At 63.4% G+C, this 57,671-nt stretch carries 45 protein-coding genes, 1 tRNA gene, 2 pseudogenes and 2 riboswitches (1 of these 50 running past the window's edge); of the genes and pseudogenes, 31 read left to right on the top strand and 17 right to left on the bottom strand.

All coding sequences use genetic code 11. The features are described 5' to 3' along the window. The 3 genes from hemE to AABE10_RS21730 form a co-directional block, all read left to right on the top strand. Nucleotides 1-182: the 3' portion of a uroporphyrinogen decarboxylase gene (gene hemE / locus AABE10_RS21740; RefSeq protein WP_342935322.1), read on the top strand. Its footprint begins 922 nt before the window's first position; 182 of the gene's 1,104 nt are visible here — the last part of the coding sequence; its start codon lies off the left edge, out of view; its stop codon occupies nucleotides 180-182. A 443-nt stretch (nucleotides 183-625) separates the two neighbouring features. Then, nucleotides 626-2,884, top strand: a complete 2,259-nt coding sequence (locus AABE10_RS21735; RefSeq protein ID WP_342935321.1) for a primosomal protein N' — start codon at nucleotides 626-628, stop codon at nucleotides 2,882-2,884. A gap of 164 nt (nucleotides 2,885-3,048) precedes the next feature. After that, nucleotides 3,049-3,291, top strand: a complete 243-nt coding sequence (locus tag AABE10_RS21730; protein ID WP_342935320.1) for a hypothetical protein — start codon at nucleotides 3,049-3,051, stop codon at nucleotides 3,289-3,291. A gap of 82 nt (nucleotides 3,292-3,373) precedes the next feature. On the opposite strand, the gene AABE10_RS21725 is transcribed toward AABE10_RS21730, so the two are convergent. Beyond that, entirely contained in the window at nucleotides 3,374-3,535 is a 162-nt protein-coding gene (locus tag AABE10_RS21725) for a hypothetical protein (RefSeq protein WP_342935319.1), read from the bottom strand. 309 nt (nucleotides 3,536-3,844) lie between these two features. Here AABE10_RS21725 and putA point away from each other — a divergent pair, with 309 nt between their 5' ends. Beyond that, entirely contained in the window at nucleotides 3,845-7,807 is a 3,963-nt protein-coding gene (gene putA / locus AABE10_RS21720) for a trifunctional transcriptional regulator/proline dehydrogenase/L-glutamate gamma-semialdehyde dehydrogenase (RefSeq protein ID WP_342935318.1), read from the top strand. An 88-nt stretch (nucleotides 7,808-7,895) separates the two neighbouring features. Then, the gene (locus tag AABE10_RS21715; protein ID WP_342935317.1) at nucleotides 7,896-9,044 is read left to right on the top strand and encodes a branched-chain amino acid ABC transporter substrate-binding protein; all 1,149 of its coding nucleotides are present in this window, start codon (nucleotides 7,896-7,898) and stop codon (nucleotides 9,042-9,044) included. Between the two features lie 178 nt (nucleotides 9,045-9,222). Here AABE10_RS21715 and AABE10_RS21710 read toward each other — a convergent pair whose 3' ends face one another. The 6 genes from AABE10_RS21710 to gcvT all read right to left on the bottom strand — a co-directional run bounded on the left by AABE10_RS21710 (nucleotide 9,223) and on the right by gcvT (nucleotide 18,389). Further along, complete coding sequence (locus AABE10_RS21710) at nucleotides 9,223-10,923, bottom strand: thiamine pyrophosphate-binding protein (protein WP_342935316.1); 1,701 nt, start codon at nucleotides 10,921-10,923, stop codon at nucleotides 9,223-9,225. Nucleotides 10,924-11,015: 92 nt separating this feature from the next. Beyond that, complete coding sequence (locus AABE10_RS21705; RefSeq protein WP_342935315.1) at nucleotides 11,016-12,404, bottom strand: L-serine ammonia-lyase; 1,389 nt, start codon at nucleotides 12,402-12,404, stop codon at nucleotides 11,016-11,018. 97 nt (nucleotides 12,405-12,501) lie between these two features. Continuing rightward, nucleotides 12,502-13,545 (bottom strand): alginate lyase family protein, encoded by a 1,044-nt coding sequence (locus AABE10_RS21700; protein WP_428983373.1) that lies wholly within the window; start codon nucleotides 13,543-13,545, stop codon nucleotides 12,502-12,504. A 237-nt stretch (nucleotides 13,546-13,782) separates the two neighbouring features. Next, nucleotides 13,783-16,713 carry an aminomethyl-transferring glycine dehydrogenase gene (gcvP, locus tag AABE10_RS21695; RefSeq protein ID WP_342935313.1) on the bottom strand — a complete coding sequence of 977 codons (2,931 nt, stop codon included), beginning with the start codon at nucleotides 16,711-16,713 and terminating at the stop codon, nucleotides 13,783-13,785. A 64-nt stretch (nucleotides 16,714-16,777) separates the two neighbouring features. Further along, the gene (gene gcvH, locus AABE10_RS21690) at nucleotides 16,778-17,158 is read right to left on the bottom strand and encodes a glycine cleavage system protein GcvH (RefSeq protein WP_342935312.1); all 381 of its coding nucleotides are present in this window, start codon (nucleotides 17,156-17,158) and stop codon (nucleotides 16,778-16,780) included. Between the two features lie 112 nt (nucleotides 17,159-17,270). Further along, a complete protein-coding gene (gene gcvT, locus AABE10_RS21685; protein WP_342935311.1) occupies nucleotides 17,271-18,389 on the bottom strand; it encodes a glycine cleavage system aminomethyltransferase GcvT in 1,119 nt (372 codons plus the stop codon). Between the two features lie 87 nt (nucleotides 18,390-18,476). Further along, nucleotides 18,477-18,619: riboswitch (glycine riboswitch) on the bottom strand. A gap of 51 nt (nucleotides 18,620-18,670) precedes the next feature. Next, nucleotides 18,671-18,780, bottom strand: a riboswitch (glycine riboswitch). Between the two features lie 220 nt (nucleotides 18,781-19,000). On the opposite strand from gcvT, the gene AABE10_RS21680 reads away from it, so the two are divergent. Then, nucleotides 19,001-19,810, top strand: a complete 810-nt coding sequence (locus AABE10_RS21680; protein ID WP_342935310.1) for a hypothetical protein — start codon at nucleotides 19,001-19,003, stop codon at nucleotides 19,808-19,810. Between the two features lie 102 nt (nucleotides 19,811-19,912). Here the strand turns inward: AABE10_RS21680 and AABE10_RS21675 are convergent, their stop codons facing one another. Continuing rightward, nucleotides 19,913-20,962, bottom strand: coding sequence for an oxidoreductase (locus AABE10_RS21675; protein ID WP_342935309.1), 1,050 nt, complete (start codon nucleotides 20,960-20,962; stop codon nucleotides 19,913-19,915). Between the two features lie 378 nt (nucleotides 20,963-21,340). Here AABE10_RS21675 and AABE10_RS21670 point away from each other — a divergent pair, with 378 nt between their 5' ends. Continuing rightward, the gene (locus AABE10_RS21670) at nucleotides 21,341-23,428 is read left to right on the top strand and encodes a UvrD-helicase domain-containing protein (protein ID WP_342935308.1); all 2,088 of its coding nucleotides are present in this window, start codon (nucleotides 21,341-21,343) and stop codon (nucleotides 23,426-23,428) included. Between the two features lie 91 nt (nucleotides 23,429-23,519). Here the strand turns inward: AABE10_RS21670 and AABE10_RS21665 are convergent, their stop codons facing one another. Continuing rightward, nucleotides 23,520-24,452 carry a c-type cytochrome gene (locus AABE10_RS21665; protein WP_342935307.1) on the bottom strand — a complete coding sequence of 311 codons (933 nt, stop codon included), beginning with the start codon at nucleotides 24,450-24,452 and terminating at the stop codon, nucleotides 23,520-23,522. A 332-nt stretch (nucleotides 24,453-24,784) separates the two neighbouring features. Here AABE10_RS21665 and AABE10_RS21660 point away from each other — a divergent pair. Continuing rightward, a tRNA-Arg gene (locus AABE10_RS21660) sits at nucleotides 24,785-24,860 on the top strand. A 268-nt stretch (nucleotides 24,861-25,128) separates the two neighbouring features. On the opposite strand, the gene AABE10_RS21655 is transcribed toward AABE10_RS21660, so the two are convergent. Next, nucleotides 25,129-25,602 carry a hypothetical protein gene (locus tag AABE10_RS21655; protein ID WP_342935306.1) on the bottom strand — a complete coding sequence of 158 codons (474 nt, stop codon included), beginning with the start codon at nucleotides 25,600-25,602 and terminating at the stop codon, nucleotides 25,129-25,131. 434 nt (nucleotides 25,603-26,036) lie between these two features. Here AABE10_RS21655 and AABE10_RS21650 point away from each other — a divergent pair, with 434 nt between their 5' ends. The 5 genes from AABE10_RS21650 to AABE10_RS21630 all read left to right on the top strand — a co-directional run bounded on the left by AABE10_RS21650 (nucleotide 26,037) and on the right by AABE10_RS21630 (nucleotide 32,539). Beyond that, nucleotides 26,037-26,258, top strand: a complete 222-nt coding sequence (locus tag AABE10_RS21650) for a hypothetical protein (protein ID WP_342935305.1) — start codon at nucleotides 26,037-26,039, stop codon at nucleotides 26,256-26,258. Nucleotides 26,259-26,297: 39 nt separating this feature from the next. After that, on the top strand, nucleotides 26,298-26,996 hold the full coding sequence (locus tag AABE10_RS21645) for a class I SAM-dependent methyltransferase (RefSeq protein ID WP_342935304.1): 699 nt from the start codon (nucleotides 26,298-26,300) through the stop codon (nucleotides 26,994-26,996). A gap of 199 nt (nucleotides 26,997-27,195) precedes the next feature. Further along, nucleotides 27,196-28,014: a hypothetical protein gene (locus tag AABE10_RS21640; RefSeq protein ID WP_342935303.1), complete on the top strand. Its 819-nt coding sequence runs from the start codon at nucleotides 27,196-27,198 to the stop codon at nucleotides 28,012-28,014. A 206-nt stretch (nucleotides 28,015-28,220) separates the two neighbouring features. Continuing rightward, nucleotides 28,221-30,041, top strand: a complete 1,821-nt coding sequence (locus AABE10_RS21635) for a tetratricopeptide repeat protein (protein ID WP_342935302.1) — start codon at nucleotides 28,221-28,223, stop codon at nucleotides 30,039-30,041. 2 nt (nucleotides 30,042-30,043) lie between these two features. After that, nucleotides 30,044-32,539 (top strand): tetratricopeptide repeat protein, encoded by a 2,496-nt coding sequence (locus AABE10_RS21630; RefSeq protein WP_342935301.1) that lies wholly within the window; start codon nucleotides 30,044-30,046, stop codon nucleotides 32,537-32,539. Between the two features lie 91 nt (nucleotides 32,540-32,630). Here AABE10_RS21630 and fliD read toward each other — a convergent pair whose 3' ends face one another. From fliD to fliT, 3 genes are all read right to left on the bottom strand, one after another. Further along, complete coding sequence (fliD, locus tag AABE10_RS21625) at nucleotides 32,631-34,064, bottom strand: flagellar filament capping protein FliD (RefSeq protein ID WP_342935300.1); 1,434 nt, start codon at nucleotides 34,062-34,064, stop codon at nucleotides 32,631-32,633. Between the two features lie 136 nt (nucleotides 34,065-34,200). Then, a complete protein-coding gene (locus AABE10_RS21620) occupies nucleotides 34,201-35,019 on the bottom strand; it encodes a flagellin domain-containing protein (protein ID WP_342935299.1) in 819 nt (272 codons plus the stop codon). A gap of 642 nt (nucleotides 35,020-35,661) precedes the next feature. Beyond that, entirely contained in the window at nucleotides 35,662-35,958 is a 297-nt protein-coding gene (gene fliT / locus AABE10_RS21615; RefSeq protein ID WP_342935298.1) for a flagellar protein FliT, read from the bottom strand. Nucleotides 35,959-36,603: 645 nt separating this feature from the next. Here fliT and rpsU point away from each other — a divergent pair. Beyond that, nucleotides 36,604-36,816 (top strand): 30S ribosomal protein S21, encoded by a 213-nt coding sequence (gene rpsU / locus AABE10_RS21610; RefSeq protein ID WP_006050883.1) that lies wholly within the window; start codon nucleotides 36,604-36,606, stop codon nucleotides 36,814-36,816. Nucleotides 36,817-37,043: 227 nt separating this feature from the next. Here the strand turns inward: rpsU and AABE10_RS21605 are convergent, their stop codons facing one another. Beyond that, complete coding sequence (locus tag AABE10_RS21605) at nucleotides 37,044-37,643, bottom strand: DNA-3-methyladenine glycosylase I (protein ID WP_342935297.1); 600 nt, start codon at nucleotides 37,641-37,643, stop codon at nucleotides 37,044-37,046. A gap of 162 nt (nucleotides 37,644-37,805) precedes the next feature. On the opposite strand from AABE10_RS21605, the gene AABE10_RS21600 reads away from it, so the two are divergent. Further along, complete coding sequence (locus AABE10_RS21600; protein WP_342935296.1) at nucleotides 37,806-38,690, top strand: BadF/BadG/BcrA/BcrD ATPase family protein; 885 nt, start codon at nucleotides 37,806-37,808, stop codon at nucleotides 38,688-38,690. A gap of 102 nt (nucleotides 38,691-38,792) precedes the next feature. Continuing rightward, nucleotides 38,793-39,614, top strand: a complete 822-nt coding sequence (locus tag AABE10_RS21595) for a Cof-type HAD-IIB family hydrolase (protein ID WP_342935295.1) — start codon at nucleotides 38,793-38,795, stop codon at nucleotides 39,612-39,614. 151 nt (nucleotides 39,615-39,765) lie between these two features. Here AABE10_RS21595 and AABE10_RS21590 read toward each other — a convergent pair whose 3' ends face one another. Beyond that, on the bottom strand, nucleotides 39,766-40,086 hold the full coding sequence (locus AABE10_RS21590) for a hypothetical protein (protein WP_342935294.1): 321 nt from the start codon (nucleotides 40,084-40,086) through the stop codon (nucleotides 39,766-39,768). A gap of 356 nt (nucleotides 40,087-40,442) precedes the next feature. Next, complete coding sequence (gene aqpZ / locus AABE10_RS21585; RefSeq protein WP_342935293.1) at nucleotides 40,443-41,192, bottom strand: aquaporin Z; 750 nt, start codon at nucleotides 41,190-41,192, stop codon at nucleotides 40,443-40,445. 287 nt (nucleotides 41,193-41,479) lie between these two features. On the opposite strand from aqpZ, the gene AABE10_RS21580 reads away from it, so the two are divergent. Continuing rightward, entirely contained in the window at nucleotides 41,480-41,782 is a 303-nt protein-coding gene (locus AABE10_RS21580; protein WP_090870554.1) for an H-NS family nucleoid-associated regulatory protein, read from the top strand. 234 nt (nucleotides 41,783-42,016) lie between these two features. On the opposite strand, the gene AABE10_RS21575 is transcribed toward AABE10_RS21580, so the two are convergent. Next, nucleotides 42,017-43,081, bottom strand: a complete 1,065-nt coding sequence (locus AABE10_RS21575) for a glycosyltransferase family 4 protein (protein ID WP_342935292.1) — start codon at nucleotides 43,079-43,081, stop codon at nucleotides 42,017-42,019. Between the two features lie 663 nt (nucleotides 43,082-43,744). Here AABE10_RS21575 and flhD point away from each other — a divergent pair. The 14 genes and pseudogenes from flhD to AABE10_RS21505 all read left to right on the top strand — a co-directional run. After that, entirely contained in the window at nucleotides 43,745-44,065 is a 321-nt protein-coding gene (flhD, locus tag AABE10_RS21570; protein ID WP_087736326.1) for a flagellar transcriptional regulator FlhD, read from the top strand. Nucleotides 44,066-44,211: 146 nt separating this feature from the next. Then, nucleotides 44,212-44,823, top strand: coding sequence for a flagellar transcriptional regulator FlhC (flhC, locus tag AABE10_RS21565; protein WP_342935291.1), 612 nt, complete (start codon nucleotides 44,212-44,214; stop codon nucleotides 44,821-44,823). Nucleotides 44,824-44,991: 168 nt separating this feature from the next. After that, nucleotides 44,992-45,852 carry a flagellar motor stator protein MotA gene (gene motA, locus AABE10_RS21560; protein WP_342935290.1) on the top strand — a complete coding sequence of 287 codons (861 nt, stop codon included), beginning with the start codon at nucleotides 44,992-44,994 and terminating at the stop codon, nucleotides 45,850-45,852. Nucleotides 45,853-45,879: 27 nt separating this feature from the next. Continuing rightward, a pseudogene (gene motB / locus AABE10_RS21555) lies at nucleotides 45,880-46,881 on the top strand (flagellar motor protein MotB); the annotation flags it as partial. Nucleotides 46,882-47,118: 237 nt separating this feature from the next. After that, nucleotides 47,119-47,481 (top strand): response regulator, encoded by a 363-nt coding sequence (locus AABE10_RS21550; protein WP_342935288.1) that lies wholly within the window; start codon nucleotides 47,119-47,121, stop codon nucleotides 47,479-47,481. 78 nt (nucleotides 47,482-47,559) lie between these two features. Next, nucleotides 47,560-49,860, top strand: a complete 2,301-nt coding sequence (gene cheA, locus AABE10_RS21545) for a chemotaxis protein CheA (protein WP_342935287.1) — start codon at nucleotides 47,560-47,562, stop codon at nucleotides 49,858-49,860. Between the two features lie 36 nt (nucleotides 49,861-49,896). After that, the gene (locus AABE10_RS21540) at nucleotides 49,897-50,421 is read left to right on the top strand and encodes a chemotaxis protein CheW (RefSeq protein WP_342935286.1); all 525 of its coding nucleotides are present in this window, start codon (nucleotides 49,897-49,899) and stop codon (nucleotides 50,419-50,421) included. Nucleotides 50,422-50,538: 117 nt separating this feature from the next. Beyond that, nucleotides 50,539-52,335 (top strand): methyl-accepting chemotaxis protein, encoded by a 1,797-nt coding sequence (locus AABE10_RS21535; protein WP_342935285.1) that lies wholly within the window; start codon nucleotides 50,539-50,541, stop codon nucleotides 52,333-52,335. A gap of 136 nt (nucleotides 52,336-52,471) precedes the next feature. After that, nucleotides 52,472-53,413, top strand: a complete 942-nt coding sequence (locus AABE10_RS21530; protein WP_342935284.1) for a CheR family methyltransferase — start codon at nucleotides 52,472-52,474, stop codon at nucleotides 53,411-53,413. Further along, a complete protein-coding gene (gene cheD / locus AABE10_RS21525; RefSeq protein ID WP_342935283.1) occupies nucleotides 53,410-54,228 on the top strand; it encodes a chemoreceptor glutamine deamidase CheD in 819 nt (272 codons plus the stop codon). Before AABE10_RS21530 ends, cheD begins: the two co-directional genes overlap by 4 nt. Nucleotides 54,229-54,233: 5 nt before the next feature. Further along, nucleotides 54,234-55,328: a chemotaxis response regulator protein-glutamate methylesterase gene (locus AABE10_RS21520; RefSeq protein WP_342935603.1), complete on the top strand. Its 1,095-nt coding sequence runs from the start codon at nucleotides 54,234-54,236 to the stop codon at nucleotides 55,326-55,328. 69 nt (nucleotides 55,329-55,397) lie between these two features. Continuing rightward, nucleotides 55,398-55,793, top strand: coding sequence for a chemotaxis response regulator CheY (gene cheY / locus AABE10_RS21515; protein ID WP_342935282.1), 396 nt, complete (start codon nucleotides 55,398-55,400; stop codon nucleotides 55,791-55,793). Between the two features lies 1 nt (nucleotide 55,794). Then, on the top strand, nucleotides 55,795-56,514 hold the full coding sequence (gene cheZ / locus AABE10_RS21510; protein WP_342935281.1) for a protein phosphatase CheZ: 720 nt from the start codon (nucleotides 55,795-55,797) through the stop codon (nucleotides 56,512-56,514). A 486-nt stretch (nucleotides 56,515-57,000) separates the two neighbouring features. Further along, nucleotides 57,001-57,549: pseudogene (locus tag AABE10_RS21505) on the top strand (DUF2844 domain-containing protein); the annotation flags it as partial. Nucleotides 57,550-57,671: the final 122 nt, after the last annotated feature.

Below are 57,671 nucleotides of genomic sequence, written 5' to 3'. Positions count from 1 at the left end.
CGACGATCCGCATCGAGGCGCGCGCAATCCTCGACAGTTTCGGCAATCACCCCGGTCACATCTTCAATCTGGGGCACGGCATTTCGCAGTTCACGCCGCCGGAACACGTCGCCGAACTGGTCGACGAAGTGCATCGCCACAGTCTCGCCATCCGTGCTGCGGGCGGCAAACAGCCGGCATAACGCGGGCTCATCGCAATATGACGGTTTTGTTGCAGTGCAACGATCCCGCCTCTCGGCGAAAGGGGAAATTAGCGTTCCAAAGGCCGCCCAATGGCGCTCTCGACGTTGTCAAGACTTGACTTATGCACATTTGTCACGTTGCGCCGCAGTAGAGGGATTGATTGTCGCCCTCGGCTCGAAAGATCCGCGGATTTTTGATCAATCCCTTGAGTGACAAGGCTTTGCGGATCTTAAGACAAATGTGCGCTATCCCACACAGAGGCCCGCGTGGCGCGGTCTTCGGCGCATTCGGGCCGAGTTCTCAACAAAGTTATCCACAGGCAGGACTGGCGAATCGCAATTGTCGATGCAAATTCAAAACTTAGCGCCGAAATTGAAGTTTTACTTTAAGTGTGAGCTTGGGGGCTCCAGCCTGTGAATAACCGTCCCGATCAACGGCGGATATGCGGATCGACGATTTGACGGGCACCTACGTCCGCGTTGCGCTCGATCATCCGCTGCCGACGCTCTTTGACTACCGCTGTGACGCCGCGCTGTCGCCGGCGCCGGGGATGTTCGTCAGCGTGCCGTTCGGAAAGCGCCACGTGATCGGGCTTATCGCAGAAGTGACCGCTCACAGTGAAGTGCCGCACGATCGTCTGAAGTCGGTGGCCGGCGTGTGCGCCGCATGTCCGCCGCTTTCTCCGCACTGGCTGCAACTCGCGCAATTCGCCGCCGATTACTACCAGCGCGGCATCGGCGAAGTCGCTTTGCCGGCGCTGCCACAGGCATTGCGCGATGCGGCGCGCTGGGCGCGGCTGCTCGCGCCCGAAGAGCACTACCGTCTGCTGCCCGCTGGCCGCGCCGCGTTGCCGGACGCGCTGCCCGCCCGCGCGAGCGCGCTGCGCCGTCTCGCGGCCGCATTGGCGGAAGCAGAGTCGTTGTCTGCCGCCGATGCCCGCGCGCTGCATCCCAAGGCCACCGCGACGCTCGAAGCCTGGCGAGCCGAAGGCTGGGTTGCGCTCGACGTGATCGATCCCGCCGCGCCGCTTCCGTCACAGCATCACGCCCCGCAGAGCTCGACGCTGCCGACGCTCACCGACGAACAAACGGCCGCCGTCGAAGCCATCCGCGACGCGCAAGGCTTCGCGCCGTTTCTGCTGCACGGCGTGACGGGCAGCGGCAAGACGGAGGTGTATCTGCGCGCGCTGGCGGCGCTGTTGGCGGCGAATCCGCAGGCACAGGCGCTCGTGCTCGTGCCGGAGATCAACCTGACGCCGCAGTTCGAAGCTGCGTTCCGCGCGCGCTTCGCGTCGATGGACGATACCGCGATCGTCACCTTGCACAGCGGCCTGGCCGAAGGCGAGCGCGCCCGCAACTGGTTCGCGGCACACACAGGCCGCGCGCGCATCGTGCTCGGCACGCGGCTGGCGGTGCTGGCGTCGCTGCCGCATCTGTCGATCATCGTCGTCGACGAAGAGCACGACCCCGCGTACAAGCAGCAGGAAGGCTTGCGCTATTCGGCGCGCGATCTCGCCGTCTGGCGCGCAAAGCAGCTCGATGTGCCCGTCGTGCTGGGATCGGCGACGCCGTCGCTGGAAAGCTGGTGGCAGGTCGAGCAGGGGCGCTACAAGCGGCTGACGTTGTCACGCCGCGCTGTCGCAGAAGCGGTGCTGCCGAGCGTCCGGCTCATCGACCTCGAGGACGAACGGCGGCGCGGACGCGCATTCGTCGAAGGGCTTTCCGGGCCGCTGATCGCGGCGCTGAAAACGCGGCTCGAACGCGGCGAGCAAAGCCTCGTGTTCCTGAACCGTCGCGGCTATGCGCCGCAGCTCGCCTGCGACGCGTGCGGCTGGGTCGCGGGCTGTCCGCGCTGCAGCGCCTACGTCGTGCTGCATAAGCCCGAACGCGCGCTGCGCTGCCATCATTGCGGCTGGGAATCGCGTATTCCGCGCTCGTGCCCGGAATGCGGGAACGTGGATATCGCGCCGCTCGGGCGCGGCACGCAGCGCGTCGAGGAGGCGCTGGCGAGCGCCGTGCCGGGCGCGCGCGTGCTGCGTATCGACGCCGACAGCACACGTCGCAAAGGCAGCGCTCAGGCGCTTTTCTCCGATGTCCATGCCGGCGAGGTCGATATCCTGGTCGGCACGCAGATGATCGCGAAGGGGCATGATTTCCGGCGCGTGTCGCTGGTCGGTGTGCTGAACGCCGACACCGCGCTTTTCTCGCACGATTTCCGCGCGAGCGAACGGCTTTTCGCGCAGCTGATGCAGGTGAGCGGACGCGCGGGCCGCGCCGGCCTGCCGGGCGAAGTGCTGGTGCAGACGCGCTATGCGCGGCACGCGCTGTATCACGCGCTGTCACGCCACGATTACATCGGCTTCGCCAATTCGACGCTTGCCGAGCGCCGCGATGCGCATCTGCCGCCATTCGTCTATCAGGCGATGCTGCGCGCCGAGGGCCGCACCCTCGACGCCTCGCTCATCTTCCTGCAACAGGCCGCGGCGGCGCTCGCCGACATTCCCGCCGCCTCGCGCGTGACCGTCTACGACGCCGTGCCGCTCACCATCGTCAAGGTTATGCATGTGCATCGCGCGCAACTGCTGGTCGAAAGCGCATCGCGCGCGGCGCTGCAGGCGACGTTGCGCGCGTGGCAACCCGCGCTGCGCACGATCAAAGGCGTGCTGCGCTGGAGCATCGAAGTCGATCCTCTCGACATCTAGCCGCCCGCTCACTGCGGGCTTCTTGCGCGCATCTACGTGCGGGCGGCGACGGGCGTGAAGCCGTTTGTCGCGTTCACCGTCGGCGTGGCCGTCAATATCGCCATCGGCTACGCGCTGTCCGCGCACGTGTTCGCACCGTATTGGAATAGCTTGGGACAGGGCTCGTGAGCGCACCCGCCGTTCTCGACGACAACATCGGCGCGCAACCCGGCGCGCGCCGTCCTTGCTGCGCGGACTGCCGGTTCCGCGCCGACGATCGGCATTCACTTGAGCAGAGCATTCCGGGCCTCGCTGTATTCGGTTCGGGATTCGGCGCGAGCGTCGCCGATAGCAGGCTGTGCATCGTGCACGATCGGCTCGTCGCGCCGCGCGACAGTTGCGGCGGGTTCTCGCCCCGTCACTGCTGACCTGTCAGGCGCGAGAGCGGTCCGTCTGTCAAAGGCGCGCTCGCGTCATACGTGCGCCGACGCTTGAGAAACGCGCCGGCCGTCAGACCCGAAACGACTCCGGCTGCTTGACATCGCGCTCGTCGTCTTTCACTTCAACGGGCCGCAACCCGTTACGCGACGGGCCCGTCGCGCCACGGATGAACAGCACCATGCACGACGCGAACATCATCCAGATTCCCGTTACCACGATCCACTTTTCCATTCCGGCCACCCTGTTTTAGCGAGACGTCGAGCCCCGTGCCGTGCGTCGCTACGCATTTGATGACCGGTATAACGGCGAAATTCGGCGTTCGATAAGGGTGCGTCGAAACAAACCCGATCCAGGGAAAACACCGAGCGCAACCACGCGCATCGGAACGGTGCACTTCGACCGCAAATCCTTATGCAGCAAGGCTCGCCGAAGGGTGCAACCGATTCGTCGAACTGGTTGCACCTTTTTATTGAGAGGGGTACGATTCGGCCAACTTTTTAGTCTTTGGCCGGCGTCCGCCCGGCACGTGAAGAAGGAAACATGGCGAGCACCACCCTTGGCGTCAAGGTCGACGACCTTTTGCGTACCCGGCTGAAAGATGCCGCCACGCGTCTCGAACGCACTCCGCACTGGCTGATCAAGCAGGCGATCTTCGCTTACCTCGAAAAGATCGAGCACGGCCAGTTGCCCGCCGAACTGTCGGGCAACCACGGCGCAACCGAGCTGGCCGACGGTGCCGCCTCCGATTCCGACGAGAGCGACGCATCGCATCCGTTTCTCGAATTCGCGCAGAGCGTGCAGCCGCAATCGGTGCTGCGCGCGGCGATCACGGCGGCTTACCGCCGTCCCGAGCCGGAGTGCGTGCCGTTCCTGATCGGCCAGGCGCGTCTGCCCGCGAACATCGCGAGCGACGTGCAGGCAATGGCCAGCAAGCTCGTCGAAGCGCTGCGCGGCAAGCGTTCGGGCGGCGGCGTCGAAGGGCTGATCCACGAGTTTTCGCTGTCGAGCCAGGAAGGCGTCGCGCTGATGTGTCTCGCCGAAGCGCTCTTGCGCATTCCCGACCGCGCGACCCGCGATGCGCTGATCCGCGACAAGATCAGCAAGGGCGACTGGCGCTCGCACGTCGGGCACGCGCCGTCGCTGTTCGTGAACGCGGCGACCTGGGGCCTGATGATCACCGGCAAGCTGGTGACGACGAATAGCGAAGCGGGTCTGTCGTCGGCGTTGACGCGCATGATCGGCAAGGGCGGCGAGCCGCTGATCCGCAAGGGCGTCGACATGGCGATGCGCCTGATGGGCGAGCAGTTCGTCACGGGCGAGAACATCTCCGAAGCGCTCGCGAACAGCCGCAAGTTCGAAGCACGCGGTTTCCGCTACTCGTACGACATGCTCGGCGAAGCCGCGACGACGGAAGCCGACGCCCAACGCTACTACGCGTCATACGAGCAGGCGATCCACGCGATCGGCAAGGCGGCGGGCGGCCGTGGCATCTACGAAGGCCCAGGCATTTCGATCAAGCTGTCGGCGCTGCATGCACGCTACTCGCGCTCGCAGCAGGAACGCACGATGAGCGAGCTGCTGCCGCGCGTGCGCGCGCTCGCGATCCTCGCGCGTCGCTACGACATCGGCCTCAACATCGACGCGGAAGAAGCGGACCGTCTGGAGATCTCGCTCGATCTGCTCGAAGCGCTGTGCTTCGATCCCGAGCTGCAAGGCTGGAACGGCATCGGCTTCGTCGTGCAGGCGTATCAGAAGCGCTGCCCGTTCGTGATCGACTACATCGTCGATCTGGCGCGCCGCAGCCGTCACCGCATCATGGTGCGCCTCGTGAAGGGCGCGTACTGGGATACGGAAATCAAGCGCGCGCAAGTGGATGGCCTCGAAGGCTATCCCGTGTACACGCGCAAGATCTACACGGACGTGTCGTACCTCGCGTGCGCGAAGAAGCTGCTCGGCGCGCCCGATGCTGTCTATCCGCAGTTCGCGACGCACAACGCGCACACGCTGTCGGCGATCTATCACCTCGCGGGCGGCAACTACTATCCCGGCCAGTACGAGTTCCAGTGCCTGCATGGCATGGGCGAGCCGCTGTACGAAGAAGTCACGGGCCGCGACAAGCTGAACCGTCCGTGCCGTGTGTATGCGCCCGTCGGCACGCACGAAACGCTGCTCGCGTATCTCGTGCGCCGTCTGCTGGAGAACGGCGCGAACACGTCGTTCGTGAACCGCATCGCTGACGAAAGCGTGCCCGTCAAGGAGCTCGTCGCCGATCCTGTTGAAGAAGCATCGAAGATCATGCCGCTCGGCGCGCCGCACGCGAAGATTCCGCTGCCGCGCAATCTGTACGGCGCGGAACGCAGCAATTCGATGGGCCTTGATCTGTCGAACGAGCATCGTCTCGCGTCGCTGTCGTCGGCGTTGCTGGCAAGCGCGAATCATCCATGGCGCGCTGCGCCGATGCTCGAAGACAACGAGATCGCCGTCGGCAATGCGCGCGACGTGCGCAATCCCGCCGATCATCGCGACGTCGTCGGCACGGTTGTCGAAGCGACCCCGGAGCATGTGAGCGCCGCGCTCGCGCATGCAGTCGCCGCTGCGCCGATCTGGCAGGCGACGCCCGTCGAAGCGCGCGCCGATTGCCTCGCGCGTGCCGCCGATCTGCTCGAAGCGCAGATGCACACGCTGATGGGCCTCGTCGTGCGCGAAGCGGGCAAGTCGCTGCCGAACGCCGTCGCTGAAATTCGCGAAGCAATCGACTTCCTGCGCTACTACTCGGCGCAGATTCGCGACGAGTTCTCGAACGATACGCATCGTCCGCTCGGCCCTGTCGTGTGTATCAGCCCGTGGAACTTCCCGCTCGCGATCTTCATGGGCCAGGTGGCCGCTGCGCTCGCAGCGGGCAACACCGTGCTCGCGAAGCCCGCTGAACAGACGCCGCTGATCGCCGCGCAAGCCGTGCGCGTTCTGCGCGAAGCGGGCGTGCCCGCAGGCGCGGTGCAACTGCTGCCCGGCGACGGCGAAACGGTCGGCGCTGCTCTGGTGGCCGACGCCCGTACGCGTGCGGTGATGTTCACTGGCTCGACGGAAGTCGCGCGTCTGATCAACAAGACGCTGTCGAACCGGCTCGACCCCGAAGGCAAGCCGATTCCGCTGATCGCCGAAACGGGCGGCCAGAATGCGATGATCGTCGATTCGTCGGCGCTCGCGGAACAGGTCGTCGCGGACGTGCTGCAATCGTCGTTCGATTCGGCCGGTCAACGTTGTTCGGCGCTGCGCGTTCTCTGTTTGCAGGACGACGTCGCGGATCGCACGCTCGAAATGCTGACGGGTGCGATGAAGGAACTGGCCGTCGGCAATCCGGACCGTCTGTCGATCGACGTCGGTCCCGTGATCGACGCCGAAGCGAAGCGCGGTATCGATGCGCACATCGCGGCGATGCGCGAGAAGGGCCGCAAGGTCACGCAGCTGCCGACGCCCGACGGTTGCGCGGCGGGTACGTTCGTGCCGCCGACGCTGATCGAGCTCGACAGCATCGACGAACTGAAGCGCGAAGTGTTCGGTCCGGTGCTGCATGTCGTGCGTTATCGCCGCAGCGCGCTCGACAAACTGCTCGAACAGATCCGCGCGACGGGTTATGGACTCACGCTCGGCATCCACACGCGTATCGACGAAACGATCGCGCATGTGATCAGCCGCGCGCACGTGGGCAATATCTACGTGAATCGCAACGTGATCGGCGCAGTCGTGGGCGTGCAGCCGTTCGGTGGCGAAGGGCTGTCGGGCACGGGTCCGAAGGCGGGCGGCGCGCTCTATCTGCAGCGTCTGCTCGCGACGCGTCCAGCCGGCTTGCCGAAGTCGCTCGCGCAGACGCTGATGGTCGATGCCTCGCAAGGCGCGCCGAATGGCGCATCGAATGGTGCGGCTGGCGGCGCGACAAGCGATAATCCAGCCGCTGCGCTGACGGCGCTGCGCGACTGGCTGATCGCGGAACGCGAGCCGGTCCTCGCCGCGCGTTGTGAAGGCTACCTCGCGCACATCCCGGCGGGCGCGACGGCCGTGCTGTCCGGTCCGACGGGCGAGCGCAACACGTACACGCTCGGCGCGCGAGGCACGGTGCTATGCGTCGCGTCGACGGCAAGCGGCGCGCGCGTGCAGTTCGCGGCGGCGCTCGCGACGGGCAACAAGGCGCTGTTCGAAGGCGCGGCCGGCGAGCAGCTGTATGCTGCGCTCCCCGCCGCGCTGAAGCAGTACGCGAGCGTGAAGAAGAACGCGGAAGCATCGTTCGATGCCGTGCTCTTCGAAGGCGACAGCGACGAACTGCTGACGCTCGTGAAGGATGTCGCGAAGCGCGCGGGGCCGATCGTGTCGGTGCAGGGCGTCGCGGCGCGCGCGCTGGAGAGCGGCGATGAGGATTACGCGCTCGAACGTCTGTTGACGGAACGTTCGGTCAGCGTGAATACGGCAGCAGCAGGCGGTAATGCGAATTTGATGACGATCGGCTGAGCGAACCTCGTTTGATCGATTCAAAAAAATGGCGCGAGACGGCGACCCCGATCACCGCGCCGTCCACACCTGGTACCAAGGAGAAGATATGCAAAACACGATGAAAAAGCTGGCAGGCGCGACGCTGTTCGCGACCATATCGCTGGCGGGGACTGCGCACGCTCAGCAGGTCGAAGACGTGAAAATCGGCTTCGCCGGCCCGATGACGGGCGCACAGGCGCACTACGGCAAGGACTTCCAGAACGGCATCACGCTCGCAGTCGAAGACATGAACGCGACGAAGCCGATGATCGGCGGCAAGCAGGTTCGCTTCGTGCTGGATGCTGCCGACGACCAGGCTGACCCGCGCACGGGCACGACGGTCGCGCAGAAGCTGGTCGACGATGGCATCAAGGGCATGCTCGGCCACTTCAACTCGGGCACGACGATCCCGGCATCGCGCATCTACGCGAATGCGGGCATTCCGCAGATCGCAATGGCGACGGCGCCGGAGTACACGCAGCAAGGCTTCAAGACGACGTTCCGCATGATGACCTCGGACACGCAACAGGGCTCCGTCGCGGGCACGTTCGCGGTGAAGAACCTGGGCATGAAGAAGATTGCGATCGTCGACGACCGCACGGCTTACGGCCAGGGTCTCGCCGACCAGTTCGAGAAGGCAGCGAAGGCAGCGGGCGGTACGATCGTCGATCGCGAGTTCACGAACGACAAGGCCGTCGACTTCAAGTCGATCCTGACGAAGCTGAAGTCGGTCCAGCCGGATCTGATCTACTACGGCGGCGCCGATTCGCAGGCTGCGCCGATGGTCAAGCAGATGAAGACGCTGGGCATCAAGGCTCCGCTGATGGGCGGCGAAATGGTGCACACGCCGACGTTCCTGCAAGTCGCAGGCGATGCGGCCAACGGCACGGTGGCTTCGCTGGCGGGTCTGCCGCTGGAAGAAATGCCGGGCGGCAAGGACTATGTCGCGAAGTACAAGAAGCGCTTCGGTGAAGACGTTCAGACGTACTCGCCGTACGCGTACGACGGCGCAATGGCGATGTTCGACGCGATGAAGAAGGCAAACTCGACCGATCCGGCCAAGTACCTGCCCGTGCTCGCGAAGACCAACATGCCTGCTGTGACGACGAAGGATCTGGCCTACGACACGAAGGGCGATCTGAAGAACGGCGGCATCACGCTGTATAAGGTTGTCGATGGCAAGTGGACGACGCTGCAAAGCGTGGGCGGCAAGTAATTGCCGTCAAGGCGTGCGGCGCCCGGCGGTTGTTGCTGGCTGAGCGTCGCAGCCTGATGCGATTGACGATATAAAAAAGCCTCGCAGAGTTTTTGCTCTGCGAGGCTTTTGTTTTCATGCCGCGTATGTCGCGTATGCCACATCTGCCGCCGGCAGTGCGCGCGTTTGCGCGCTTGCATCACTCTCCGCGCAGCTTGCTACCTTGCGCGCGAACCTGCTCGAGCGTCGCGCCCGGCGTGCTCGCTTCCTGCGGCAGACGGATTTCGATGACGGCAGGCTTCTTCGATTCTTGCGCGCGCTTGAACGCAGGCATGAAGTCTTGCGTTCGCTCCACCGTTTCGCCGTGCGCGCCGAACGACTGCGCGAATGCCGCGAAGTCCGGGTTCGTCAGGCCCGTTCCGTGGACGCGGTTCGGATAGTGCCGCTCCTGATGCATCCGGATCGTGCCGTAGTGGCCGTTGTTCACCACGATGAAAATCACGGGCAGTTCGTACTGCATCGCCGTCGCAAGCTCGGACGACGACATCATGAAGCAGCCATCGCCTGCGAACGCAACGACCGTTCTGTCCGGATACATCGACTTCGCCGCGATCGCAGCGGGAACGCCGTAGCCCATCGCGCCGCTCGTCGGCGCCAGTTGCGAACGGAAATGACGGTACGCGAAATGCCGGTGCAGCCACGTCGCGTAATTGCCTGCGCCATTGGTCAGGATCGCGTCCTTCGGCAGGTGCTCGCGCAATTGCAGCATGATCTCGCCAAGCTGAACGTCGCCGGGAATCGCACGCGGCTTGCGCCATTCGAGGTACGCGTCGTGTGCCTCTTTTGCCGTGCCGTCCCAGGCCAGCTTTGCCGATGGCTTGAGTGCCGCGAGCATCGCTGCGATTTCCGGCATGCCGGAGACGATCGGCAGATCGGCGGCATAGACGCGTCCCAGTTCTTCCGCGCCTTGATGAACGTGGATCAGCGTCTGCTTCGTCTTCGGAATGTCGAGCAGCGTGTAGCCGCCCGTCGTCGCTTCGCCGAGGCGCGGTCCGAGCGCGAGCAGCACGTCCGCATCCTCGATGCGTTTCGCGAGCGCGGGATTGATGCCGAGCCCCACATCGCCCGCATAGTTCGGGTGCTCGTTGTCGAGCGTGTCCTGAAAGCGGAATGCGAGGCCGATGGGCAACTGCCAGTTTTCGATGAACGTGCGCAAGTCCTCGCACGCTTGCGGCGTCCAGCCGCTGCCGCCTGCGATCACCATCGGCTTCTTCGCGCCTTCCAGCAGGGCACGCAGACGTTCGATCTGCTGCAACGCCGGCGCGGCGGCCACGCGCTGATACGCGGGCGCGCCCGGCATCACGGCACATGCTTCGCTCAGCACGTCTTCCGGCAGCGACAGCACGACGGGACCAGGCCGGCCCGACGTCGCCGTATGGAACGCATGGCTCATGTACTCGGGAATGCGACCCGGGTCGTCGATTTGCGCGACCCACTTCGCCATCTGCCCGAACATGCGTCGATAGTCGATTTCCTGGAACGCCTCGCGATCGAGATGCTCGCGCGCGCATTGGCCGATCAGCAGAATCATCGGCGTGGAGTCCTGAAACGCGGTGTGCACGCCGATCGATGCATGCGTCGCACCGGGCCCGCGCGTGACGATCGCCACGCCGGGACGGCCCGTCAGTTTGCCGACGGCTTCAGCCATGTTGGCCGCCGCCGCCTCGTGACGGCACACGACCGTCTGAATTCGCGAGGTCTCGTCGTGCAGCGAATCGAGCACCGCCAGAAAACTTTCGCCGGGCACGCAGAACACGCGCTCGACGCCATGCGTCAACAGCGCGTCGACGATGAGCCGCGCGCCGGTGGTCGTATTTGAAGCATCGGAAGACAGCGACATTGCGAGGACACCTCCAGTCAGAAGAGCTTCGACAGCTTACGCCGAGACCCTCGCCGATGTCATTCGTAAAAGCGTCACGAACATTCGAAGCATCAGCACTCGATGATGTTCACCGCAAGCCCGCCGCGCGACGTCTCCTTGTACTTCGTCTTCATGTCGGCGCCCGTTTCGCGCATCGTCTTGATGACGGAATCGAGCGACACATAGTGGCTGCCGTCGCCGCGCAGCGCCATGCGCGCCGCGTTCACCGCCTTCACGGAAGCCATTGCGTTGCGCTCGATGCACGGAATCTGCACCATGCCGCCGACGGGATCGCACGTGAGGCCCAGATTGTGCTCCATGCCGATTTCAGCGGCATTCTCGACTTGCAGTGGCGTGCCGCCCATCACGGCCGCGAGCGCGCCCGCCGCCATCGAGCATGCGACGCCCACTTCGCCCTGGCAGCCCACCTCCGCGCCGGAGATCGACGCGTTCAGCTTGTACAGAATGCCGATGGCAGCTGCCGTCATCAGGAAGTCGAACACGCCTTGCTGGTTCGCGTTCGGCATGAAGCGCGTGTAGTAGTGCAGCACGGCGGGGATGATGCCTGCCGCGCCGTTGGTCGGCGCCGTGACCACGCGTCCGCCCGCTGCATTCTCTTCGTTCACGGCGATCGCGTACAGGTTGATCCAGTCGACCATCGAAAGCGGGTCCTGCAATGCGCGTTCCGGATTGCCCGTCAGCGCGCGATACAGTTGCGGCGCGCGGCGCTTCACCTGGAACGGGCCAGGCAGATTGCCGTTGGCGTCCGGATTGTTGATGCCGCAGCCGCGCGCGACACACGATTGCATCACGTCCCAGATCTTCAGCAGGCCCGCGCGCGTTTCTTCTTCCGTGTGCCATGCGCACTCGTTTTCCCACATCAGTTGCGCGATGCTCTTGCCCGTCGCCTTGCACATCTCGAGCAGTTCCGCGCCCGTGCGGAACGGATGCGGCAATTGATCGACAGCCGACAGCACCTTCGTATTCGGCGCACCCGCCGTCACGACGAAGCCGCCGCCCACCGACAGATACGTCGATTCGCGCAGCGTCTCGCCGTTCACATCGAAGGCGCGCAACTTGAGGCCGTTCGGATGTTCCGGCAGCGCCTGCCGGTAGAACGAAATGTGGTCCTTTTGCACGAACGGAATGTCGTGCTTGCCGAGCAGCGCCAGCATGCGCGACGTGCGAACGTGATCGAGACGCGCGGCGATCGTATCGGGATCGACGGTATCGGGTGCATCGCCGAGCAGGCCGAGCATCACGCCGCGATCGGTGCCGTGGCCCTTGCCCGTTGCGCCGAGCGAGCCGTACAAATCCACCTTCACCGATGCCGTGTTGTCGAGCAGCCCATCGCGCTCGAGCCCTTGCGCGAACATCAGCGCTGCACGCATGGGACCGACCGTGTGCGAACTCGACGGGCCGATGCCGATTTTGAAGAGATCGAAAACGCTGACTGCCATGACTGCTCCTGCTAACAAAAATCTCGTTTGTGCTGCATTGCGTGGGTAACGCGGCAGCAGAATGTGCCGAATACGGCGACCAATGCGCGGCGCGTGATCAACGCGCCGGTAAAGGCAGGCACACGGCGAGCCACGCGGGCGGCGTCGGTGCCAGTTTCAGCGCGACGGGCGTGTAGCGTCCGTCGAGCCGCGCGGCGAGGTGATACAGCTCGGCCGCGTTTTTCGGGTCCCACTGTCCGCTGTAGCCGGGCATGCCGGCTTCGCGGCGCTTCGCATCGAACGGCACGCTCGAATGCACGAATTCATCATGCGTCTTCGCGCCGCTTGCGTATGGCGTGAGCCAGTTCAACGCGGCGGCGAGCGTCGCGCCGCGCGGCGCGCGCTCGTTCAGCCAGTTGCGGTTGTGGCGTCGCGCCGCGAGCGCAGCCGTCACGAGTGGCTGAAGATCGTAGGTCACATAGTGCAGCGCATCGCGTTCGCCGAAATCCACCGTCATGCCGTCCGGCGCGATGTTGTCGTTGATGTGCTCGACGTACAGACGCTGCGCCGCGTCGATCATCTTGCGGTTGTCGAGTGTGAACGCAGCCATCGCTATCAGTTTGACCCGATGACTCTGCCAGTTGTTTCGGAACGTGCCCGTCAGCGGACGCTTTTGCGCGTCGATCTGCGCGATGTAGCCGTTGGCGAGTTTCGTGAGGAAAGCCATCGTCGCGTTGCGCGTCTTGACGGGCAGCGCGCTCGCCGTCATGTCGTACGCGAGGATCAGCCCTTCGAACGGCGTTTCGTCGATGGGATTGAACGACGGTTCATAGGTCGTCACCCATGCATACAGCAGACGGTCGACGAGCTTCAGATAGCGGTCGTCGCTGGTTGCGCGCCACGCGAGCGCGGCGTCGCGCAGCAGATCGAGGTCTTTCTCCGCATCCTTGCTCTGATCGTAGATGCCTTCGTGCGGCAGCGTGCCTTCCGTATGCAACTGGCGCACCGCGTGCGCAGGCTCGGTCAGGTGCGCCTGAACGTTGCTGACCAGTGCCTTGACGCCGGGATCGGCGTTTGTGCGCTCGCTGGTTTGCAGCGCGGGCGCGGCGCAGAGGTTCATCGCGGCGTGGGCGCTTTGCGCGCAGAACGCCGCGATCATCATCAGCAGCGCCGCAAGCGGCGAGGGGGAAAGGCGTTGTAGCGGCGCACGCGTACGATGTGTCCGGAATTGCATCATTCGCACCTGTCGCACCATGCGAAACTCCTTTGGGCTGAGTCGGTGTGTGATGGTAACGGTTTGGCGCGCCAAGCAACAGAACAATGGACAGAACCGCGCGACACGCTTCGACGCGACGCGCGGTTCACATTACTTCAACATATCGATGCGCGGAATGCGGCCTTATTCGTAGTCCGCCATCGGCACGCACGAGCAGAACAGATTGCGGTCGCCATACGCGTTGTCCGCGCGGCCGACAGGCGGCCAGTACTTCTTCGCGACGAGCGAAGGCAGCGGATACGCCGCCGTCTCGCGTGCGTAACCATGTGCCCATTCGTTCGCGACGACAACGGCCGCCGTGTGCGGCGCGTGCTTCAGCGGATTGTCTTCGCGATCGCTGCGGCCTTCTTCGACAGCGCGGATTTCATTGCGAATCGCAATCATCGCTTCGATGAAGCGGTCCAGCTCTTCCTTCGATTCCGATTCGGTCGGCTCGACCATCAGCGTGCCCGGCACGGGGAAGCTCATCGTCGGCGCGTGGAAGCCGTAGTCCATCAGACGCTTCGCGACGTCGTCAACGCTGATGCCGCTCGTTTCCTTGATGGGACGCAGATCGAGAATGCACTCGTGCGCGACCAGTCCGTCCGGGCCCGAGTACAGCACCGGGTAATGCGGCGCGAGCTTCTTGGCGACGTAGTTCGCGTTGAGGATCGCGGCTTCCGTCGCGGCCGTCAGGTTCTTCGCGCCCATCATCGCGATGTACATCCACGAGATCGGCAGGATCGACGCCGAGCCATACGGCGCAGCGGAGACAGCGCCGATGCCGTTCGCGTCGCGCTCGTAGCCCGTCGACGTCTGGTTCGGCAGGAACTTCGCCAGATGCGCGCCGACAGCAACAGGACCGACACCCGGTCCGCCGCCGCCGTGCGGAATACAGAACGTCTTGTGCAGGTTCAGGTGCGAGACGTCGCCGCCGAACTGGCCCGGTGCCGTGAGGCCGACCATCGCGTTCATGTTCGCGCCATCGACATACACCTGGCCGCCGTGCGCATGCACGATCTCGCAGATTTCGCGGACGTTCTGCTCGAACACGCCGTGCGTCGACGGATACGTGATCATGATCGCGGCGAGTTTCTCAGCGTGCTGCGCGGCCTTCTTCTTCAGGTCTTCGATATCGACGTTGCCTTGCGCATCGCACGCGACGACGACGACCTGCATGCCCGCCATATGCGCGGACGCCGGGTTCGTGCCGTGCGCCGACGCGGGAATCAGACACACGTTGCGATGACCTTCGCCGCGCGACTCGTGGTACGCGTGAATGATCAGCAGGCCCGCGTACTCGCCTTGCGAGCCCGCGTTCGGTTGCAGCGACACGGCCGCATAGCCGGTGGCCGCGACCAGCATCTGTTCGAGCTGGTCGATCATTTCGCGGTAGCCGACCGTTTGCTGGGCGGGCGCGAACGGATGGATCTGGCCGAACTCGGGCCACGTGACGGGCAGCATTTCCGACGTGGCGTTGAGCTTCATCGTGCACGAGCCGAGCGGAATCATCGAGCGGTCGAGCGCGAGGTCCTTGTCCGCGAGGCTGCGCAGATAGCGCAGCATTTCCGTTTCCGAATGGTGACGGTTGAACACGTGATGCGTGAGATACGCGCTTTCGCGTTCGAGCGTCGCGGGGAACGTGTTCGACTGACCGAGCTTCGCATCGAGTTCATCGATTTGCGGCACGTCGCTGACGAACGCGGCTTGCGCGAAGGCCGCGAGCAGATCGGCGAGATCGGCGCGCGTGGTGGTTTCGTCGATCGAAACGCCGACGCGCGTGTCGCTCACGTGACGCAGATTGATGCGCTTGGCCGTCGCTGCATCGTGCAGCGCCTGCGTGCGCGTGCCCGTTTCGAACGTGAGCGTGTCGAAGAACGTCTCGTTGACGAGCGTATAGCCCAACTGCTTCGCGCCTGCGGCGAGCAGCGCGGCGATGCGGTTCACGCGCTGCGCAATCGTCTTCAGGCCGCGCGGGCCGTGATAGACCGCGTACATGCTCGCCATGATCGCGAGCAGTGCCTGCGCGGTACACACATTCGACGTCGCCTTTTCGCGGCGGATGTGCTGTTCGCGCGTTTGCAGCGCGAGACGCAGCGCGGGGTTGCCCTGCGCGTCGACGGTGACGCCGACCAGACGGCCCGGCATCTGACGCTTGAACTCGTCGCGCACGGCGAGATACGCGGCGTGCGGACCGCCGAAGCCGACAGGCACGCCGAAGCGCTGCGAATTGCCCACTGCCACGTCAGCGCCCCATTCGCCCGGCGGCGTGAGCATCGTCAACGCGAGCAGATCGGCGGCGGCGACTACGTGACCGCCCGCTGCGTGGATCGCGTCGGCGAGCGCGCGGTAGTCGTGCACGTCGCCGTCGACGCCCGGGTATTGCAGCAGCACGCCGAACGCGTTTGCGCCAGCGGCATCGGCGGCCGGACCGACCTTCACTTCGATGCCGACGGGCTTAGCGCGCGTCTTGATGACTTCGATAGTCTGCGGCAGCACATCGTCTGCCACGTAAAAGATGTTCGACTTCGGCTTGCCGACGCGTTGCAGCAGCGTCATCGCTTCGGCGGCGGCCGTCGCTTCGTCGAGCAGCGAAGCGTTCGAGATCGCAAGACCCGTCAGGTCGACGATCATCTGCTGGAAGTTCAGCAGCGCTTCGAGACGGCCCTGCGAGATTTCCGGCTGATACGGCGTATAGGCCGTGTACCACGCCGGATTTTCAAGCACGTTGCGCAGGATGACGGCGGGCGTGTGCGCGTTGTAGTAGCCCTGGCCGATGTACGAGCGGAACACCTGGTTCTTGTCCGCGAGTTCGCGCAGCGCGGCGAGCGCTTCGGCTTCGCTCTTCGGCTGGGCGAAGGGGCCGAGCGGCAGCGCGTCCTGGCGGCGGATCGTCTTCGGAATCACCGCGTCCATCAACGCGGCGCGCGATGCGAAGCCAAGCGCTTCGAGCATCGACTGCTGATCGGCCGCATCGGGGCCGATATGCCGTTCAGCGAAGGCGTCGTGCACTTCGAGCGCGGCGAGCGAGAGGGGAGTGCGGTTCATCAGATGATCCGGGTGTTCGAGCTTCATTGAATGTTCCTGCCGGCGCGGCGCTCGCCAGTCGCGAACGCCGCGCCTGTCGTGGGTAGATGACTTATTCGCCGATCGACTTGCCGTATGCCGCGGCGTCCATCAGCTTGTCCTGCGATGCGCCCGCAGCCGGCTTGATCTTGAACAGCCAGTTGTCATACGGCGCGCCGTTCACGGCATCGGGCGTATCGGTGACGTTCGTGTTCGCCTCGATGATCTCGCCCGAGACGGGCGCGTAGATATCGGAAGCGGCCTTCACCGATTCGATGACGGCGACGGTATCGCCTGCCGAGACGGTTTGGCCCAGTTGCTGCACTTCGAAGAAGACGATGTCGCCGAGCGCTTCCTGCGCGTGGTCGGTGATGCCGACCGTCAGCGTGCCGTCCGCCTCGGTGCGGACCCATTCGTGCGATTCGGTGTATTTCAGATCGGCCGGGATGCTCATCGGATGCTCCTAAAACGGTTTGATTCGGTTGACTTGATGGATGGGACGCACGCGACGCTCTAGTGTCTGTCTGGTGACTGTCTCGTGACGCTCATCGCGAGCTCGGTAACGATCAGCTCACGAGCACTTTGCCGTTGCGCACGAATGGCAGTTTAACCACGCTGGCGGGAAGTGCCTTGTCACGTATCTGCACGTGCACGACGTCGCCCGGCTGCACGCCTTTCGGCACGCGCGCGAAGGCGATCGATTCCTGCATGGTCGGCGAGAACGTGCCGCTCGTGATTTCGCCTTCGCCGTGCGGCGTGACGACCTTTTGATGCGCGCGCAACACGCCCGCCGCCTTGCCGTTGTCCTTGTGCAGGATCAGGCCGACGAACGCGGATTTCGAGCCGTCCGCTTCGAGTTTGGCCCGGCCGATGAAATCGCGCGGCGCGGAGAGATCGACGGTCCATGCGAGACCGGCGTCGAGCGGCGACATGTTGTCGTCCATGTCCTGGCCGTACAGATTCATGCCTGCTTCCAGGCGCAGCGTATCGCGCGCGCCGAGACCGGCGGGACGCACGCCTTGTGCCTGCAGCGCATTCCACAGCGCTTCGACGTGCGTAGCGGGGACGATGATTTCGAAGCCGTCTTCGCCCGTGTAGCCGGTGCGCGCGACGGTCAGCTCGCCGAACGGCGTATCGGCGACGCGCGCCGCGTTGAACGGCTTGAGGCCTTCACTGGCGGCGCGGGCGGCGGGCACCGTCGCCCAGACTTTTTCGCGCGCGTTCGGGCCTTGCACGGCGACGATCGCATAATCGCGGCGCGGCTCGATCGTGAGGCCGAAGCCTTCTGAGTCGTTGAGCTTGTTGAACCACGCGACGTCTTTGTCCGCTGTGCCGGCATTCACGACGACGCGGAAATGGTCTTCTGAAAAGTAGTAGACGATCAGATCGTCGATCACGCCGCCTTCGGGGTTCAGCAGGCACGAATAGAGCGCTTTGCCCGGCGTTTGCAGCTTGCCGACGTTATTGGCCAGCGCGCGCTCGAAGAAAGCGCGCACGCGTTGACCGGTGAAATCGACGACGCACATGTGGGACACGTCGAACATGCCCGCATCGGTGCGCACGGCGCGATGCTCTTCGAGCTGCGAGCCGTAATTGACGGGCATGTCCCAGCCGCCGAAGTCGACCATGCGGGCGTTCAGCGCGCGGTGCGTGGCGTGGAGCGGGGTGTGTTTGAGTTCGGTCATCGGGGCCTCGGGCGTCGCTAAACAGGAAAGGCCATGCGGCGAAACCCTCGCGGCCTGATCCCACTGCGGGCCAACGAGCGATTACTGCATGCCCCCTCTGTCCTCGATACCTGAGAGATTGCGCCGCCGTCAGCGAGTGCTGGCTGGCATTGCGCGCGCCCCTTCGGTGGGCAGCTTGCGCGTGCAGCATGTGTGCATCGGCGCTACTGCCGCTCTCCAGAGTGCGAAAAACGCGCGCTCATTCGGATGAGGTCGTGACGACCGGATGACGAGCGGGTTTTCCGACGCGTTCGGTCCTTTTGCCTGAGAGTTTGCGGGTGTGCCCCTTCGGCGGCGCTGGCTGCTGTGTGCTCAAGACGACAGCAGGCGGCGCGCTCTCCCGACGCGTGCGGCGAATGTACGCGAGGGTGGGAGGCTTGTCAAATAAGCGCGCGGAGGGCCGGCCGGCGTGTCCCATTTTTCAAAAATGCGTCGCCGAAGAGTGCGCGATTGAGGGAATTGGCCCCGAATGTTGCGATTGATCGGCAAATTGTCTTGCAGAGGCGTATCGGATACTGGCAAAACGGCGGCATGCGGCCATTCACAATCGATTCAAATTCCCAAGCCAAGCGATGACCAAGGCGCACATCTACCAGATCTTCTATTCGGACGAGACCCGAAGCATGCTGGACAAACGCTTCATTCCGCTCGACAACATGGGCCAGCGGCCGGACTGGTGCGAATACTGGCCGATCCGCAGCTTTCTCCTCAGCAACGAGCTGGACGACGACGCGTTCTACGGTTTTCTGTCGCCCAAGTTCGCGAGTAAGACGAATCTGGAGGCGAGCGACGTTTTTGCGTTTCTGGAGACGGTGCCGGAGTCGACGGACGTCGTCTCCTTTTCGCCTTTTTTCGATGCTGGCGCGTTGTTTCCGAATGTGTTTCTGCAGGGCCAGTACCAGCATCCGAATGCCTGGCAGCCGTTTGTCGAGATCGCCGCGCTGTTGACACCGGGCGTCGATCTCAACACGCTGATCATGGATTCGTCGAATTCGGTCTATTGCAACTACTTTGTCGCAAAGCCGCGGTTCTGGCGGCACTGGCTGAGTCAGGCGGAGATCGTCTTCGATATAGCGGAGACCCATCGCACGCCGCTTGCGCGGGCGCTCAATGAAGGCACGCGCCATAACGCGAGCGAATGGCCCGTGAAGGTGTTCGTCATCGAGCGGCTGATCTCGCTGCTGCTCGCGACGCAGAAGCAATGGCGCACTGTGTCGTTCAATTCGATGGTGCTGCCGCTTGCTTATGAGACATCGGGGCGGGTGCCGCACGAACTGGTGATGCTGGACGCGCTCAAGCGGTCGGCTGTGGCGACGGGGCGTGGCGAGTATCTCACCGTCTATGCAAAGTTGCGGGAGCGTGTCACCGAGAAAATGACATGACGATGAGGCGCGTGCGTCGACGGCTTCAACGATGCGCGCCCACCTTCGGTGGCGTTGCCTGACGCGTTTCAAAGCGGGCAGACAACGCGCGCTATTTCGCGCTCACACGCCGCGCCGGAACGGCAACCGCACGCCTTCCTTGTTGCTGCGAGCCGCGAGTTCGATGATCGTCATTACGTCGACGGCATCCTGCGCGCTGACCGGGAACGCCGCGCCGTCGCGAATCGACGCCGCCAGCGCGCGGTAGAACTCGACATACACGCCGTCGCGCGTCGGCAGTTCGCGCTGCACTTCCTGTTCGCCTTCGAGCACGCGCAATGTGCCCGCCTCGTTGCCGCCGCCGAAGCCGGCGTCGCCGGGGCGCAGGCCCGCCTTTAGCTGATCTTCCTGCGTGTCGAGGCCGTGCTTCACGTAACTGCCGCGCGTGCCGTGGATCGTGAAGCGCGGCGCGACGATTGCCGTCAGCGCGCTCGCGTGCAACACGACTTCGTGGGTCGCATAGCCGAGCAACAGATGCACGTAGTCCGGCGCACTCGCATTGTCGCGATGTGCCTTCACCGATGCATGGACCGTCTCGGGCGCGCCGAAAAGCGTCAGCGTCTGATCAATCAGATGCGGGCCGAGATCGAGCAGCAAACCGCCGCCGCGCGATGCCTCCTCGCGCCAGCGCTGCCGGATGCCCGGACGGAAGCGGTCGAAATGCGATTCGAAATGCGTGATGCGGCCCAGCTCTCCGCTTGCGATCAGCTCGCGCACGGTCAGAAAATCGCCATCCCAGCGGCGGTTGTGGAACGGCGCGAACAGCAGGCCCTTGCTCTGCGCGAGATCGGCGAGCGTGCGCGCGTCGGCGGCCGTGAGTGTGACGGGCTTGTCGACGACGACGTGCTTGCCCGCTTCGAGCACGCGGCGAGCCAGGTCGAAGTGCGTGTCGTTCGGGGTCGCGATCACGACGCATTCGATGTCTTTCAGCGCAAGCAGCGCGTCGATATCGGCGACGATGCGCGCGTTCGGATAGTCGGCGCGAGCCTTGTCGGGTTGCCCCGTGGCGATTGCGGCGACGTTCGCGCGTCCGCAGTGTTCGATCACCGGCGCGTGAAAGGTGGCGCCGGCAAAGCCGTAGCCCATCAAGCCAATTTTCAGCGATGAAGACATGCGTGTTCCCTGCAAAAGCGGCGCGCCGCGGGGGCGGCGCGCAACGGCGCAATTGTGGCACGGACGCGCTTTCGCTTGCGGCGCGCGGGGTCAGCGCGCGCCGCATCGCGGGCCGTTCTGGAGGCATGAGCGGAGGCATTCGCGAGAGCATTCGTGTTAACATCGCGGTTCTCACGCGAACGGCAAAAAGCGCATGGAATCAAGTGCGTGGCGCAAGAGATAGATGCAAGACGGATTCGCGGCGGATCGTTCGGCTAGCGCCATGCACCTGCTTCTTGTACCCGTCCGCACGATGCGCCATTCGAGCCGTCTCGCTGCATGTTTCCGGGTCGCCCGTTCGTCAGGCAGCGCCCTCAATTCATTTCTCATCCACACACGATGTCCGCAGGCCTGAATGCCGCTCAAAGCGAAGCGGTGCGCTATCTCGACGGTCCGTGCCTCGTGCTCGCGGGCGCGGGCAGCGGCAAGACACGCGTGATCACGCAGAAGATCGCGCATCTGATCGAAAACAAAGGCTTCGAGCCGCGCCATATCGCTGCCGTCACCTTCACGAACAAGGCGGCAGCGGAAATGCGCGAGCGCGTCGGCAAGCTGCTCGAAGGCAAGACGTTGACGACGCCCGGCAAGGAAGGCCGCAAGGTGCCCGTCAACCAGCTGACGGTGTGCACGTTCCACTCGCTCGGCGTGCAGATCCTTCGCCAGGAGGCGGAGCACGTCGGCCTGAAGCCGCAGTTCTCGATCATGGATTCCGACGACTGCTTCGGCATGATCCAGGAGCAGGTCGGCTCGACGGACAAGGGCTTCATCCGCAAGATCCAGACGATCATCTCGCTGTGGAAGAACGGGCTCATCATGCCTGAAGAGGCGATGGCGATTGCGTCGAACGAGGACGAGCATCAGGCCGCGATCGTCTATCGCAACTATGTCGCGACGCTGCACGCGTATCAGGCCGTCGACTTCGACGATCTGATCCGTCTGCCCGCCGAGCTCTTCAAGAAGAACGAGCAGGTGCGCGACCGTTGGCAGAACAAGCTGCGCTATCTGCTGATCGACGAGTATCAGGACACCAACGCGTGCCAGTACGAACTGGTGAAGCTGCTGGCCGGTCCGCGCGCCGCATTTACGGCCGTCGGCGACGACGATCAGGCGATCTACGGCTGGCGCGGCGCAACGCTCGAAAACCTCGCGCAATTGAGCAAGGACTTCCCGAAGCTGCACGTGATCAAGCTCGAGCAGAACTATCGGTCGACGGTGCGTATCCTGACGGCGGCGAACAACGTGATCGCGAACAATCCGAAGCTCTTCGAGAAGAAGCTGTGGTCCGAGCACGGCATGGGCGACACGATCACCGTCACGGGGTGCAACGACGAAGAGCACGAAGCCGAGTCCGTCGTGTTCCGGCTGTCGGCGCACAAGTTCGAGCGCCGCACGCAGTTTCGCGATTACGCGATCCTGTATCGAGGTAATTTCCAGGCGCGCATCTTCGAACAGGTGCTGCGCCGCGAGCGCATTCCGTATGTGCTGTCGGGCGGCCAGTCGTTCTTCGATAAAGCGGAGATCAAGGATATTTGCGCGTATCTGCGGCTGATCGCGAATGCCGACGACGATCCCGCGTTCATCCGCGCGATCACGACGCCGCGCCGGGGCGTCGGCAATACGACGCTCGAAGCGCTTGGCGCGTTCGCGGGCCAGGCGAAGGTGTCGCTGTTCGAGGCGGTATATATGGGCGGCATCGAGGCGCGGCTGTCGGCCCGGCAGGTCGAGCCGCTGCGCGTGTTCTGCGATTTCATGCAGCGTCTGCGAGACCGCGCTGAGAAAGATGCGGCGACGTCCGTGCTCGACGACATGATGGAGGCGATCCACTACGAGGCGTACCTGTACGACGCATTCGACGAACGCCAGGCCCAGGCGAAGTGGCAGAACGTGCTGGAGTTTCTCGAGTGGCTCAAGCGCAAAGGCACGAAGCCCGAACCGGAAGCAGGCGCGGAGCAGACCGGCTACGACACTGCCGACGGTCTCACTGACACCGGCAAGAATCTGCTCGGTCTGATTCAGACGGTCGCGCTGATGTCGATGCTCGAAGGCAAGGATGAAGACCCGGATGCAGTGCGACTGTCGACGGTGCATGCGTCGAAGGGACTCGAATATCCGCACGTGTTTCTGGTGGGTGTCGAGGAGGGGATCATGCCGCATCGCGGCGGCACCGAGGACGACGGCCCGATCGACGACGCGCGCATCGAGGAAGAGCGCCGGCTGATGTACGTCGCGATCACGCGCGCGCAGCGTAGCCTGCATCTGAACTGGTGCAAGAAGCGCAAGCGGGCGCGCGAGACGGTGGTGTGCGAGCCGTCGCGCTTCATCCCCGAAATGGGCCTCGACGAAGCGCCGCCGCCGACACCGGAAGAAGCGCCGATGACGCCGAAAGACCGGCTGGCGAGTCTGAAGGCGCTGTTGCAGAAGGCGTGATCGATGTGCGGGCCGCGCATGCCGCATGAATGAAAAATCCCCGCACGACGCGGGGATTTTCGTTGCGGCTGACGCTGAAGATGTGCGCTGCTTATTTCGCCGCGCCGACCATGTAATCGACGGCGGCTTTCACGTCGGCATCCGATGCATTCGAGCCGCCCTTCGGCGGCATCGCGCCCTTGCCGTGCAGCGCGTAGTTGTAGATCGTGTCGATCGGGTCTTTCAGGCGCGGCGCCCAGGCTTCCTTGTCGCCGAATTTCGGCGCGTTCAGGACGCCCGCTGCGTGACAGGCCTGGCAGACCTGCTGATACAGCGCCTTGCCCGCCTGCGATGCGTCGGCGCTTTGCGCGCCCGATGCCGGCGCGGCCGTTTGGGGCACGTTCTTCATCGCGGCCATCGCGGCGGCGGCTTGCGCACTGGCGGTGTCGGACGCGCCTGCTGCCGCGCCCGATGCCGCTTCGGCGCCCGAAGCGGCCGCTGCGCCGGGTGCGCCTGCGGGACCCGCGGCCGGTTGGCCCGGCACGGGCTTCGGCGGATCGGCGAATTTCGCGCCCGCATTGTTCGCCATATAGGCGACGGCGAGGCCGATTTCATAATCGCTATAGTCATCCGGGCTCGTGCCGCCGCGCGGGGGCATCGCGCCCTTGCCGGTCAGCGCGGTGTGCCAGAGCGTGTCGAAGCCTTGCGCGATGCGTGGCGCCCAGTCGCCGGTGTTGGTGAATTTCGGCGCGCCTGCCGCGCCTGCCGCGTGACAGGCCGAGCAGACGGCCTTGTACACTTCTTCGCCCGTCTTGTAGACGCGCGGCGCGTTGGCGTCGCGAATGTCGACTTTGGCGATGGGGGCGGTGCGCGAGTCGACGACGGCGTCGGACAGACCATCGGTGCCCGCGCCTGTACGCGTCGAGTTGTCGACGTAGTAGGCGAGCAAAACGATGATGACGATGGGGACAGCAAAGCCGGCGATGACTGCGGCGATTAGCTGTCCGGGGGTCTTGATCGGGGCTCCGTGTGGTGCTTCGCTCATGCTTGTCTCGTCTCCCATGGGTATTGTGAGCGGTACAGCGCGACGGCAACGACTTTGTTCTTGATAAGCCACGGACGATTATAGACGGAAGGTTTCGGCGCTGGTGCGCGGGCCTCCAGCGTGTTCAGTAGGCGTTTACGCGGACATTTTTCGGTTCTGGCGCTGTTTTGTGACTGATCGGACATGGTCTTCGACGGCCCTGCGGATAGTGCGGGCCGGCCTGCGGTGGACGGGCCGCCTGAAAACGGGTATCCTCTCGGTCTCGCTTTGGCGCCGCGTGTCGCATCAACTTCGTGATTTGCAGCGCTTTTCGCCGAGCATTTCCGCCGAATGCGCCCGTAGCTCAATGGATAGAGTACTGCCCTCCGAAGGCAGGGGTTGCTGGTTCGATCCCAGCCGGGCGCGCCATCTCCGATATGTAGCCTCCGCGAAGTTCCGCAGCAGCAGCATCATTCTCTCTTTCCGCTTCTGTCCGGAAATGCGTGGCGATCCACCCACGGCTGATTCAGGCTTTTCTCTCCTCCGCGTACTGCATTTCTGTCCGCCGAACCGATGTGTTTGACTCACGGCCGCACTGATCGCTGCGGCGCGCGCGCTTTCCGCACTGTATTTCGGCCTGACCGGATACGTACTGGATAACGCGCCGTCGCAGTCAAAACGTACGGCTTCCTAAACATCATTCGCCGTATTTTTCCAGATACTTTCTGTAGCCGGCATGCCATCGCGGGGTCGCGAATGCGCCGGCGCTTTCATGCACGACGCTGATCGGCCAGGTGCCCATTTTCATGTTCCGCAGTTCGGCCTGGCGGCAAAAATCCAGGTCATAGAAATGAAAGTCGAAGCGCTCGTCGAAGCGCAGGTCGTTTGCCGCCAGTTTTTCGCTGTCGGCGATCAGCAGCAGGCCATCGAGCAATTTGCATTCGACACCCGAAGCCCCATAGCGAGAAACCTTGCACGGAAACATCTTGCCGTGCCCCACCGCTCCGCTCAGGTATTGCGGGTCATCCCAATCGAAATGCGAGAGTTGCGATCCCTCCAGGTCGGGATTCGTCTTCACGAAAGCCCATCCTGCTTGCTGCGCGACGCGACGCCGGTTGCCTGCGACCCCTGCAATATCGAAGTGTTGTGCCGCTTCGCGAATGCGTTCCACCCAATAGAAATCGTTGAGCCAGACATCGTCGTGGGCGAATACGAGAATCGCCGGATCTTTCTTCGCCGCATCGATTGCCGCGTTATAGACAACCGGTAGTCCACGCGTATTGCTATCGAACAGCAGCAACTCGGGCGCCTGACGAAAGCGATACAGACTGAGCGAGAGTCCGAGCGCGGTGTGCGTCAAAAACGTTTCGCCTGGCGATCGGGTCGCACAGACAAGCCTGATGGGTTTCACTGTCGTTGTTTCCGCCTGAGTCGGACTAGCGCATATCAATCCGGCGATGATGCGATACCTCACCGGTCACGGCAAGGGGTGTGAATCGGCGAAGGGCCGGCGAAAAAATGGAGAGCGCGAGTGAATGGGCGCGGGCGGTCGGTCGAACGAAAAAGGTGCAATAGTCCGCTTTGATTGGCGGATTGAAGGCGACGGTGGCTGCCTATACTGCGGCATCCGTCTCCATCTTCTCTTTCGTCGCCATGCAACAGACTCCCGTTCATCGGATTCGCAATGACGAACTGCTTAAGCTGATGCCGATCCGCGTCCGCAGGCGTGTCGAGATGGGATATGGCTCGGGCGCGCTGGCGAGAGAATGCCGGAAGCTCAATCTGTGGGATCAAATTCCACCCTCAATTCATCAACCTGACCTGTAGCCTGATTCGGGTGAAGAATTTTCTACGAACGCGAGGAGCATGATGCACCCGACCGCAATGATGAATTGCACGAAATTCTTTGAAGCTTATGCCGATTCCTTTCTGGATCAGCAAAAGGTCAGGGTCATAGAAATTGGTTCTCAGGACGTCAATGGCGGTTTGCGCGGAACTGCGCCGGCTTCCTTCGAATACATTGGCGTCGACTTTGTCGAAGGCAAGGGCGTCGATGTTGTTCTCGACGATCCCTATTCGTTGCCATTTGAAAGCGAGTCCGCCGACATCATTCTGTCAAGCTCATGCTTTGAGCATTCGGAAATGTTCTGGCTCGTCTTTCTAGAAATCATGCGGGTACTCAAGCCTAAAGGGCTGCTCTATATGAATGCGCCATCCAATGGGCCATTTCATCGCTACCCCGTGGACTGCTGGAGATTTTACCCGGACAGTGGCCGGGCGCTTGTAACCTGGGCAAAACGGAACGCGATGAATGTCGCGCTATTGGAGTCATATGTCAGTGCTCAGGTGCCGGGTGACATCTGGAATGATTTCGTCGCTGTATTCGTGAAAGATGAAGCGCATGCTGAAGGCTTTCCGAAGAGAATCCTCAACGCCAAGACCGATATTAGCAACGGTGTCGTTCGCGGTATCGATGAATTTGTCAATCAATCCGCGATGCCTGAGGACATGAGGAAGTTGATGGTAATCGGCCAGATTGTCGAAAACAAAATACGAATTAATTGAGGCGTGTGAAGGTGGCTGCATCTGCCCGGGCCGCCCGTTTCCTTCTCCTCCTTCTTTGCATGGAACAGACTCCGGTTCATCGCATTCACAGCAATACGTGATCAACGCGGTGCGGCGCGGGCGTGACGCGTGGCAAGCGCAGGTGCCGGAAGTCCGGCCTTGCCGGGCAGCCAGTTGCGGCGCGTAGACGAGTGATCGAATGAAAGCGAACGTTTATCAGATTTTCTATTCCAGCGAGACGCGCGCGTCTCTCGATGCCGGATTCATTCCACTCGACAACACAGGCGGGCGCCCGGACTGGTACGAATACTGGCCCATCCGCCAGTTCCTGCTGAATACCCCGCTGAACGCGAACGAGGGATACGGGTTCCTTTCGCCGAAGTTCAGCCAGAAGACCAGGCTGTCGTCCGAAGCGGTGCTCCAGTTTCTCGCGGAAACGCCGGACGATGTCGATGTGGTCACGTTTCCGATGTTCTACGACGTGGCCGCGTTCTACCTCAATGTGTTCGAGCACGCCTGCCTTGCGCATCCGGGTATCACACCGACGGTGGTTAGCGCGCTGAAGCAGATCATGCCGTCAGTCGACATCAACACGCTGGTGATGACGTCGAAGGAGGCAGTGTTCTGCAATTACCTGGTCGCCAAACCGGCTTTCTGGGCCGAATGGATTGGGTTGTGCGACCAGTTGTTCGCCATTGCCGAATCCGGCGTCGGCGAACTGGCTGAGGGACTGAATGCGTCCGTGACCTACGTGCAGGACGCTGCACCGGCAAAGGTGTTCCTGATCGAGCGCATCGCGTCGCTGATCCTGTGCACCCAGCCGCAGTGGCGCGTCAGAAACTATAACGGGCTGACCATGCCGGCCTCGGCGAGCCCGATCCGACATATCGGAGTCGAATTGCTGATGCTCGACGGCCTGAAGTTCGCGGTTCGCGAGACAGGCTTTTCCGAATATCTCGCCGTATTCCGTCAACGCCAGGGCGAGCTGTTTCAGCAGGCGATCGCCGACACGCAGTGAGCGGCAGCCAGCCGCGTGCGTCGTCATAACCCGGCGAATTGCGGTCATTTGCCGGGTTTAATCCATGGATCGCTGTTGGCCGGCTGTTGCCAGAATCGAAGTATGGCGTGCTGTGTGCACGATTTGACAGCAGGGCTTTTCAGTTCGGTCATTGTCCGGCGAAACCTGTTGTTTCCCGCATTGTTTTTCGACGGAAACATCTATTCATGAGCGAATTCAAGTTTGCCGACCTGGGTGGCGAGACGACGGACGAGTTGCTGTCGCGCGCCGATGCACTGTGCCGCAGCAATCGGCTCGACGAAGCGGACAAGCTGTGCCTCGAGGTGCTCGCCATCGATCCTGCGCACGCCGGCGCGCTGAATCTGCGCGGCATGGTCGCGTATCGCAGCGGCGAGCACGCGCGGGCGGCGGACCTGATCATGGAGGCGATCAGCAAAGATCCCAAGCCGGACTACTACTTCGCGCTCGGCAACGTGATGGCGGCGCATCGCCGGATGGCTGCCGCTGCTGAGTGTTTCCGGCTGGTCACGCAGATGCAGCCGGAGCATGCCGATGCCTACAACAACCTGGGCATCGCGCAGCGCGGGCTGAAGCAGTATCACGACGCTGTGCAGTCGTTCTGCAAGGTGCTGGAGCTGCAGCCCGGCAATGGCCGCGCGTACAACAACCTCGCCAATGTGATGCTCTCGCTGGACGAACTGCCGGCGGCGCTCGAGGCATGGCAGATCGCGACGGAGCGGGCCCCGGCCGAACTTGAGCCGCGCAGCAACCGGCTGACTGCGCTGAACTACGCCGCGGAGACGACGCCCGAGCAGTATCTGGACGAGGCGCGCAAGTTTGCCCAGGTGGTGGAAGAGGCGGCCCAGCCTTTCCGGAGCTGGCTCGTCGGCATGGCGCCGCGCACCGGGCGGCCGTTGCGGGTCGGGATCGTGTCGGGCGATGTGCGGCGTCATCCTGTCGGGTATTTTCTCGAGAGCGTGGTGAAGAGTCTCGATCCCACCCGCGTCGAACTGGTGGCTTACCAGACATCCCGCGACGAAGACGAATTGACCTTCCGCCTCAAGCCGCATTTCCACGGCTGGCAGTCGATTGCCGGCATCCGCGACTTTGCCGCTGCCCAGCAGATCCGCAACGACAAGATCGATGTACTGATCGATGCTTCCGGGCATACGACGCACAACCGTCTCGCGCTCTTCGCGTGGAAGCCCGCGCCCGTTCAGATCAGCTGGCCGGGTTATTTCGCGAGCACGGGACTCAAGGCGATCGACTACCTGCTCGGTGACCGTCACGTGCTGCCGCAGGGCGAAGAACATCACTTCGTCGAAAAGCCGTGGCGGCTGCCGGACAGCTTCCTGTGCTTCACGCCGCCGGACCACGCGCCGGCAGTCGGCCCGCTGCCCGCGCTGAAAAACGGCTTCGTCACGTTCGGCTATTTCGGCCGGCTGACCAAAATGACCGATGTCGTCGTTGCGACGTGGGCGGCAATCCTGCGTCGCGTGCCGGGTTCCCGCCTGCTGCTGAAGGCGGCGCAGCTCGACTTCGACGATATCCGCGAGACGACGCTCAAGCGCTTCTCGATGCATGGGGTCGGCGCGGAGCAATTGCAGCTCGAAGGGTTCTCGGCGCGCGGCGACTATCTGGATGCGTACAACCGCGTCGATATCGCGCTGAGCCCGTTCCCGTACTCGTCCGGCACGACGGCGGCCGAGAGCCTGTGGATGGGCGTGCCCGTGCTCGGCATGCACGGCGATCGCTTCGTCTCGCACATCGTCGAGAGCATCGCGCATGCGGCGGGACTCGGCGACGCGTGGATTGCGCAATCTCACGACGATTACATCGAGCGGGCCGTTGCATTCGCCGCGAATCCCCAGGCAGTAGGCGATTTGCGCGCCGGGCTGCGTGCGCAGGTGCTCGCGTCGCCGCTGTGCGATGCGCCGCGCTTTGCGCGCCACCTGGAGGACGCCCTGCATGCAATGTGGGATGAAAACCTCGCGCAGCGGCTGCAGACGAAACACGAGGGGGCGTGAGCATGAGCGAGGTCGACCGCGTGGCCGATATTCCGGCGACGATCGAGCGGGCGCTGGGCCATCACCGCGCGGGCCGGTTCGACGACGCGCGCTCGCTGTACGAGGACGTGCTGAGCGCGGACCCGCAGCAGCCCGATGCGCTGCATTTTCTCGGACTGCTCGCGTGCCAGCTGCATAAGACCGACGTCGGTGTGAAGTTGATCGAGCAGTCGCTCGCGGTGCGGCCCGATGCGATCTACTACAACAATTTCGGCAACGTGCTGGCGGATCTCGGCCGCTTCGACGAGGCGATCGTCAGCTACAAGAATGCGCTGGGTCTGCGATTCAACTATCCGGAAGCGCACAACAATCTCGGTAATGCGCTGCGTCAGGCGAAGCAGCCGGATGCGTCGATGCGCGCCTGCGCGGAAGCCATTCGCCTGCAACCGGGTTATGCGGAGGCCTACAACAACCTCGGCAACGCGCTGCATGACATGGGCGAGCTGGACGAAGCGGTGGCCAGCTATTGCAAGGCGATCGAGCTGAATCCGGAATACGCGGTTGCGTACAACAATGTCGGCAACGTATTGCGCGAGCAGGATAAGCCGGAACTGGCGATCGACCTTTTCCGCAAGGCCGTGGCGTTGCAGCCGAACCTGTGGGCCGCGCATCACAGCCTCTGTTTGCTGCTGCGCGAGCGCGGCGAACTGGCTGACGCGCTCGCGAGTCTTCGGCAGGCGCTCAGCCCCGAGGATGTCGAGGCGCGCAACACGCTCGCGTGCGTGCTGCGCGATACGGGCGACCTGGAGGGAGCGGAGAGCGAGTGCCGCGAAGTGCTGCGAATCGATCCGGACTTCGCGGACGCACACTGCACACTGGCCGGCGTGCTGTGCGGTCTTGGACGTCACGAGGATGCGCTGAAGTCCTGCGAGCGGGCGATCGAGCTCGATCCGGAGCACCAGCCGTCCTACCGTGGGCTGGGCCTGATCTATTACCACCTCGAGAGGCAGCCGGCCGCGATTCTCAGTCTTCGTCACGCGCTCGAACTGTCACCGCGGGACGATCACGCGTGGCTGATGCTCGCAAATGCGCTGCGCGAAGATCGTCAGCTCGATGAAGCGCTGGAGGCGGTCAACAAGTCGCTGTCGATCGGCGAGAAAAGCGCTGCCAAGTATCTGTCGCTCGGCGACATCCTGCAGGCTCGCGGGGAGATCGAGGAAGGCCTCGAGATGCACGTGAAGGCGCTGGAACTCGGATGCGATCCGATCGAGACGTATGCGCGCCTGCTGTTCACGATGCCGGGCTCGCCGCGTTATTCCGCGCTCGACATGCGCGAGCATGCAGTGCGCTATGGCCAGCTGGCGGCCGTCGCGGCCAAGCCGTTCACGCACGCGCTTTCTTCGTACGACGGCAAGCGGCCGTTGCGGATCGGTTTCGTGTCGGGCGACCTGCGCGGCCATCCTGTCGGCATCTTCCTCGAAAGCATCATGGGGCATCTGGACCGCGCGCGTATCGATCCGGTTGCGTATGTGACGTTCAACAAAAAGAACGATGGGATCACGGAGCGCCTGAAGTCGCATTTCTCCGCGTGGCATTCGATCGAGAAGCTGTCGACACTGGAGGCCGCCGAAAAGATTCGCGACGACAACCTCGATATCCTCGTCGATCTGTCGGGCCATACGGCGTTCACCGCACTGCCGGTTTTCGCGTGGCGTCCGGCGCCGCTGCAGGTCAGCTGGCTGGGCTTTTTCGGAACGACCGGCTGCGAGTTCATCGATTACTTCGTCGGCGATCCGCATACGTTGCCGCCAGGCGAAGAACATCATTTCGTCGAGAAGGCGTGGCGGCTGCCGGACAGCTACCTGTGCTTCACTCCGCCCGACAATGCGCCGGATGTCGGGCCGTTGCCGATGGAACGGAACGGCTTTGTCACCTTCGGGTATTTCGGCAAGCTCATCAAGGTGACGGACGATGTCGTGGCGCTGTGGTCTCGCGTGCTGCATCGCGTGCCGGACTCGAAGCTGTTCCTGAAGGCGATCGGCTTGTGGAGCGATTATTTGCAGATCAAGACGATCGAGCGTTTCGCGCGCCACGGCATCGATGCGAGCCGGCTGATTCTCGAAGGCGAGTCGTCGCGCGTCGAATATCTGGATGCCTACAATCGCATCGATATCGCGTTGAGCCCGTTTCCGTATGGGGGCGGCACGACGACGGCCGAGGGGCTATGGATGGGCGCGCCGGTGCTGGGCTTGAAGGGCGATCGCTTTCTCACGCATATCTGCGAAAGCCTGCTTCATGCGGCCGGGCTCGGCGAATGGGTGGCGGCAGACAAAGACGCGTATGTCGAGAAGGCGGTCGCGTTTGCGTCCGAGCCGGACAGGCTGGCAACCTTGCGCGCGGGACTGCGCGAACAGGCGAGGCTATCGCCGATGTGCGATGCGCCGCGCTTTGCGAACAACCTCGTTGACGCGTTTCATCGGATGTGGGAACTGCATCTGAATGCTCAGTCTGCTGTCTGAGCCGTGATGTCGGATACTGCGGCCAGCCGGTCTGATCGGCTGGCCGCAGCTTTTTGCAGCGTCATGCGTGCACAGCTGTGCGGCCGTCCAATTACTTGTTGGTCGCGAGCGCGCCGGCGCTGTTCTTGCCACCGAACAGCTGCGTCAGATAGTTCGTATTGTTCTGCATCTGCGCCATCAGCGTGTTCAGCGCGCTGAACTGTGCGGTGTATTGCGCTGTCAGCTGGTTCGAATAATCGGTCAGTTGCGTCGCCTGGTCCTGCAGGCTGCTCAGGTCCTGGTTCAGCGCCTGCGTGCGCTGATCGATGATGCCGCTCGTCTGAATGTACGACGACATGAACGTGTCCAGCTTCGCGCCGATCCCGGTGCCGCTGTTGAAGATCGCGTTCACGGCCGTGGGGTTCGACGTCAGGGCGGTTTGCAGCGCGGTGCTGTCCACCGACAGTGTTCCGTCCGGCTGCAGGTTCAGGCCGATCGATGCGAGGCTGTAGGTCGTGCCGCCGCTCGCGACACCTGCGCTGACCAGCGAGGCCAGACCGTTCGTGATGCCGTTCGTCATCGAATCGCCGAGCAGCGGACCGGCAGTCGAGGTGCTCGAATCGTACGACGAGAGCTTGCTGGCGGTCGTCACATAGTTGTTGTACGCGGTGACGAAGCTCTGGATTGCGGTGGCCGATGCCGATGTATCGGACGACACGGTGAGCGTTTGCGTGCTATTCGCCGCTGCGCCCGAAATATCCAGCGTGACGCCGCTCAGTACATTGGTCAGGGTGTTACTCGCGCTGGTCGTCGCAATGCCGTTGATGCTGACGTTCGCGTTCGCGCCGGGCGTGCTCGACTGAACCGACGCGAGTGCTGGATTGGCGCCGCCCGAATCGGAAATGGAAATCGCGGTGTTCGAGCCGGTCTGCGTCGAGGTGAGCGTGAGGTACTGATTGACGTTGCCCGACGAGTCGGTGGCCGTGACGACCGTCGCGGATACACCGGCGTTGGCCTTGTTGATCGCGCTGGCCACGTCGGACAGCGACGCCCCTTGCTTGATCGTGACGCTGGTTGCCGCGCCCGAGCCGACCGTGATGCTGAGCGTGTCGGCGCTGAACGTGGCTCCCGATGCGATCGGGTTCAGGCGCGCGGTGCTGGACGTCGCCACGTTCGTGACGGCGACCGAATAGGTGCCCGCGACGGCGCCCGTGCTGGTGGTTGCCGTCACGCCAGTGCTGGTGACGACTGCTTGCATCTGCGCGAGCGCGGTCCCGTTCAGGAAACCCGCGAGCGCAGTGTCGAGAGAAGAGAGCGCCGACTTGATCTGACCGACTGCCGAAAGCTCGGTATTGTCCGACGTCTGCTTGTTGGTGATGATTGCGCTTTGACCAGCCGTCTTCGCCGCCACGAGCGTCTGAACGAGCGAATTGACGTCCATCGTCGAATTGGTCGCGCCGCTGATGATCGACTGCGCCGCCGCCGCCAGTTGGGAAGACAGATCGGTTGTCGTCGTGGAAGTCGTGCTCGTGGTGGTGGTCGTCATGTTGGTAGCTCCGCTCGGCTATGTCGGGCAGGACGGTATCGGCTGAAACACCGACAGGAAGGCGAGCCTTCCTGTCGGTATCGATGCATTGAATCGCGCTGCGCGGTGCAATGCGGCACGCGCGCAGCTCACGCGATTACTGCAGGAGCTTCAGGATCTGCTGCGGCAGCGAGTTCGCTTGCGACAGCACCGAGATACCAGCTTGCTGCAGCACTTGCGCCTTGCTCAGGTTCGCCGTTTCCTGCGCGAAGTCAGCGTCGGTGATCTGCGAGCGTGCGGCGCTCATGTTGGTCGATTCCGTTTGCGTGCTCGTCACCGTAGCCGACAGCGTGTTCTGCTGTGCGCCGAGTGCTGCTTGGTACGTGTTGATCGCTGCGAGTGCCGCGTCGATCTGCGACAGTGCCGATTGCGCGCCTGCGCTCGTGCTGATGTTGACGCCGCTGACGCTCAGGCCGGTTGCGTCGAACACCGAAGCGCCGAAGTTGATGCCAACCGTCTGGCCCGAGAATGCGCCGACCTGGAAGTTGACCGTGCCTGCGCTCGACAGGATGTGCAGGCCGTTGAACGTCGTCTGACCAGCGATACGCGTGATTTCCTGCAGACGCGTCGTAACTTCCGCCTGGAGGTCGGTCAGTGCGCTCGAGTCGAGCGAGCCGTCGCCTGCTTCAACTGCCAGCTGGCGGATACGTTGCAGGTTGTCGATCGTCGAGCTCAGCGCGCCGTTGGCGGTCTGCACCATCGAGATCGCGTCGTTCGCGTTCGCAACGCCTTGGTTCAGCGCGTTGATCGATGCCGTTTGCGACGTAGCGATTGCATTGCCTGCGGCATCGTCAGCTGCCGTGTTGATGCGCTTGCCCGACGACAGGCGGTTGATGGCTTGCGACAGCGCGCTTTGCGAACCCGACAGGTTCTGCTGCGCGGTCAGCGACATGATGTTGGTGTTGATGTTCAGCATTTTTGCGTCCTCGTATGCTAAGCGCCAGGGGATGACTGGTTTTGGCTACCGGCGTCGCGCTGCGTTTGCGAATGGCGCCGCCTGTCCTGGTTGACGGCGGTGCAGAAAAAAACTTTAGGGAGCCATCGATGCGTATGCGTGCACAAGCCCTGGCGAATGGCTGATCAAAGCGACCGGGGGGCTGTGGAAAGTTCGCGCGATCCGTGCGGACTTTCTTGATGGTTTCGAGGAAAGATGCACGGTGAAGTGTGACGACCAGTGAGCTTGTGGCCGGCCGTTCCGCGATCACAGTTGCGTGGGTCCGGTGGCTTTTGCAGAGCGGATTGCGGGTGGCGCACAGTTGCTTCTGCTTCACACGCCGCAGGAGCGCTGAACATCATCGGGCCGCTGCCGATGTCGGCTATTTGCAAGCGGGTGAAGCGGGAATGAGCCGGTTGCCGCACGATGGTGCCGGCTGCTGGACAGGTGGTGGTGGGATAGATGCTCTTCCGACGGACGCGGAGTATTTGCGTTCCATCCGATTACGCAATTCGTCGCGCACGAAATCGATGCCGGCTGGCTAATTTTTGGCGACCGTCGACGTTCTGTCGACGTGCGCATCCGCGCCGCGTCTTGCGGGGATCGCTTCTCGCGAACGAGCGCTTATAGCATGCCGACGGTGTGATATTCGCGGACCGACTGAATACGTTGTCGCGCCTTCGCGTTTTCCTGCGTCAGCGTATCGAGGCCGACGCGAGCAGCATCGCTGATTTGCTCGTCCAGAGTCTGGATTTCACGAATCAGCGCGAGCGCCTGCGGTGGCTGTTCCTGCGTCAGCGACATCAGCAGCGGTGAGCGTTCCGAGACGAGCGACTCCGCGCGCAGCCAGTCGCGCTGGCTAACTGCATCGTGAATTTCGTGTGTCAACTGCACGGCACGGGTGAGCGTTTCGATCGTCATGTCGGTTCCGGTTGGAGGCTGGGCTCCTTCGGCGTCGCGCTGTCGCGAGGTTTCGCGCCACATTCGGGCCGCGTCGACCGCCTTCCCTTTGGTTGACGGCGCGACGCTGGCAAACTTTAGCGACGCCGTCGGAGATCTGTGCTGAACGGTTGCAGGGGCCTCTTGAGATAATGGCATTGATCGTCGGCTCGATTTGCGACGCGGACGAACGCAGAATGGACGGCCGGACGGCGGAGACTCTCTGTGCGACGCCCGAGTGCGTCAACCGCAGGTCTGGCACTTTTTTAATGCCAATCAACGGACGTGATGCGCGCCTCCCGGTGGCACAGGCGCGCCAACCAAGTGCCTGACCAGAATCAAGAAATCCTGGCCGGCGGGATCAATTCCTGATATCATCGAGAGTGAATTGAGATCTTTGCTCGTTTCGTCATGGGTTGCTGGTGGCGAAACGCTAGCTAGGCGCGGCGCCGCAACGTGCGCTGCCTGCGTTTCGCGGTGAACTCCCACCTCTCTTTTCCGGCCTCCGTGGCCGCTTTGCCTCTCGTTTCAGTTGTGCTTCGCCAGAGTCTGGAACGACCGGAGGGCCGGCGTGTGAGTGGGCTAACCGCCACGCCATTAACCGTATCAAGCGTATTTAGGAATTACATGACGACGATTCTTCTGAAAGAAAATGAGCCGTTCGAAGTGGCAATCCGCCGCTTCCGCCGCGCAATCGAAAAAAATGGCCTGATCGCAGAACTGCGTGAGCGCCAGTCGTACGAAAAGCCGACGACGGCACGTAAGCGCAAGAAGGCCGCTGCAGTGAAGCGCCTGCACAAGCGCCTGCGCAGCCAGATGCTGCCGAAGAAGCTGCACTAAGCACGCTTCCTTCCGGCACGCGAAAGCACGCCAAACGGCGGTGTGAGCTTCGAAAGAAGCCACACCGCCGTTTTTATTTTGGGGTCGTGTCGTTGTTTGACTTATCGGAAAGACGGCGGAAAAACGGGCCGTTTACCGTGGCCCGTACCGATGGACATTGCGCCCTGCGTTGCAACGGCGCGACATGAAAGCGTGCCGGCCTCTTCATGAGACCGGCGCCGGATACATCACTTCGAAATTTTCTTGCGCCCTTTCTTGTCGAGCGTCGCGCATCGCATGTGGCAGGCGCAGTCGATCTGATGGTCGTTGACCATGCCCACTGCTTGCATGAACGCGTAGCAGATGGTCGTGCCGACAAATTTGCAGCCGTAGCGTTTCAGCGCTTTGCTGAGCGCATCCGACACTTCCGTCGACGCAGGCGCGTGCTTGTATGTCGTCCACGTATTCTGGATCGGCGTGTTGTCGACGAACGACCACACGAAATCCGCGAAAGAACCATGCTCCGCCTGGATCTGCTTGACGGCCTTTGCATTCGTCACCGCCGATTCGATCTTGCCGCGATGTCGCACGATGCTTTCATCCAGCACGAGCGCGTCGAGCTTTTGCTTCGAGAAGCGAGCGACCGTGTCGATCTCGAAGTTGGAGAATGCGCGGCGGTATCCGTCGCGCTTGTTCAATATCGTCGACCACGATAGCCCGGCCTGCGCGCCTTCAAGCACCAGCATTTCGAACAGGTGCTGGTCATCGCGCGAGGGGACGCCCCACTCGGTGTCGTGATAGTGTGCGAGCGCTTCGCTCGTCGCCCAGTTGCATCGCTGCTCAGCCACGTTCAGGCTCCTGCGTGTTGGTTGATTGCCCGTCGATCAGGCCACGCCAGCATAGCGGAACGGAATGCGGCCGCAACCTGGCCGTTCGGCTAATTGTCGCGAGCGGGCGGACCTGCCACGCTATGCCCTAATACGTCACTTAGCACATTACTGAGCATATCGATGAATCAAGATCTCTATCTGATCGGCGTCGACGGTGGCGGCACCGGCACGCGCGTCGTGCTGGCAAACGCCGCAGGCCACGAACTCGCGCAAGGCACCGCCGGGCCGTCGGGGCTCGGGTTGGGCGTCGAGCGCGCATGGGAAGCGATCCTTGCGGCGAGCGCGCAGGCGTTCGAGCGCGCCGGCATCGCCGCAGACTGGTCATGCTGCGGGCTCGGTTGCGGCCTTGCAGGCGTCAACAACCGGGACTGGCTGGCTGCGTTTCGTGCGAAGGCGCCCGCGTTGGCCGGAATCGCAATCGAAAGCGATGCCTACACGACACTGCTTGGCGCGCATGGCGGCGAGCCGGGCGTGATCGTCGCGCTGGGGACGGGCAGTGTGGCTGCCGTGCTCGATCATAGCGGCGCAAGCCGTATGGTCAGCGGCTACGGCTATCCGTCGGCCGATGAAGCCAGCGGCGCATGGCTCGGCTTGCGCGCGATCGTGCATGCACAGCAGGCGCTGGACGGCCGCGTTCCCGCCGACAAGTTCTCGAAAGCGCTGGTCGAGCATGTCGGTGCAACGGATCGGGATGGACTCGTCGTATGGTTGTGCGACGCGAATCAGACCGCCTATGCGAGCCTCGCGCCCGTAGTGGTCGCGCATCGCGAGCACCCGTTTGCGGCGCGTCTGCTCCAGCAAGCCGGCGAGGAGATCGCCAAGATGATTGCCGCGCTCGACCCGTCAGGAGCGTTGCCCGTCGCGCTGTGCGGCGGGCTCGGCAAGCCATTGAGCGAGTATGTGCCGGCGCCGTTCCACGAGCGTCTGCGCGAGCCCATTTCGGACTCGGCACACGGCGCGCTGCAACTCGCTAAGAGCGAGGTCGCGCGAATGGGCGCTGGGTAAGCGCTTCGAAGCCGGACGAGCGCCTCGGTTGCAAGCCGTGAACGGAAGGGCGCGCGCCTGGAGGCGATAAAATAGATCCTTTCAGACGCCGCCCGCCATCCCATGTACAAAGTCATCGCCAGTGACCTCGATGGAACGCTGCTGAACAGCAACCATCAGGTCGATCCCTTTACGATCAGCACAATGCGCGCGCTCGAATCCCAAGGCGTGCCCATCGTGATCGCTACCGGGCGCCACTATTGCGACGTCGCTGGCATTCGTGACGTGCTGGGCATCCGCCCATACCTGATCACATCGAACGGTGCGCGCGTTCATGCGCCCGACGATGAAATGATCTTCGCCGACGATCTTCATCCGGACGTCGTCCAGCAACTGGTGAAGCCGGAGATCGCGGGTGAGCATGGGCGCGTGATCGTCAACCTGTTCGCCGACCGGGAATGGCTGATCGACCGCGATGCGCCGCACCTGCTGCGCTACCACCAGGACTCGGGCTTCACTTATAACGTGATCGACCTCCAGCAGCACGACGGCGCCGACATCGCGAAGGCGCTCTATATCGGCGACCCGAACGATCTCGCCGTGGTGGCGGCGAATCTTCAGCGTACATTCGGCGAGGCGCTGTACGTCACTTACTCGCTGCCGGATTGTCTCGAGGTGATGACGGCAAACGTGTCGAAGGGGCGCGCGTTGCAGGTCGTGCTCGACCGGCTGAATGTGTCGGCGGCCAAGTGCGTGGCGTTCGGCGACAACATGAACGACATCGACATGCTCGAAACGGCCGGCCATCCGTTCATGATGAACAATGCGAATCCCGATCTGATTGCGCGTCTGCCGAATGTGCCGCGCATCGGCAACAACTTCGAAGCGGGCGTTGCGCATCACCTTCGCAAGCTCTTCGAACTCGATGATGAGCTGACTGCGTAAGCTCGCGACGCATCCGATTCACACGGCGCGCGGCCCATGACGGGACGCGCGCCATGCAAGTCGTCGAGGAATCGGCGTTTGAGTGCGCCCGAGTTGCCGACATCGACTTTCTCAATTGCCTCGATCCCTCGATCACGGCCTCGCCGACGCCTTAATCGTGATACCCCCAACCGCGGCCGTTCTCGTTCCAGTGGTTGCCGTGGTTGTCATTCCAACGGTTGTCGTGATCCCAGCCGCGACCGCGATTCCAGTCGCGGTCGTGTCGATAGCCGTCGTAGCGGTGGTCGCCCCAGTAGCGGTTGCCGTAATAAACCGGTTGCGGAGCCGCGTACACCGGCGCCGGTGCTACGTACGCCGGAGCGGGCGCGCCGAGCGACAAGCCGATGCTCAGATTCGAGTGCGCCTGTGCGACACCGCATGCGCCAGCGGCGACGCCAACTGCGACGAGCACTTGAGTGACGATGCGCTTCATTTCGCTTCTCCTGTGAATGCGGCGTGTTTGCCGTACGGGTTCAATCTACGCGTCGCCGGTGGGCAGGACTGCGACAGGTTGTTACGAAGTGAAAGCGTGCAATGCGCACCGCGAAAGCTTTCCCAACGTAAGGCTCGCCGATGCCGACATGCGGCCGGCAGCGCCCCATGCCGGCGCAGTCCTCGCGGGCCGAAACAGGCGGGATCATCCCTCAGCCGAATCGCTGATACCCATGCAGTAGATGCGACCGTAAACCGGCCTTACATTTGAACCATCTATTAATGCAGCGGGTCTCGCCCGCTAATAAAAACGGAGCGCCGCAGCGCTCCGTTTTCTATTAGACGGATTAACGGGCGTCAGGCCGTGACGCGCGCACCTTGCGCGTCTGCGGATTGCCGGGCGTCGCCCGCGACGAGCGGATACACGATGCCCGCGATCACGGCGCCGACAATCGGCGCGACCCAGAAAAGCCACAGCTGGTCGATGGCAGCGCCGCCGACGAAAAGCGCCGGCCCCGTCGAGCGCGCCGGATTCACCGACGTATTGGTGACGGGAATCGAGATGAGGTGAATCAGCGTCAGGCACAAGCCGATCGCGATAGGCGCGAAGCCCGCGGGCGCGCGCTTGTCGGTGGAACCGAGAATGACGAAAAGGAAAAACGCCGTCATCACCGTTTCGCAGACGAATGCAGCCGGCATCGCGTAGTGGCCGGGCGAGCGCTCGCCGTAGCCGTTGCTCGCGAAACCGCTGGAGATCAGATGGAAGTCCGCGTTGCCCGAAGCGATGACCGACAGTACGTAGGCGCCTAGCACCGCGCCGAGCACCTGCGCAACGACGTAGGGCACGAGGTCGCGTGCCGGAAAGCGGCCGGCGACCATCAGTCCGACGCTCACCGCGGGATTCAGATGACAACCGGAAACATGGCCAATGGCATAAGCCATCGTCAGAACGGTCAGGCCGAACGCCAGTGAGACGCCCACGAAACCAATGCCGAGGCCGTGAACAGGACCCGCGAAGTTAGCTGCGAGGACGGCGCTACCACAGCCGCCGAGAACGAGCCAAAAGGTGCCGAACAGCTCCGCCGCTAGGCGCTTGAAGAGATTCATCGTGTGTAATCCTAATAAGTGCGGGGAATTAAAGAAAGGGAAGCACGCGCGAGAGGCGCTCGCGAGCGGAAATTCTAAGCACCGTTGAGAAAAGGGACTGTCAAGAATTGTCATTCACGAACGCGGAATTATTTCGTGAAAAAACACTGGCTCTTTGAACGATTCAACCGGATTTAATAAATTACTCAGACGAAAACTTTTGATAGACGCATTCATCTCCATTGCGAATTTCGTTTGCACCGGCTAATCTCCCTGCTAACCACTTTAGAAAAAAGAGGGGAGCCCAAATGTCGCAATACGCAGATCTCAAGGCGCAAATCGCTCGCTTGCAGGCAGAAGCCGACGAAGCGCGCCGTCATGAAGTCGGCAATGTAATTGCCGAGATCCGTCAGAAAATCGCGGAATACGGACTGAGCGCCAATGACCTCGGTTTTGTGGAGGCGGCCCGCCGCGGGCGCCCGCCCAAGAAGGCGCCGCTGCCTGCCAAGTATCAGGATCCGAAGTCTGGGAGCACGTGGAGCGGCCGGGGAAAGCCGCCCAAATGGATTGCCGGGAAAAATCGCGAGCGCTTTCTGATCGGCGAGGCGTAATCAGTCGGATGATGAAAGCCGCTTGAAGGTGATCAATCAGACTGCGTTAAAACGCATTTGAGAAAGCGTTTCCACTACTGGTTCTGTCTGGATCGACTGGTATAAAAAAAGCCGCCCGGTGAGGCGGCTTTTTTCTGGAAGCAATTCGAATGGAAGGCTGAACGGTCGCGCAAACGATTGACCTGAATAATTTACGTGTCGATTACGCCTTCCGGCAGACTTGACCGATAACGATCAGCCCACCGCCACGCGACGCAGCATCGGGCGGCGCGTTGCTTCGAGAAGCGCCGTGTAGCTGTCGACATAGTTCTGCGCCATGATCTTCGAGCTGAAGCGGCGTTCGAACTGCGATCGGATTTCAGTGCGCGACAGCTCATCGATCCGCTGCAGCGCCGCGACGGCACCTTGCACGTCCTCGCAGATGAAGCCCGTCACGCCGTGGTCGATCACTTCGGGCACCGAGCCGCGGTTGAACGCGATTACGGGTGTACCGCAGGCCATCGACTCGATCATCACCAGGCCGAACGGCTCCGACCAGTCGATCGGGAACAGCAGCGCCTTCGCGCCCGACAGGAACTCCGGCTTCTGCGCCTCGTTGATTTCGCCGATGAACTCGACATGCGCCTGCGACAGCAGCGGTTCGATTTCCCGCTTGAAGTAGTCTTGGTCGACCTTGTCCACCTTGGCGGCGATCTTCAGCGGCAAACCACTTTGTGCAGCGATCTTGATGGCTGTATCGACGCGCTTTTCCGGACAGATCCGGCCGAGGAACGCCAGGTATTCCGGCTTCTTGTGGCTTTGCGGCGTGAGCAACTGTTCCGGCAGGCCGTGATAGATCGTGTTGAGCCAGTTCGCCTGCTGCAGCGGCAGACGCTGCGAATCCGAAATCGAGATCACGGGCGCGTCCGTGAACGTGTCGAACACCGGCTGCAGTTCCGGCAGATCCAGACGGCCGTGCAGCGTCGTCACGAACGGCGTGTCCAGCGTCGAAAAGAGCGGGAACGGCAGATAGTCGAGGTGAAAGTGCAGCACGTCGAACTCGTGCGCGATCTTGCGCACCCGCTCCAGCAACAGCATGTGCGGCGCGAGCGCGTCGCGGATCGTGGGGTCCAGACGCAGCGCGCGCGGCCACGCGGCCTCGAGCTTGGCGGACGTCACCGAATCGCCGCTCGCGAAAAGTGTCACATCGTGACCCAGATCGACCAGCGCTTCGGTCAGATATGACACGACGCGTTCTGTGCCGCCATAGAGTTTCGGTGGGACAGCTTCATACAACGGCGCGATTTGTGCGATTCGCATGCGTGATCTCCTTTTGCAAAGGGCTTCGCGCTGCGCTGCCTGGCGTGTGGCAAAAGCGGAAGCCTGTCGGACGGTTGGGCGCGGTGTGCCGCCGCCCGTGGCAGGAAACCCAATCGGGTTATCCCTAGGTCCCATTATCGGGATCGGGCGCGCCAATTCGAGCTATTTTTCAAACACTTAACGTTGTTACAGCGCGAAACATGATGCGTAATAAGTGTACGGATGCTACCGGAATGCTCGCCGGGAGCGGCATCCGGACAATATCCCCCGTACTTTGCGCCAGATGACGCAGCATGTTGCGCCATGCTTTCGTCCGACCTGATTGTGCATCGCCGAACTGTCGGCGCAAAACTGCTTGGTCGGCTTTGAAATATGAGCGCATAATCCGCTTCCCAATCCTTATGCACGCACTCGTGTGCAGCCGGCTCGCGCTTTCAATGCGCTTTTATGCCGTTTCAGATCCCGCGTCGAAAATTTGTAGGAAAAAGACCTACAGAAATCCTGGATTTTTCCGTCAACCAATTGGGGCGGATGTCCGATTCCCGTCGGTTGGCCCTTTCGAGAAAATGCATGCTGACCATAAGCGTGCCGTTCGCATTTTTTTAACGCGAGCGAGCAAACGTTTTACATAGGCCTGACCAGCCAGTTCGAACCGGGGGATTCATGAGCGCTCAAAGCGACATGCTCAATGAAATTAGGGAAGTGAACTTGTCGTATCTGTTGCTTGCCCAGCGCCTGTTGCGCGAAGACAAGCCAATGGGCATGTTCCGCATGGGCATCTCGGAGCAGCTTGCCGACGTGCTCGCCAATCTGTCGCTTGCGCAGACCGTCAAACTGGCTGCGTCGAACCAGCTGCTGTGCCGCTTCCGCTTCGACGATCACCAGATCCTCTCGTCGCTTGCCGACAAGGGCAAGGCGAGCGTCGTCGCTCAGGCGCATTCCGCCATCCTGATGGCTGGCCAGCCCGTCGAGCAGATCGGCTGACGCCGCCCGGCGCGCACGCGCCGCAGACACGCAGACAGACGCAATCCTACGCGCGCCGGCGACGGCGCTCTTTCACCGTTCCCGCCGCAGCGCCGCATCGCGCGCAGAAAAGGCGAAACGGGCCACGGACGCGGGAAGCGAGGCGGATGGCACAAAAAAGCGTGATGCTCGAAGTCAGGGAGATCACCCTGGCGATTGAACTGATCGAACTCGGCGCGCGCCTGCAATTGCTCGAAGCGGAAACGACGCTGTCGCGCGACCGGCTCACCAGGCTGTACAAGGAAGTGAAGGGCGAGTCGCCGCCCAAGGGCATGCTGCCGTTCTCGACGGACTGGTTCACGACGTGGCAGCCGAACATCCACGCTTCGCTGTTCTACAACATCTACCGGTTCATGTCGCAGCGGGGCGGCTGCGAGACGATTCACTCGATCGTCAAGGCGTACCGGCTGTATCTCGAACACGTGCGGCTGCACCTCGACGAGCCGGTGCTCAGTCTCACCCGCGCGTGGACGCTGGTGCGCTTCTTCGACTCCCGCATGCTGCAGATGACGTCCTGCACCCGTTGCCGCGGGCATTTCGTCGCACGTGCGCATGATCCACATCGAGGCTTCGTATGCGGGCTGTGTGCGCCGCCGTCGCGCGCGGGCAAGACCCGCAAAGCCGCTGACGCCCACGGTGTCGCAACGCAAGCGGCCGTCGGCAAGCTGTCCGGCGCTGCCGCGCAAGCCTTGCCGGGCGGCGCCGAGGCGTCCGCTTGAGCACCCGCCGCGCGGCTTAAACGCTCCCGCGGCGGCTGATTTGCATGCGCTTGCGCGTCCTCTGGTTAACACCGTCCCGCCCCGGAATCCAATCCCCCAAAGTTTTCCAGCCGTCTGCCGTAAACCTGAATAACGACGGTCTCCGTCGACTTTCGTGAGGGCTCGGCAGTGCTGATTTTCGTGGGAACACTCGTTACGCTGTTGTCCGTCTTCGGCGGGTATGCGCTGGAGGGCGGCCACCTGGGCGCGCTCTTGCAGCCCGTCGAAGTGCTGATGATCGCTGGAGCGGGTCTCGGCGCGTTCATCCTCGGCAACGGGATGAAGACGATCAAGGCTACGTTGCGCGTGATTCCGACGCTGTTCAAGGGCGCCAAGTACAACAAGGACGTCTACATGGAGCTGATGGCGCTCCTCTACGTCCTGCTGGCGAAGGCGCGCAAGGAGGGCACGCTCACGCTCGAAGCGGATATCGACGATCCGCAGAAGAGCCCGATTTTCACGCAGTACCCGAAGATCCTCGCGGACCATCACATCGTTGAATTCCTGACGGACTATCTGCGCCTGATGGTCGGCGGCAACATGAACGCGTTCGAGATCGAAAGCCTGATGGACGAAGAGATCGAAACGCATCACGCGGAAGGCGAAGGACCCGCGCACGCGCTGATGAAAGTCGGCGACGCGATGCCCGCGTTCGGTATCGTCGCGGCCGTGATGGGCGTCGTGCACACGATGGCCTCCGCCGACAAGCCGCCCGCCGTGCTCGGCGAAATGATCGCGCAGGCGCTGGTCGGCACGTTCCTCGGCATTCTGCTTTCGTATGGCCTCATCAGTCCGCTCGCGAGCGTCGCTGAGCAGCGCGTCAAGGAGTCGACCAAGATGTTCCAGTGCATCAAGGTCACGATCCTCGCGAGCCTGAACGGCTATGCGCCTGCCATCGCCGTCGAATTCGGCCGCAAGGTGCTGTTCTCGACCGAACGCCCGTCGTTCGCGGAGCTGGAAGAGCATGTGCGCCGCGTGAAGGCGAAGTAACGGCGGACACGTGCGAGGAATCGGGCAATGAGCAAGGACAAGGACCGCGCAATCGTTGTTAAACGCGGTGCGCCGAAGAGAAGCGGCCATCACGGCGGCGCATGGAAGCTCGCCTACGCGGACTTCATGACGGCGATGATGGCTTTCTTCCTGCTGATGTGGCTGCTCAGCTCGGCATCGACGGTGCAGCTGAAGGGCATTGCCGACTACTTCAATCAGCCGCTGAAGATCACGCTGTGGGGCGGCGACCGCAGCGCCGTCGATTCGAGCATGATGAAAGCCAGCGGCCGCGATATTTCGACGGACAAGGACGGCATCACGCGTCAGAGCGACGGCTCGACGAACCGCGCCGAGCACACGGCAATGCGCGCCGACGACCAGGCGATGCAGCAGTTGCAGGGCGCCGTCGAGCGCCACGAGCAGGTGCGTCTGCACGACCTGCAGGTGAAGCTGATGGCCGCAATCGAAGCGAACCCGGTGCTGCGCCAGTTCAAGCAGCAGATTCGCATCGACTCGACGCTGCAAGGGCTGCGCATCGAAATCGTCGATACGCAGAAGCGCCCGATGTTCGCGACCGCGCAGGCCGTCGTGCAGCCTTACATGCGCGACATTCTGCGCGCGATCGGCAACACGCTGAACGACGTGCCCAACCGCATCGTCGTGCAGGGCCACACCGACGCCGTGCCGTACGCGGGCGGCGACAAGGGCTATAGCAACTGGGAGCTGTCCGCGGACCGCGCGAACGCATCGCGCCGCGAGCTGATCGCGGGCGGCATGGACGAGACCAAGGTGTTGCGCGTGCTGGGCCTCGCGTCGACGCAAAACCTGAACAAGGCAGATCCGCTTGATCCGGAGAACCGGCGCATCAGCATCATCGTGCTGAACAAGCGGTCGGAAGAAGCCATGATGCACGACGACACGTCGTCGACCACCTTGTCGAACGACGCGGCCGGCGCCGGCAAGCCGCTGCTGCAAAAGATCACGCAGCCCGCTCCGCAACAAGGGCAGCAACCCGCGCCGCAACCCGCGTTGCGATCCCGTGTGAATGGAGCGAAGCCCGGCTCGCAGTCCGCTTCGACGCTGCCGTCGCTGCAGACGACAGCGCCTGACGCGGCGGAGAACAGCGCGGCCGAAGCGACCGTGGTCGAGCAAAGCGTGACTGGCAAGGGCGCGGCGCCTGCAACGGCGACGCAATGACGGACAGCGGATCGCGAAGGCGCCCCGGACGGCGCAGCCGCGATTCATCGTGAGCGCAGTGAGGATGGAATGATCAGGCACATTCTGGCAATCGACGATTCGGCGGCGATGCGGCAAATCCTTGCCGCGACGCTGACGGGTGCCGGCTATCAGGTGACGCTCGCGGCCGACGGCGAGGAAGGGCTCGAAAACGCGCTGGCGATGCCGTTCGATCTCGTGCTGACCGATCAGCACATGCCGGGCAGAACCGGGCTCGACCTGATCGCCGCGCTGCGCGGCAATCCCGCTTACCGTACGACGCCGATCCTCGTCCTGACGACGGAATCCGGCGAACCGTTCAAGGCGGCGGCACGCGACGCGGGCGCGACGGGCTGGATCGAAAAGCCGCTCGACCCCGACATGCTGACCGAGCTGGTCGCGGCGCTCGCGTGAGCGCGGCGGCGGGCAGGCGGCAAACGACAAATAGAAGTGGCATAGCAAGCCAGACAGGACTTTCGCGGTGACACAGGCATGACACTCGACATCACTCAGTTCTATCAGACGTTCTTCGACGAAGCGGACGAACTGCTCGCGCAGATGGAGCAACTGCTCCTGAATCTGGACGTCGGCCAGCCCGATCCCGAGGATCTGGCGGCCATCTTTCGCGCGGCCCACTCGATCAAGGGCGGCGCGGCGACGTTCGGCTTCACCGCGCTGACCGAGACGACGCACATTCTCGAATCGCTGCTGGACCGCGCGCGCAACAACGAACTCGTGCTGCGCAAGGACATGATCGACACGTTCCTCGAAACGAAGGACGTGCTCTCGGGCCAGCTCGCCGACTACCGCGCGAGCGCCGAGCCGGATGCGGCCGTCGCGGCCGCGATCTGCGCGAAACTCGAACGGCTGCACGCGGAAAGCGGCGGCGAGGCGCCCGCGCAAGCCGCGGCACCGGCGCCGGCGGCAGCGCCGGCCGTCGCGCAAGTCGCCGCGAACGGGCATGCGCCAGAACACGTGGTCGAGCAGGCAGTAGAAGCCGCAGGCGAATGGGCAGGCAACGAACCGGCAAAGACCGGCGCTGCGCCATCCGATGCGGTCGCAGAACCCCATCTGAAAATTACGCTACGGGGCGTTGGGGAAAAGGACCAGGCACTCCTGACCGAAGAGTTGGGCAACCTGGGCCGAATCGTCGGACAGGTGAAGACAGGCGGCGACATCACGTTGTGGCTGGAATCCGATGTGTCGTCCGACGACATTGTCGCCGTGTGCTGTTTCGTGATCGACGAAAGTCAGATCGAAATCGGCCGCGGCGCGGCGCCAGCTACCGATGCGGAACAGGACGCGTCTCACGCGCCCGAAGCCGCGCCGGTTGCGCAGGCATCTGCGGGGGGCATGGCGAGCGGCGGCGCGGGGGCGCCTGCCGCAGTCGTGCAGCCGGCCGTCGCAGCAGTGGCGGCGCCTGCCGTGGCTGCGCAGCCCGCCGCTCAACCGGTTGTGCAGCAGGCCGTTCAGTCTGCCGCAGCCGCAATCGTTACACCTGCTGCGGAGGCGCAGCAGCCCGCAGCGGCCGCCTCGAAGGCCGCGCACGCATCGGCCGAAGGCGATCGCAAGGCGCGTCCGGCGGCTGCCGCGAATGCAGGCGAAGGCAGCTCGATCCGCGTCGGCGTCGAGAAGGTCGACCAGCTGATCAATCTTGTCGGCGAACTGGTGATCACGCAGGCGATGCTCGCGGAAACCACCAGCACGTTCGACCCGGCGCTGCACGATCGCCTCTTCAACGGCATGGCGCAACTGGAGCGCAACGCACGCGATCTCCAGGAAGCCGTGATGTCGATCCGCATGATGCCGATGGATTACGTCTTCAGCCGCTTCCCGCGTCTCGTGCGCGATCTGGCGGCGAAGCTCGGCAAGCAGGTCGAACTCGTCACCTTCGGTCAGGCGACCGAACTCGACAAGAGCCTGATCGAGCGCATCATCGATCCGCTCACGCACCTCGTGCGCAACAGTCTCGACCACGGCATCGAAACGGTCGAGGCGCGCAAGGCGGCAGGCAAGGATTCGACGGGCCAGCTCGTGCTGTCGGCGGCGCATCACGGCGGCAACATCGTGATCGAAGTGAGCGACGACGGCGCGGGCCTGCGCCGCGACAAGATTCTCGCGAAGGCCGCCAAGCAGGGCATGGCCGTCAGCGACACGATGACCGACGAAGAAGTCTGGAACCTGATCTTCCTGCCGGGCTTCTCGACGGCCGAGCAGGTGACGGACGTGTCGGGCCGCGGCGTCGGCATGGACGTGGTGAAGCGCAACATCCAGTCGATGGGCGGCCACGTCGAAATCACGTCGCACGCCGGCAAGGGCAGCACGACGCGCATCGTGTTGCCGCTCACGCTGGCGATTCTCGACGGCATGTCGGTGAAGGTGGGCAGCGAGATTTTCATTCTGCCGCTGAACTTCGTGATGGAGTCGCTGCAACCGCGCGCCGACGACATCTACACCGTGGCGAACGGCGAACGCGTCGTGCGCGTGCGGGGCGAATACCTGCCGCTCGTCGCGCTGCACGAAGTGTTCTCGGTCGACGACGCGCGCACCGATCCGACGCAGGGCATCGTCACCATCATGCAGACGGAAGGACGCCGGTTCGCGATGCTGATCGACGAACTGGTCGGCCAGCAACAGGTGGTGGTGAAGAACCTCGAAACGAATTACCGCAAGGTACACGGCATTTCCGCGGCGACGATTCTCGGCGACGGCAGCGTTGCGCTGATCGTCGACGTGGCGGCACTCAATCGCGAATCGCGGGCGTCGCACGGCGCGTCGCTGGCGTTCGCCTGACATTCAACTCATCGCAACCGTTTTTTGGGGGCTAACGTGGCAGAAGTCCAATCCATCAATTCGAGCGGCGTGGCCGGCTCGAACGGCCGCCGCGACGCGCAGGCCGACGCGGGCGGTCAGGAGTTCCTGATCTTCACGCTCGGCGCCGAAGAGTACGGCATCGACATCCTGAAGGTGCAGGAAATCCGCGGCTACGACAGCGTGACACGCATCGCGAACGCGCCGGATTTCATCAAGGGCGTGATCAATCTGCGCGGCATCATCGTGCCGATCGTCGACATGCGCATCAAGTTTCACCTCGGCCGAGTCGAGTACGACCATCAGACCGTCGTGATCATTCTGAACGTCGCGGGCCGCGTGGTCGGCATGGTCGTGGACGGCGTCTCCGACGTGCTGACGCTCGCCAACGACCAGATCATGCCCGCGCCGGAATTCGGCGCGACGCTGACGGCGGAATATCTGACGGGCCTCGGCACTGTCGATGGCCGCATGCTGATCCTGATGGACATCGAAAAGCTGATGACCAGCCGGGAAATGGCATTGATCGAATCGCTCGGCTAATCGCGCGAGCCGCAGGAACGCAGCAGGAACGACAGCCATGCACGGGAGCGACAACCGTGCATGGGACCGGAGCAGGCGCGAGAGCGCTACCGGTACAGCAAAATCAGGGAGCAGAAAATGCTGAGCAGATGGTCGATCCGGACGACGCTGACCGTCGTGGGGATCATTCTCGTTGCGCTGACAGTGATCGTCGGGGCGCTTGGGCTGACGGCGCTGAGCCACTCGGGCGACGCGCTGGAAAGCATGGCGCACGGCGACATCGTGGCGATCCGCACGCTGAACGATTCGTCGTCGTACCTGCTGCGCGCGCGCGTCACATTCGACCGCGTCAACGCGCTGACGGCGGCGGGCGAGATCGAGCAATCGAAGCAGACTATCGATCGTGCGGCCTTCCTGCTCGGCAAATCGAACGAAAACTGGCAGGCGTTCCTGAATACCCCGAAGAAGGGCATTGACCAATCGCTGGTCGACGCCGTGGTCGCGAAGCGCGCGTCGCTGATGAATGACGGCGTGACGCCGGAACTGGCAGCGCTGCGCACAAGCGACCTGTCCGGCTATCACGCGATCGCCGACACGAAGATCAGCCCGATGTTCGTCGCGTATGACGACGCGGCCAGCCCGATGGTCAAGGCCTTGCAGGCGCACGCCGACCAACAGCAGGCGAGCACCGCCGAGCAGATCGCGACGATGCGCGCGCTGATCATCGGCGTCGTGGTGCTCGCCGTGGTGATGGTGATCGGCATCCGCTTCGCGCTGCGCGGCATGATCGTGCAACCGCTGAACGATGCGATCGCGTGCTTCGAGCGCATTTCGAAGGGCGACCTGACGCAGCATGTGAACACGTCGGGCACGAATGAAATTGGCCGCCTCTTCCGGGCCGTCGGCCAGATGCAGGAAAGCCTGTCGGCGATGCTCAAGTCGATGCACGCGAGCGTCGAGTCGATCGACACGGGCGCGCGCGAAATCTCGATGGGCAACACCGATCTGTCGCAGCGCACGGAACAGCAGGCGGCCTCGCTGCAGGAAACGGCATCGAGCATGGAGCAACTGACGGGCACCGTGCGCCAGAACGCCGAAAACGCGCGCCAGGCGAGCCAGCTTGCCGTGAACGCATCGGACATCGCGACGCGCGGCGGCGAAGTGGTGAGCCAGGTCGTCAGCACGATGCAGGACATCGCGAGCAGCTCGAACAAGGTCGTCGACATCATCAGCGTGATCGAAGGCATTGCGTTCCAGACGAACATTCTTGCGCTGAACGCGGCCGTCGAAGCGGCGCGCGCGGGCGAGCAGGGCCGCGGCTTCGCGGTCGTCGCAGGCGAAGTGCGCAGCCTCGCGCAACGCAGCGCGAGCGCGGCGAAGGAAATCAAGGAGTTGATCGGCGACTCGGCCGACAAGGTGCAGAGCGGCTCGGCGCTCGTCGGCCGCGCGGGCACGACGATGGACGAAATCGTGCAGGCCGTGCGCCGCGTGACGGACATCATGGGCGAGATCAGCGCGGCATCGGAAGAGCAATCGGGCGGCATCGAGCAGGTCAACCGCGCCGTCGTTCAGATGGACGCAGTGACGCAGCAGAACGCGGCGCTCGTCGAGCAGGCGGCGGCAGCGGCGGCGTCGCTGGAAGAGCAGACGCGCTCGTTGCAGACGGCAATCGGGCACTGGCGCGTGAACGGCGCGCAAGCAGCGCGCGCGACGGCGACGCCGTCCGCGAATGCAGCGAAGAGCCGTGTGAAGGCAGCCGTTGCACAGGCGGCGAAGCCCGCGCAGCCAGCCGTCGCGAAGACGGAAGCGGCAGCGCCCGCGCCGTCGCGCGTCGAGCCGGCCGTCAGAAAGACATCGTCGACGTCGGCGGAACCGGCCGCGCGTCAGACGGCGAGCGCAGCCTCCACGTCCGACGCCGATTGGGAAACGTTCTGACGAACGACACATGGATAGACCAGACTGCCGGCACATCACGCAGTGCCGGCGACAACGCAGGCAACATTGAACGCAACAGCGGCAACGGCAGGATCGACGGGCGGTGCGGCGCTCGCTGTGGCAGACGGAAAACATCATGATGGCAACGCGCGCGCAACCACGCCCTGAACGGGCAGAGCCGACGAAGCCCGGCGAACAGGCTCGCGATTTCGAATTCACGTCGGCGGATTTCGCTCGCATTCGTGAGCTGATTCACCGCAGCGCGGGCATTTCGCTGTCGGATCACAAGCGCGACATGGCGTATAGCCGTCTCGCGCGGCGTCTGCGCGCGCGCGGGATCGACTCGTTTCGTCAATATCTCGATCTCCTCGAATCGGACAACGATCCCGCCGAGTGGGAAGCGTTCACGAACGCGCTCACGACGAACCTCACTGCGTTTTTTCGCGAAGCCCATCACTTTCCGATTCTCGCCGACTTCGTCGCGCGCCGGCCGGTGCCCGTGTCGGTCTGGTGCTCGGCGGCATCGACGGGCGAAGAGCCTTATTCGATCGCGATGACGCTGATCGAAGCGCTCGGCGAACAGGCCGCGCGCCAGGCGAGCGTGCTCGCCACCGACATCGACACGCAGGTGCTCGCCAAAGGCGAGGCGGGCATGTATCAGTTCGACCAGGTCAAGCATCTGTCGCAGGAGCGGCTCAAGCGCTTTTTCCTGAAGGGCACGGGCGCGCATGCGGGCATGGTGAAGGTGCGTCCCGAGCTGCGCGCGATGATCCGCTTCGAGCAACTGAATCTGACCGAGCGCGACTACCGGCTCAACACGCAGTTCGACGCGATCTTCTGCCGCAACGTGATGATCTATTTCGACAAGCCGACGCAAGGGCAGGTGCTCTCGCGCTTCGAGCCGCTCGTGAAGCCGGGCGGCCTCCTGTTCGCCGGCCACTCGGAGAACTTCACGTATGTCACGCAGGCGTTCCGTCTGCGCGGGCAAACCGTCTACGAACTGACCCGCGATGCAGGCGCGGCGCGCACGGCTCATCGTGCGGCGAGCCACGGCGCGACGAGCGGGGTGCCCGCATGAGCAGCACCCTGCCGATCGCAACGAATCTCTATTTCGACAATCACTTCAAGCGCCCCGGCGTCAAGCTGCTGCCGAACGAGTTCTACACGACGAACGAGGACATGGTGCTCGTCACGGTGCTCGGCTCGTGCGTGGCGGCGTGCATTCAGGATCGCACGGCGGGGATCGGCGGGATGAATCACTTCATGCTGCCCGACGACGGCGCAGACGTCGCGCAGGCCGCTTCCGACTCGATGCGCTACGGCGCCTACGCGATGGAAGTGCTGATCAACGAACTGATCAAGGCCGGCGGCCGCCGCGAGCGTTTCGAGGCGAAGGTGTTCGGCGGCGCAGCCGTGCTCGCGGGCATGACGACGATGAACATCGGCGACCGCAACTCTGCATTCGTGCGCCGCTATCTCGCGCTTGAAAAGATTCCCATTGTCGCCGAAGACCTCGAAGGCAACCATCCGCGCAAAGTCGCGTTCATGCCGCGCACGGGCCAGGTGATGGTCAAGAAGCTGCGGCTGCAACAGGAAGCCGGCGTCGCCGAACGCGAGCAGGCGCTCGCGCGGCAATCTGCCGAAGCGCGCGCCGAGCGGCTCGCAAAGGCGCGCGCGCGCGTCGAACTGTTCGCGGCGCCTGCTGCGGGCAAGCCGCGCATCGAGCTATTCGGCGCGAACGCATCGGCTGGGGCCAACCCGTCGGCGAATCCGGCGGCAGGCTCCAACGCGGGCGCGGCGCGCCCGGCCGGCGCGAAGTCGCGCATCGAATTATTCGGCGCGTCCGCGCGCCCGACCCAATCAAACAACGCCAGGACGGTAGAGGAGGCGTGAGCGCTGTGCAAAAGATCAAGGTACTGTGCGTCGACGATTCGGCGCTGATTCGCAGTCTGATGACGGAAATCATCAACAGCCAGCCCGACATGACGGTCGTCGCCACCGCGCCCGATCCGCTCGTCGCGCGCGAGCTGATCAAGCAGCACAACCCGGACGTGCTGACGCTCGACGTCGAAATGCCGCGCATGGACGGCCTCGACTTCCTCGAAAAGCTGATGCGGCTGCGTCCGATGCCTGTCGTGATGGTGTCGTCGCTGACGGAGCGCGGCTCGGAAATCACGCTGCGCGCGCTCGAACTGGGCGCCGTCGATTTCGTCACGAAGCCGCGCGTCGGCATTCGCGACGGCATGCTCGAATACGCGGAAAAGCTCGCCGACAAGGTGCGCGCCGCTGCCCGCGCGCGCGTGCGCCAGGCCGCGCCCGCCCCTCACGCGCCCGCAGCCGGTCAAGCCGCTGCGGCCGCCGCGACGCACGCGCCGCTCTTCAACAACCCGCTCGTATCGACGGAAAAGCTGATTATCGTCGGCGCGTCGACGGGCGGCACGGAAGCGATCCGCGAAGTGCTGATGCCGCTGCCCCCCGATGCGCCCGCCGTGCTGATCGCGCAGCACATGCCGCCCGGATTTACAAAATCTTTCGCGCAACGCCTTAATGGTTTGTGCCGGATTACCGTTAAAGAGGCTGAGCACGGCGAACGCGTGCTGCCGGGGCATGCGTACATCGCGCCCGGCCACGCTCACCTGCTGCTGGCCCGCAGCGGCGCGAACTATATCGCGCATCTTTCAGACGACCCGCCCGTGAACCGGCATCGTCCGTCTGTCGATGTGCTGTTCCGCTCGGCCGCGCTGCATGCCGGGAAGAACGCCGTCGGCGTGATTCTGACGGGCATGGGGCGCGACGGCGCGGCGGGACTGCTCGACATGCGCAAGGCGGGCGCGTACACGCTCGCGCAGGACGAAGCGAGCTGCATCGTGTTCGGCATGCCGCGCGAAGCGATCGCGATGGGCGCCGCGGACGAGATCGCGCCGCTGTCGGAAATGAGCCGGCGCGTGATGGCGCGTCTTGCTGCAATGGGTGATCGCGTTCAGCGCGTATGATGCGGCCTCGGCCAAATGATTGAGATGGGCCAGTGACCGCACCATCTGGATTGAAAAAGGGAACAGGACATGGATAAGGGAATGAAGATTCTGGTTGTGGACGACTTTCCGACGATGCGCCGGATCGTCCGCAATCTGTTGAAGGAGCTGGGCTACTCGAACGTCGACGAAGCGGAAGACGGCGCAGCGGGCCTCGCGCGTCTGCGCAGCGGCGGCTACGAGTTCGTGATTTCGGACTGGAACATGCCGAATCTCGACGGCCTCGCGATGCTCAAGGAAATCCGCGCCGACGCATCGCTCGCGCATCTGCCCGTGCTGATGGTCACGGCCGAATCGAAGAAGGAAAACATCATCGCTGCCGCTCAGGCGGGCGCGAGCGGCTATGTCGTGAAGCCGTTCACGGCCGCGACGCTCGACGAGAAGCTCAACAAGATCCTCGAGAAGATGGCGAAAGCCGGGAGCTGATGTGAACCCATCGATCAACGAGCAAGGCGCCAGGGAAGACGGCACCGACCTCGCGACCGACCGCATCCTTGCACGCATCGGACAGCTCACGCGCACGCTGCGCGATTCGATGCGCGAGCTGGGGATCGACAAGCACGTCGAGCGCGCGGCGGAAGCGGTGCCGGACGCTCGCGACCGTCTGAAATACATCGCGACGATGACCGAACAGGCGGCCGAGCGCGTGCTGTCGTCGATCGAAGTCGCGAAGCCGATGCAGGAGCAGTTGCAGCAGGACGCGGCCGCTCTCGACGCGCGCTGGGAGCAGTGGTTCTCGGCGCCCATCGAGCGCGAGGAAGTGCGCGCGCTGATGAACGACACGCGCGCGTTTCTGCGCGGCGTGCCCGAAATCACGTCGGCGACCAACGCTCAGCTACTCGAGATCATGCTGGCGCAGGACTTCCAGGATCTGACGGGCCAGGTCATCAAGAAGATCACGGACGTCGTGTACCTGATCGAGCAACAGCTTCTCGGCGTGCTGATCGACAACATCGCGGCCGAGCGGCGCGAGCAGTTCGCAGCGACGGCCGCGCAACTCGTGGCGGAAGCCCAGCACGACCCGGTCTCGCCGACGGGGAGCCCGCAGAGCCTGTTGAACGGTCCGCAGATCAACCCGGAAGGCAAGCCCGACGTGTTGCAGGATCAGAGCCAGGTCGACGATCTGCTGGCCAGCCTCGGCTTCTAAGGCGCCCGGCTTTTTCTGAGGCGTTCTGCTTTTTCAGGGCGCACGGCTTTTCTGAGGCTGGTCCGGAGATAGCCGGCCTGCCCGCTGCGGCGGCGCGAATCTTGCCGCGCCGCTCGAAGCGTTTCCCGGCGTCCTTTGCGGCTCAATACGAGCCCAGTCTTTCTCTCGATGCTGTCCGCGAACGCCCATCCGGGCGTCCGCTTCGGGCCTCGCGCGGAACCGCGAGCGCCGCGCCGATACCTTCCGCATCGATGCTGACTACATAGCCGTACGCCCGTTCGTGCGGTCGCACACCGCTCCCGTTCATCAACCGCTGGCATACTACGGCCGGGGAGGATGGTGCATTGATGGTGCATGGCGGCGCTCGACGCCGTCCGACGCGAGCGATGCTCGCGTGTGCAGCCGCGCCGTTTTTCCCTGAATGAACAACCGGGTCCGTGAACTGCTGGCACTGTACGGTGTCGATTGGGGGGAGGAATTAAAACCATGTCGATCAGCTTTAGCCGTGCCGCTGTCTTTTCAGCGTTTGGATTGTGTTGCGCGTTGCCGGGCCTGCTCGTTTCGCAGCCCGCCAGCGCCGCCCTGGGCGGTAGCCCGATGACGCCGCCCGCCGGCGCTACGACCCAGACGGTGCCCGCGCCGTCCGGTGTCGCCGTAACGCGCAGCGCGTCGGCTGGGTCAGCCGCGTCTGCTTCGTCTTCTTCCGCCAGCACCTCCCCGTCGTACACGGTGCGCGAGACCACGCTCGGCAACGGCACCGTCGTGCGCGAGTACATCTCGACGGCGGGCAGCGTCTTCGGCCTCGCATGGAGCGGGCCGCAAATGCCCGATCTTTCCGATCTGCTCGGCAGCTATTTCCCGCAGTACGTGGCGGGCGTGACGAATGCGCGCCAGTTGCGCGGCGGCGGACACGGCCCCGGCGTCGTGCAGGACAGCGGGCTCGTCGTGCGTTCGGGCGGCCATATGGGCGCTTTCTCCGGCCAGGCTTACCTGCCGCAGGCACTGCCGGCCGGCGTAAGCGGCACCGATATCAAGACTGTCGGTGCCGCGCTCGCGCGGCGTTTCCGGCGTTTTATTACCCGCCGGCACACGCTTTCACGAGCGTCGCGCCGGCCTCTACAGAGAGATTGTCATGAGCCTACTCGACACCCTCGGTT

Origin of the sequence: Paraburkholderia diazotrophica, from assembly GCF_038900755.1 — a bacterium.
GTDB lineage: Bacteria > Pseudomonadota > Gammaproteobacteria > Burkholderiales > Burkholderiaceae > Paraburkholderia > Paraburkholderia diazotrophica_A.
Note: the sequence above shows the minus strand (reverse complement) of the source record. Positions and strands in the feature narration are given on the sequence as shown.

Excerpts from the sequence above, each read along its gene's own strand:
- AABE10_RS21735 (WP_342935321.1), top strand. The coding sequence starts at position 626 with ATGCGGATCGACGATTTGACGGGCACCTACGTCCGCGTTGCGCTCGAT.
- AABE10_RS21725 (WP_342935319.1), bottom strand. The coding sequence starts at position 3,535 with ATGGAAAAGTGGATCGTGGTAACGGGAATCTGGATGATGTTCGCGTCG.
- putA (WP_342935318.1), top strand. The coding sequence starts at position 3,845 with ATGGCGAGCACCACCCTTGGCGTCAAGGTCGACGACCTTTTGCGTACC.
- AABE10_RS21715 (WP_342935317.1), top strand. The coding sequence starts at position 7,896 with ATGCAAAACACGATGAAAAAGCTGGCAGGCGCGACGCTGTTCGCGACC.
- AABE10_RS21710 (WP_342935316.1), bottom strand. The coding sequence starts at position 10,923 with ATGTCGCTGTCTTCCGATGCTTCAAATACGACCACCGGCGCGCGGCTC.
- AABE10_RS21705 (WP_342935315.1), bottom strand. The coding sequence starts at position 12,404 with ATGGCAGTCAGCGTTTTCGATCTCTTCAAAATCGGCATCGGCCCGTCG.
- AABE10_RS21700 (WP_428983373.1), bottom strand. The coding sequence starts at position 13,545 with ATGATGATCGCGGCGTTCTGCGCGCAAAGCGCCCACGCCGCGATGAAC.
- gcvP (WP_342935313.1), bottom strand. The coding sequence starts at position 16,713 with ATGAAGCTCGAACACCCGGATCATCTGATGAACCGCACTCCCCTCTCG.
- gcvH (WP_342935312.1), bottom strand. The coding sequence starts at position 17,158 with ATGAGCATCCCGGCCGATCTGAAATACACCGAATCGCACGAATGGGTC.
- gcvT (WP_342935311.1), bottom strand. The coding sequence starts at position 18,389 with ATGACCGAACTCAAACACACCCCGCTCCACGCCACGCACCGCGCGCTG.
- AABE10_RS21680 (WP_342935310.1), top strand. The coding sequence starts at position 19,001 with ATGACCAAGGCGCACATCTACCAGATCTTCTATTCGGACGAGACCCGA.
- AABE10_RS21675 (WP_342935309.1), bottom strand. The coding sequence starts at position 20,962 with ATGTCTTCATCGCTGAAAATTGGCTTGATGGGCTACGGCTTTGCCGGC.
- AABE10_RS21670 (WP_342935308.1), top strand. The coding sequence starts at position 21,341 with ATGTCCGCAGGCCTGAATGCCGCTCAAAGCGAAGCGGTGCGCTATCTC.
- AABE10_RS21665 (WP_342935307.1), bottom strand. The coding sequence starts at position 24,452 with ATGAGCGAAGCACCACACGGAGCCCCGATCAAGACCCCCGGACAGCTA.
- AABE10_RS21645 (WP_342935304.1), top strand. The coding sequence starts at position 26,298 with ATGATGCACCCGACCGCAATGATGAATTGCACGAAATTCTTTGAAGCT.
- AABE10_RS21640 (WP_342935303.1), top strand. The coding sequence starts at position 27,196 with ATGAAAGCGAACGTTTATCAGATTTTCTATTCCAGCGAGACGCGCGCG.
- AABE10_RS21635 (WP_342935302.1), top strand. The coding sequence starts at position 28,221 with ATGAGCGAATTCAAGTTTGCCGACCTGGGTGGCGAGACGACGGACGAG.
- AABE10_RS21630 (WP_342935301.1), top strand. The coding sequence starts at position 30,044 with ATGAGCGAGGTCGACCGCGTGGCCGATATTCCGGCGACGATCGAGCGG.
- fliD (WP_342935300.1), bottom strand. The coding sequence starts at position 34,064 with ATGACGACCACCACCACGAGCACGACTTCCACGACGACAACCGATCTG.
- AABE10_RS21620 (WP_342935299.1), bottom strand. The coding sequence starts at position 35,019 with ATGCTGAACATCAACACCAACATCATGTCGCTGACCGCGCAGCAGAAC.
- fliT (WP_342935298.1), bottom strand. The coding sequence starts at position 35,958 with ATGACGATCGAAACGCTCACCCGTGCCGTGCAGTTGACACACGAAATT.
- rpsU (WP_006050883.1), top strand. The coding sequence starts at position 36,604 with ATGACGACGATTCTTCTGAAAGAAAATGAGCCGTTCGAAGTGGCAATC.
- AABE10_RS21600 (WP_342935296.1), top strand. The coding sequence starts at position 37,806 with ATGAATCAAGATCTCTATCTGATCGGCGTCGACGGTGGCGGCACCGGC.
- AABE10_RS21595 (WP_342935295.1), top strand. The coding sequence starts at position 38,793 with ATGTACAAAGTCATCGCCAGTGACCTCGATGGAACGCTGCTGAACAGC.
- AABE10_RS21590 (WP_342935294.1), bottom strand. The coding sequence starts at position 40,086 with ATGAAGCGCATCGTCACTCAAGTGCTCGTCGCAGTTGGCGTCGCCGCT.
- aqpZ (WP_342935293.1), bottom strand. The coding sequence starts at position 41,192 with ATGAATCTCTTCAAGCGCCTAGCGGCGGAGCTGTTCGGCACCTTTTGG.
- AABE10_RS21580 (WP_090870554.1), top strand. The coding sequence starts at position 41,480 with ATGTCGCAATACGCAGATCTCAAGGCGCAAATCGCTCGCTTGCAGGCA.
- AABE10_RS21575 (WP_342935292.1), bottom strand. The coding sequence starts at position 43,081 with ATGCGAATCGCACAAATCGCGCCGTTGTATGAAGCTGTCCCACCGAAA.
- flhD (WP_087736326.1), top strand. The coding sequence starts at position 43,745 with ATGAGCGCTCAAAGCGACATGCTCAATGAAATTAGGGAAGTGAACTTG.
- flhC (WP_342935291.1), top strand. The coding sequence starts at position 44,212 with ATGGCACAAAAAAGCGTGATGCTCGAAGTCAGGGAGATCACCCTGGCG.
- AABE10_RS21550 (WP_342935288.1), top strand. The coding sequence starts at position 47,119 with ATGATCAGGCACATTCTGGCAATCGACGATTCGGCGGCGATGCGGCAA.
- cheA (WP_342935287.1), top strand. The coding sequence starts at position 47,560 with ATGACACTCGACATCACTCAGTTCTATCAGACGTTCTTCGACGAAGCG.
- AABE10_RS21535 (WP_342935285.1), top strand. The coding sequence starts at position 50,539 with ATGCTGAGCAGATGGTCGATCCGGACGACGCTGACCGTCGTGGGGATC.
- AABE10_RS21530 (WP_342935284.1), top strand. The coding sequence starts at position 52,472 with ATGATGGCAACGCGCGCGCAACCACGCCCTGAACGGGCAGAGCCGACG.
- cheD (WP_342935283.1), top strand. The coding sequence starts at position 53,410 with ATGAGCAGCACCCTGCCGATCGCAACGAATCTCTATTTCGACAATCAC.
- cheY (WP_342935282.1), top strand. The coding sequence starts at position 55,398 with ATGGATAAGGGAATGAAGATTCTGGTTGTGGACGACTTTCCGACGATG.